This window comes from Alcaligenes sp. GCM10023179, from assembly GCF_042653705.1.
Taxonomy (GTDB): Bacteria; Pseudomonadota; Gammaproteobacteria; order Burkholderiales; family Burkholderiaceae_B; genus Alcaligenes; species Alcaligenes phenolicus.
Window position 1 is genome coordinate 461,374 of record NZ_JBHSIQ010000002.1, and the last position, 56,912, is coordinate 518,285.

Consider the following 56,912-nt stretch of genomic DNA (forward strand, 5'->3'; position numbering starts at 1 on the left):
ATTGCCATGGCCTGCTGTTTGAAGGCCCGCGCGATCCAGCCCAGGATATGGCCGCCTTGTTCAGCCGCCCTGAATTCGACTTTCAGGACTATGTGCTTGATCACGTCGAAATCCACCAGTGCAACTACAACTGGAAAACCTTTATCGAGGTCTATCTGGAGGACTATCACGTCGCCCCCTTCCACCCCGGTCTGGGTCAGTTCGTGACCTGTGATGACCTGGAGTGGGAGTTCAGCGACTGGTATAGCCTGCAACGAGTCGGCGTGCATCAGGCCCTGGCCAATCCAGGCTCAGCTACCTATCGCCAATGGCATGACAATCTGCTGGCCTACCGCCAGGGCGAAGCACCGGATTTCGGTGCCGTCTGGGTAACTTACTTCCCCACCCACATGATCGAGATCTATCCGCATGTGCTGGTGCTCTCTACGCTGTACCCCAAGGGGCCGCAGGAAACCATGAATGTGGTGGAGTTCTACTACCCGGAAGACATCGTGGCCTTCGAGCGTGACTTTGTGCAAGCACAACGCGCCGCCTATATGGAAACGGCCATAGAAGATGATGAGATTGCCGAACGTATGGATGCCGGCCGCCGCGCCTTGATGGAGCGTGGGGTCTGCGAGGTAGGCCCCTACCAGTCACCGCTGGAAGACGGCATGAAGCACTTTCACGAATGGTATCGCTCCATGATGGACGAGCGGCACCACCCGTAAGACATCACCGCAAGCCTGCTTACTGCCCTAAGCAAGAAAAAAGCCTCAAAGCCGGGAGGGATCTCCCAGGCTTTGAGGCTTTTAATCCGATGAGCGTTTCAGCTCAATCAGAGAATTTGAATTTAGCGGTTCTTGCCGATCTGATCGCCGATCACGCCACCAATCGCTGCGCCACCGACCGTACCCAGAACGCCACCATTAGTGATGACTGCACCAGCCACACCACCCAGACCAGCGCCGGTTACGGCACCCTTTTGACGTTTGCTCATACCATCCCAGGAAGAGCAGCCCGCCATCACGACGGCCAGAACCGTGGCCATACCCACTTTAGTGATAGTCGTCATTTTCATCCGTAAACCTCCGTGAAGTATCCGTGCTCAACACGGCATTAAAGTCTATCTTCACCCTACGGAGCCAATTAGTCCAGACCCTATTGTTAGGCAACGCAACAGATGTAATTCAGCTTTTGTTCAGTTTATTTGATCAGGGCCAGAACCTGCTTGAATACGGGGTTAGCCGGCGTTTCCAACCATTCAAACATGGCCATTTCGGCGCTAACGCGCTCCAATCCATGCATCGCCCAGCGATCCCAGGCAGCTTGTCGGGACTCGGGATGGCGCGAGCCTACGCAGTCCCCGACCAGCACAGGTTCATAACCACGCTCCATCAAACCCAGGCCAGTTTGTAACACACACACGTGAGACTCTGTACCCAGTAACAAGACTCGTGTGCGCCCTACCGGCAAGGCAGGCAAAAAATCGGCTTCGCGCGTGGCATCGAAGTGGGTTTTATGCAGCACTTTATCAATATGTGGTAACAAAGAAGCATCGGTTGGGCCGATTTTCTCGGCCCAATGCTCGGTTGCCAGCACCGGCACCCCTAAAAGACGCGCCGCCTGTGCCAGCTTCCCGGCCCGTTCGACCAAGGCTTGGTGGTCTGCAATGGCGGGCAGGAGCCCCGTTTGCATATCCACAATCAGGACGAAAGACTGGTGAGCATTGAGCACAGGCATGGCACTTTCCTTATTTCAGGGACTTGTAGCGGATACGACGAGGTTTGGCAGCATCTTCGCCCAGACGCTTCTTCTTGTCTGCTTCGTATTCCTGATAGTTGCCATCAAAGAATACGACCTGCGAATCACCCTCAAAAGCCAGAATGTGGGTGGCGATACGGTCCAGGAACCAGCGATCGTGACTGATCACCATGACCGAGCCGGCAAACTCCAGCAGGGCATCTTCCAGAGCACGCAGGGTTTCCACGTCCAGGTCGTTGGATGGTTCGTCCAGCAGCAAGACGTTGCCGCCTGCGATCAGGGTCTTGGCCAGGTGCAGACGACCACGCTCCCCGCCAGACAGATTGCCCACGATCTTGTTCTGATCCGCGCCCTTGAAGTTGAAGCGGCCCAGGTACGCACGCGATGGCATTTCAAAGCGGCCCACGGTCAGCAGGTCTGCGCCATCGGCAATCGCGTCAAAGACGGTCTTTTCATTAGCCAGGGCATCGCGCGACTGATCCACATAAGCCAGCTTGACGGTTTGGCCCAGTTTGACCGTACCGGAATCAGGCTGCTCTTTACCGGCCAGCATGCGGAACAAGGTGGACTTACCTGCACCGTTAGGACCAATAATCCCGACGATGGCACCAGCTGGCACCTTGAAGCTCAAGTTGTCGATCAGCAGACGATCGCCATAGCCCTTGCTGACGTTTTCAAACTCAATAACTTCATTACCCAAACGCTCGGCCACAGGAATGAAGATTTCCTGGGTCTCGTTGCGCTTCTGGTATTCGTGCGAGGACAGTTCCTCGAAACGGGCCAGACGGGCCTTGGCTTTGGCCTGACGTCCCTTGGGGTTCTGGCGCACCCACTCCAGCTCTTTCTTGATGGTGCGCTGACGAGCACTTTCCGACGCCTCTTCCTGCTTCAGACGGTCGTCTTTCTGCTCCAGCCAGGAGCTGTAGTTGCCCTTCCAGGGAATACCGTGGCCACGGTCCAGTTCCAGAATCCACTCGGCGGCGTTGTCCAGAAAGTAACGGTCGTGAGTAACTGCTACTACAGTGCCGGGGAACTGGCGCAGGAACACTTCCAGCCAATCCACACTTTCCGCGTCCAGGTGGTTGGTTGGCTCGTCCAGCAGCAACATATCAGGCTTGGACAGCAGCAACTGGCACAAGGCCACGCGGCGCTTTTCACCACCGGACAGGTTGGCAATGGAGGCATCCCAAGGTGGCAGACGCAGCGCATCGGCCGCGATTTCCATTTGGGTTTCGATGTCGTCCGCACCACTGGTCGCGGCGGCGGCAATAATGGATTCCAGTTCGGCCTGTTCGGCGGCCAGAGCGTCAAAATCTGCGTCGGGCTCGGCGTATTCGGCGTAGACCTGTTCCAGACGCTGACGCGCCTCGAACACTTGGCCCAAACCGGCCTGCACGGCTTCGCGCACGCTGTGCTCGGGATTCAGCTGAGGTTCTTGTGGCAGGTAACCGATCTTGATCCCCGCCATGGGGACGGCTTCGCCCTCGATCTCGGTATCTACCCCGGCCATGATCTTGAGCAAAGTGGATTTACCCGAGCCGTTCAGGCCCAGCACACCAATCTTGGCACCTGGAAAAAAAGACAAGGAGATATTGCGCAGAATCTGCCGCTTGGGCGGCACAATCTTGCCCACGCGGTTCATCGAATAAACGTATTGAGCCATATAAACCTAAAAAGGAAAAACAGGTCGTGTTCGGAAAACTGGGATTGTAGGCGTTTGGCGCCCGAAAGGTGCGCTTCTGTCAGGTTCAGAACGAAACACCCGGCCTGAGTGCAGGCCTGTCTCAGGTAATATACTCACTTTTGCTGACAATCCAAAAACGCCATGCCCACACCTGACGCCCCTGAACTTGTATTTACCACCGAAGAGATCGAAACCCTGGGCCGCACCGCCGATGCGCTGAGTGCCTACCTGGGTCGTGCCGTCCTGGCCGAGATCGTGGGAGCGGAAGAAACCGGCTTTGAATGGGTCATCTTTGCCATGCCCCTGGACAAGAATGAAGACGAAAGCGAATTCACGATTGTGCAGGTAGGCGGCGAACAGGCCCGCATCGTGGGCAACCGCGGCGGCTTGGACCCCAAGGACACGGCGGTCTACGCCTGCCGTTACCTGTGGGCCATCCAGTTAAGTGATGCCGAGCCTGTACGCTTTATCAAAGTGGACGAAGAAGGCGAGGAAGTCGCCTGGACCGAGACCCTGGAAGAATTGCTGCCCTTCGCCCTGAGCGAAGATGCCTTCGCCGTCGAGGATGAGACGGATGAAGACGACGAGGACGACGACGATGACAGCCCGGAACCGGGCGTGCACGGCCACACCCTGCACTAATCGCGTTCAGGCCCGTCGCTTGTCCCGCAGATATAAAGCGACACCCACCGGCCACATCAAACCCACCAGCAGATAAGAGGCCAGGCCTTTCAAGCCATAACCTGCTGGTGGCTTGCGCCCACTGGCACGCAGGTGCAGCCCAAAGCGGGTGTAACGCGCGGCAGCCATCAAGAACGCCTTGGGTTCGTAGCGGAACCAGGGCAGACACTTCACCACCGTATCCTGCGCCAGCAGCCACAAGCCCAGTGCATGTTGCTGGCTGGTTTTGCCTTGCACCGACAAGGAGTCCGGGCTGTCGTGGTAGACACGGAATACGGTGTTCACAAATCGGTTCTTGTAGCCCGCACGGGCAATCGCCCGCCACACCAGGCTTTCAGGCACAAAGCCGTCGATCTGATCGGGAAAGGGAAACTTGCGCAGTACGGCGGTACTCAAACAGCCGAACTTCTCGCCCCGCACGTGGTAGCGAAAACTCATGTCCAAAGAGCTGGCATCAAAAATATCCTGGGGAAACATATCCCCGACGACCTTGCCATCCGGTCGCACACACAGACCCGTAATGCCTGCATAAGCTGCCCGCTCTGATACAGGGATGTCGGCCCAGATCTGCGCCATATCGTAGAGCGCATTCACCAGCAGGGTGTCATCACTGTCCAAAGCAACGACCAGTTCACCTTGGGCCAGAGCCACGCCGTGATTGAACGCCGCCTTCTTGTGACGATTTTCCTGCCAGGCATAATGAATCGGAAAGGAGGCTTGCTGTTGCCAGCCTTGCACCAGTTCCCGTGTCCCGTCTGTGGAACCATCGTCAATGACCACCCATTCAAAGTCCTGACAGGTTTGCTCGCACAAGGAACGATAAACGCGCTCCAAGGTGTGAGCGCGGTTATAGCTAGGTGTCAGGACGGTGAACAAATGGCGCCATTCCATACGCGGGTGTCCCCATAAACCACTGTTTTGATTATTGTTACGGGCAGCTACTTACATCTGCATCAGAATGACATCATCATAAAGCAAGCACGGCGCTGTGCAGCGCACTATCTGCAGGGCTCCAGACAAACCCGAAGCAAAATCAAACGCGCACAAAAAAACCACAGGCAAGCCTGTGGTTTTTTTGCTGCTGGGTGTGATTTCAAGCTGAAAAATCAGGTTTCTGCTTGTACACCGCTCAAGCCAGGCACTTAGACGCGCTTGACCTTTTCCAGCATTTTGAAAACGCCCTTGGGTGCGCGCACAAACAGACGTTTGAATGCTTTACCCAGGCAACGACGCTCCAGCGTGTTGCGGCGAGTGCGTTTGATTTCCGCCATGGTGATCTCCGATCTTAATGTAAGCCCTGCCGGATGATCCCGACAAAAGCGCAATAGCTAACCAGAAATTCTACCGTAATCCGCGTTAAGATACAAAGGCTAGAGTGTGCATCCCTGGCAACACCTTGCTGGCGTGTACCGCTCTCACTGGCGCATGGGGCCTGTTTGACAGGCCTTTTCGCTGCCGCTTCCCTACTCTGCCCTCTCCAGAAAGCCGACCTTGCCATGAGCTCAGAAATTCGCATTTTTGGCGCCCGCCAGAACACTCTGAAAAACCTGAATGTACGTATCAAAACGGGCGAGTTATTGGTTATTACCGGCGTTTCCGGCTCAGGCAAAAGTTCGCTGGCCTTTGACACTCTGTATGCAGAAGGCCAACGACGCTATGTAGAAACCTTCTCCCCCTATGCGCGCCAGTTCCTGGACCGCATGGACAAGCCCCAGGTCGATCGCATTGAAGGCATCTTGCCCGCCATTGCCATTGATCAGGTGAACCCGGTACGCAACTCGCGCAGCACCGTGGGCACCATGACGGAGCTGAACGATTACATCAAGCTGCTGTACGCCCGCTTGGGCGAGTTGTATTGCCGCCAGTGCGCCCAGCCTGTGCGCCGCGACAATGCCGACAGCATCGCCAAGCAGATTCGCAAGCTGGCAGAGGACCACGATGACCCACGCCTGGTTCTGACCTTTGCCGTCAAGGTTCCGGCCAACTTCACGCAGCAAGAAATTGAAACCTTGCTGCATCAGCAGGGCTACACCCGCCTGCACCACGAGGAAACACAGACCGTCACGGCCAGCAGCAGCACGAAAAAGGGCAAAAGCAGCAAAGCCGCCCCCACGGAGCAAAAGCTTCTCTATGTGATTCAGGACCGCTTCCGTGCCAGCACGGTAGAGCCGGAACGTTTCATGGAAGCGATCGAAGCGGCCTTGCGCCACGGACAAGGCAAGTTGACGGTGTATGCTTCGGCCAGTGCCGATGGCCCGGAAACCGCCTGGCGTTTCAGCCAGGGTCTGCACTGTGCCCAGTGCGATATTGAATACAGCACGCCGGTTGCCAGCACCTTCTCCTTCAACTCGCCCCTGGGCGCGTGTGAATCCTGCCGTGGCTTTGGCCGCGTGATGGGTATTGATTACGGCCTGGTCGTTCCCGATCCCAGCAAAAGCCTGCTTGAAGGTGCGATCCGCCCTTGGCAGACAGCCAGCTACAAAGAATGTCAGGTCGAGATGGAGCGCTACGCTCCGGCAGCCGGTGTACGCCTGAGCGTGCCCTGGAAGGACTTGAGCCAGGAAGAGCGCGACTGGGTGATTAACGGCACCCCGGACTGGAAAGGCGGTAATCAGGCCTGGAAAACCCAGTGGTACGGTGCACAGCGCTTTTTCGACTGGCTGGAGTCGCGCGCCTACAAGATGCACGTGCGTGTGCTGCTGTCCAAATACCGCAGCTACAACACCTGCCCGGCCTGCGCCGGCTCGCGTCTGAAACCCGAAGCCAGCTTGTGGCGTGTGGGCGATCAGGCGGCCCCCGCCGATTCCCGTTACCCACGTTTCATGCCCGTGCATTCAAACTGGCTGCGCGAGCAACTGGATGCCATGCCCGGCCTGAGCGTCCCGGACCTGATGCGTTTGCCTATCGAGCACGTACGCAGCTTTTTCCAAGGCCTGCACTTTGGCGATGCACGTGATGCGGCCATTGATCTGCTCTTGAAGGAAACCCTGTCCCGCCTGGATTATCTGTGCGATGTGGGCCTGTCCTATTTGTCGCTGGACCGCCAAAGCCGCACCCTGTCTGGCGGTGAAGTGCAGCGTATCAACCTGACCACGGCACTGGGCACCTCGCTGGTGAACACCCTGTTCGTGCTGGACGAGCCCTCGATTGGCCTGCACCCACGCGACATGCACCGCATTATTGAAGTAATGCATCGTCTGCGCGGCAATGGCAACACCCTGGTGGTGGTCGAGCACGACCCGCAAGTGATGGTGGCCGCCGACCGTATTCTGGACATGGGCCCAGGCCCTGGCGAGCGTGGCGGTCAGATTCTGTTTGATGGTTCGCCCCAAGCCTTGCGCGGTGCAGAAACGCTGACAGGCCGCTACCTGAGTGGCGAGCTGAGCATCGAATCACCCCGCCCCATGCCTGTGGCCGATAACACCCCGCGCCTGCTGCTGGAAGACGTAAGCGCACACAATCTGCGTCATATCTCCGTGTCCATTCCGCTGGGCCGTCTGGTCTGCGTGACCGGTGTTTCCGGCTCGGGCAAATCCACGCTGATCCAGGACGTGCTCTACCCAGCCATCCTGAAACAACAAGGCAAACCAACAGAAGCCCCTGGCCCTTACGGTGCCTTGCTGGGCGCCGAGCAAATTGCCGAAGTAGTGATGGTGGACCAGACGCCTATCGGCAAAACAGCCCGCTCCAACCCGGCCAGTTATGTCGGTGCCTTTGACCCTATCCGCAAGCTGTTTGCCCAGGCCCCGCTATCCAAAGAACGCAGTTACACGCCCGGCACCTTCAGCTTCAATAGTGGCGATGGCCGCTGCCCGACTTGCGGCGGTACGGGCTTTGAGCATATCGAAATGCAGTTCCTGTCCGATGTGTACCTGCGCTGTCCGGATTGCGATGGCAAGCGCTTCCGCCCCGAAGTGCTGGAAGTGCGTATCGAACACTTTGGTCGCAGCGCCTCGATTGACGAGGTGCTGGACATGACCGTGCATCAGGCCATGGAGTTCTTTGAAGGCCTGCGCGATGTGCAAACCGGCCTGGCACCCCTGGCCGATGTGGGCCTGGATTACCTGAAACTGGGCCAACCTGTGCCTACGCTCTCGGGCGGTGAGGCACAACGCTTGAAACTGGCGGCTTATCTGGCCCAGGCTTCGCGCACCCGTCTAAGCCAGGTGAAGGTCGCCAAGAAAGGCAATCTGTTCCTGTTCGACGAGCCCACCACCGGCCTGCACTTTGACGATATTGCGCGCCTGATGCGCGCCTTCCGCAAGCTGCTGGCCGCTGGTCACAGCCTGCTGATTATTGAGCACAATCTGGACCTGATCCGCGCGGCAGACTGGATTATTGATCTAGGCCCCGAAGGTGGCGAGCATGGCGGCCAATTGCTGGGCGCGGGTACGCCTGGCGACATCATGGCGCTGGAGCAATCGCACACCGGCCATGCCCTGAAAGAATACGAACAAGCCATTCTGGGTAAAGGCTCGGCCCTGTTCCAGGAACCCGAGGTGGATTACAAGGCCAGCTCGAGCGGCAGCAACGATGGCCAGATCGCCATCCTGAATGCGCGCGAGCACAATCTGAAGAACATCTCGGTGCACATCCCGCACAACACCTTCACCGTCGTGACGGGTGTCTCCGGTTCGGGCAAATCCACCCTGGCCTTCGACATTCTGTTTAACGAAGGTCAACGCCGCTACCTGGAGTCCCTGAACGCCTACGCCCGCGCGATTGTGCAGCCTGCCGGTCAGCCCGATGTGGACGCGATTTACGGTATTCCACCTACCGTTGCCATTGAGCAGCGCACCAGCCGTGGGGGTCGCAAATCCACCGTGGCCACCATGACGGAAATCCACCATTTCCTGCGCTTGCTGTATGTGAAGCTGGCCACCCAATACTGCCCGGACTGCCATGTGCCTGTGGCCCCGCAAACGGCCGAGCAAATCGCCGCGCAATTGCTGCGTGATCATAAGGGTGAGCATATTGGTTTGCTGGCTCCCCTGGTCACCGCTCGCAAGGGCTACTACACCGACCTGGCCAAATGGGCGCAGGGCAAGGGCTATACCCATTTGCGCGTGGATGGCGAGTTCATCCCCGTCAACCCTTGGCCGCGCCTGGACCGTTACAGCGAACACACGCTGGAACTGCCGGTGGCCGACCTGATTATTGATCCACGCCATGAACTGCAACTGCGCCAAGCCATACGCGAGGCGCTGGAGCTGGGTCACGGCTCCTTCAGTGTGCTGGCTCCCCTGACGCCATCGGGTTCCATGTCGCTGGAGCAACGCCGACAAGGTCAACCGCTGTCCACGGCCAGCCAGCAACACTTCTCCGTCAAGCGGGCTTGCCCGTGCTGCGGCACCAGCTTCCCCGAGCCGGACCCACGCATGTTCTCCTACAACTCCAAGCACGGCTGGTGCAAGGACTGCTTTGGTACGGGCTTGAAGCTGACCGGCTTCGACCAGGAACAAACGGGCGAAGAAAACAGCTGGAATAACGGCTACGAAGGCGAAGCCGTGGAATGCCCAAGCTGTCACGGCCAACGCTTGAACCCGGTCTCTCTGGCTTTTGAATGGCGCGACCAATCCATTGCCAAGCTGGCCGGTTTGCCCGTGGATGAAGCGCAGACCTTTTTTGGCAGCCTGAACATGAGTGGCCGCGAGGCCGATATTGCGCGCGACATTCTGAACGAAATCCGCAGCCGTCTGGACTTCATGCACGAAGTGGGCCTGGGATATCTGGCGCTGGATCGTGCCGCCCCCACCTTGTCGGGTGGGGAAGCCCAGCGTATCCGTCTGGCGGCCCAGTTAGGCTCAAACCTGCAGGGCGTGTGCTATGTGCTGGATGAACCCACGATCGGTCTGCACCCGCGCGACAACCAGATTCTGCTGAACGCCATGGCGCGTCTGGAAGGCAACGGTAATACGCTGGTGGTTGTCGAGCACGATGAAGACACCATACGCCGTGCCCAGCACATTATTGATATGGGCCCCGGTGCGGGCAAACGCGGCGGTGAAGTCATCGCCCAGGGCACACTGGCAGAAATCGAGGCCAACCCCAATTCGCTGACTGGCCGCTATCTGCGCGAGCCGCTCAAGCACCCCATGCAGGCACGCCGTCCCGTCCAGGCCGATGCACCCATGCTGACGGTGCACGATGCCAGCCTGCATAACCTGAACAAGGTCCAGGCCGGTATTCCGCTGGGCAAGCTCAGTCTGGTGACGGGCGTGTCAGGTTCCGGCAAGTCCACCTTTGCCCGCGATGTACTGCTGGATAATTTGCAGCGCGTGGTCGGCAGCAAAGAAAAACCGGTGTGGCAGGGTTGTTCCAGCATCAGCGGCTGGGAAAGCCTGGACCGCGTGCTGGAAGTGGACCAGACCCCCATTGGCAAGACACCCCGCTCCTGCCCGGCCACCTATATCGGCTTCTGGGACGAGGTGCGCAAACTGTTTGCCAACACCAACGATGCCCGTCTGCGCGGCTGGAGCGCCTCACGCTTCTCCTTTAACACCGGCGATGGCCGCTGCCCCTTGTGCGAAGGCCAAGGCATGCGCACCCTGGAAATGAGCTTCCTGCCGGACGTGAAGGTGCCTTGTGACGCCTGCCACGGCCAGCGCTTCAATCCAGAAACCCTGGCGGTGACCTGGCGCGACGTCTCCGCCGGTCAGCTTTTGCAAATGGATGTGGATGAGGCGGTTGAATACTTTGCCGCACATCCTAAAATATTGCGCCCCCTGCAACTGATGCAAAGCGTGGGCCTGGGTTATCTGACCCTGGGCCAACCCTCCCCCACCCTGTCCGGTGGCGAGGCGCAGCGCGTCAAGCTGGTCAGCGAACTGGTCAAGGCCCGTCTGGACGAAGGTCTGACTCGCACAGGCCGCGCCTACAAGGCTCCGCACACCTTGTACGTGCTGGACGAACCCAGCGTAGGCCTGTCCATGGCGGATGTGGAAAAGCTGATTGTGGTGCTGCACCGACTGGTCGATGCCGGTCATACCGTGCTGGTGATTGAACATAATCTGGATTTGATTGCCGAAGCAGACTGGATTGTCGATCTGGGCCCCGAAGGCGGCTCAGGCGGCGGCAGGCTAGTGGTGCAAGGCACGCCGGATCAAGTACAAGCCAACCATGCCTCGCATACCGGCATGGCCCTGGCGGAATTTTTAAAGGAACACGGCGCATGTATGGCCGATTTGAAGACAGACTAAAAGGCTATGCGCTGGAAATGCAGGGCTACCTGGGCCATATCCAGGCTCGTAGCCCGGAAGACTTAAGTACTGCTTTTGAAAAAATCGAACAGGCTCGACAGGCTGGTCACTGGGTGGCACTGGCACTGGACTACGAACTGGCCGAGCTGTTCGAACCCCGTCTGCCTGCTCGCGAAGCGGCGACCCATGCTCCCCTGAACGCGCTGGTGTTTGAGCAGGCGCAGGAAGTGGCTTTATGGGATGGTCAGGCAAAGCCCGAGTTGAAAGTCAGCCTGCAAATCAGTCAGCAAGACTATCGGGATGCTCTGGCCCAGGTTCAGCAAGGCTTGCAAGCCGGGGATTTTTACCAGATCAACTACACCATGCCGCTGAGCATTCAAACCGGCATGGCACCGCGTGATCTCTATACCGCACTGGCCAGCCGCCACCCTGTAGCCTACGCTGCGTATCTGGATCTGGGTGACCGTCATATCCTGTCGCTGTCACCCGAGCTGTTTCTGGAAAAACGTGGCAACACTGTGCGGACCCGCCCCATGAAAGGCACGCGCCCGCGCGATACCGACCCTGTTCAAGATCAGAAAAACGCCCAGGAGCTGCAAAGCAGCCTGAAAGACCGGGCCGAAAACCTGATGATTGTGGATTTGCTACGCAACGATCTGGGCCAGGTGGCCCGCACCGGCACCGTGCAAACCACCAGTCTGTTCGATATAGAGCAATACGCTTCCGTCTGGACCATGACTTCCAGCATCCAGGCCGAGGTAGACCCGGACTGGAGCCTGCAGACCCTGCTACGCGCCCTGTTTCCCTGTGGTTCGATTACCGGCGCCCCCAAGCTGGCCGCCATGCAATGCATACGCCAACTGGAAACGCAGCGACGCGGTATTTACTGCGGCTCGGTGGGGTATCTCAGCCCCCAGGGCGACTTGTCCCTGAATGTCAGCATCCGCAGTCTGGAACTGGACAATCACGGCCAAGGAAGGTTTGGCGTGGGCGGTGGCATTGTGCTGGACTCGGACCCGGACCAGGAATGGTTGGAGTGTTTGTGGAAAGCACGTGTCTTGCAGACCCCTGTAACACTGACTTAAAGGCAGCATCATGAGCCAAAGCAAACCTGAATTGATAGAAACCTTGCGGGTAGATGCAGACGGCCAGATCCCCCTGCTGGAACTGCATCTGGAGCGCGTGGCACGCAGCTGCACGGAACTGGGCTACGACTGGGATGCACAAACCTGGTTGCAGGCCATGCATACCGCGTTGGGCCAGGCCCCGGTCAACACACCCTTGCGACTGCGTATCTTGTGGGGTGCCGACGCCAGCGCCCAGGCACAGGCGAACGCACTGCCAGCACTGGAAGGCCCCTTACAGCTATGCCTGTCCCGCATACCCCTGCCCGCTCAGGACCCGCTGCTCTCGCACAAGACGACGCATCGCCCCTGGTATCAAGAGGCCAGCGCCCTGCTGGAAAAGCATCCCCAAATCTTTGATGTGATCTATCTGGATACACAGAACCGGGTTTGTGAAGGCAGCCGCAGCAATATTTATATTCAGGACGAACAGGGCCAGTGGTGGACACCGCCCGCCCAAGGCTGGCTCTTGCCCGGCGTGCAACGGCAGGCGCTTCTCAATAGCAAGCTGGTTCGTGAAACCGAGATTTCCCTGGAGGATTTACTGAACGCCAAGGCAATCCGAGTCTCGAATGCCTTGCGTGGCTGGCAGGACGCCTTACTGGTTCAGTATCCGGTTTAAGGCGTAGTCGGCGGCCTGCATGCCCATGCTGGCCGTCACAGTGACCCCGGAGCCATAACCCGCGCAGGCCAGTCCTTGCAGCGCACCGTCTTCGGCCTGGGTCCAGTTTTGTGGCAGACGCGTTTCCTGCTCGAGCCACAGGCAATCCACTCCCATGCGGGGCACACGCTTCAAGGCGCGGCCCTGAGCATCGCTGCCACGCGCAAAGCCATGCTGCTTGCGCAGGATCTGGCGCAGCTTGCCCAGCAAGGCATCATGGCGTGCTACCGACAAGTCTCCCCGGCGCAACGTCAGCGGGTCGGTTTTGCCTCCTGCCCCGCCGCAGCTCAGCAGGGGCACCTTGCAGCGCCTGGCCTGCAAGATCAGAGCAATCTTGGCACTAGCCTGGTCAGTGCAATCCAGAAACACGTCGGGACGCTGCTCCATCAGGCTGGCCGCATTATCCTCGGTGACAAAATCTTCAATCAGCTGCAGCTGGCACTGAGGATTGATCTGCGCAATGCGCTGGGCCATGGCTTCAATCTTGGCCATGCCCAAGGTGCTGTCCAGAGCAGGCAGTTGGCGGTTGATATTCGATTCGGCAATATTATCCAGATCAATCAGGGTAATTCGGCCTACGGCCGAACGGGCCAGCGCTTCCACCGCCCAGGTTCCCACGCCCCCGATACCCGCCACCATCACATGGGCGGCCGCCAGACGCTCTCGCGCTCCGGCTCCATACAAACGATCCAAACCGCCGAAACGGCGTTCGGCATCCATGTTGTGCTGCTCTGTCATGCAATCTGTCCATCACCGGCCCATGCGGCCAAACCCGTTAATTCTACGTCTAATTGCCCCTGACCAGCCTGCGAAACGGGCCTTATGCCCTGGTAGCTTGACTGGGCCCTGCCAAATAGCAACACTCATATAAGCAAATTAGTATTTTTCCTTAGTTATCAGCATCAAAGCCCGCTACAGTGGACTGTGCTTGCTCTACAATTGTCATAGGTTTCAAGCATCTGTGATTTTGGCTTACCCCCCTTTTTGCCGTGAACATCGATTCTATTTCCGCCTCGCCTTCCGCCGTACCCACACCGTGCAGCTTTCGTGTCCTGACTGACGAAGAGCGCAACGCCTCTTTGCGTCAATCCCTGGAAGAGGTGCAGTGGTGTGAAAAACAAGACCTGTGGGTCTATGGTTACGGCTCTCTGATCTGGCGTCCCGATTTTGAATTTGCCGAGCAGCGCCAAGCCTTGCTGCGCGGTTACCATCGGGCGCTGTGCTTGTGGTCACGTATCAACCGCGGTACGCCCGAGCAACCCGGTCTGGTTTTCGGGCTGGATGTAGGCGGTTCTTGCCGGGGCATGGCCTTTCGCATTCCCGCCGAAAGCGTCCCCAAGGTATTCGATGCCCTATGGCTGCGCGAAATGCCCAGCGGTGCCTATATTCCTCGCTGGTTGCGCTGCCGCACCAGCCAGGGCGATATTCGTGCCCTGGTCTTTACCATGAACCGCAAGACCGACGCCTACGTCCCCCGTATGCCGGACGAACAGTTGCGACAAGTGGTGTACTCGGCCCAGGGAACCAACGGCCCTTGCATCGAATACGTCATGGAAACCGCCTCGGCGCTGCAACGCTCTAAAATTCTGGATAAACGCCTGCAATCAGTGGTTCAATTACTACAGAGCCAGACTGCACTGCTTAATCCTCAACAAGCCTAAGAGCGCCCCATGTCCCTTGCCGATTTGCGTAACGAATACGAACGCTTTTCCCTGAGCGAAAACGAACTCTGTGCCGATCCTCGCCAGCAATTTCAACGCTGGCTGGATCAGGCGATTGAGCTAAAGGAAGTCGAACCCACGGCGATGACGCTGGCCACCGTGAACGCGGAAGGCCGCCCATCGGCGCGCATTGTTCTGCTCAAGGGTTACGACGAACAAGGCCTGGTGTTCTTTACGAATTACCAATCTCGCAAGGGTACGGACCTGGACCATAACCCTTGGGCCAGCCTGTCCTTTTTCTGGGCCTCCATGCAGCGCCAGGTGCGCTTTGAAGGCCGCATCAGCCGCATCAGCGCGGCCGAATCCGACGAATACTTTCACAGCCGTCCTCTGGGCTCTCGCATTGGGGCCTGGGCCTCGCCGCAAAGCCAACCCATCAGCCGCACAGAGCTGGATGCCCGTGCCAAGCAGTACACTGAAAGCTTAGGTGAACATCCCGCCCGCCCTGAACACTGGGGTGGCTTCCGACTGACTCCAGACCATGTCGAATTCTGGCAAGGCCGTGCCTCGCGCCTGCACGACAGGCTGGTGTTCGACCGCAAGGACACATCTGACTGGCAGGTGAGCCGACTGGCTCCTTAAGCCGTTCCCTTGGGGACGCCTGCCCTCAGCATTGATGCAATGACTGTTTTTTCTTCTACCTTCGATAGCGACTTCTTCCGTTCGGCACTGGGCCGTTTCGCCACTGGCGTGACGGTCGTGACCGGTGCCAACAAAGACCACCCGGATCAGGCCATTGGCCTGACCGTCAGCTCCTTTAACTCTGTTTCCCTGGACCCACCTCTGGTGCTGTGGTCGCTGGCCAAGCGCTCCCAGTCCCTGCCACACTTTGTGGACGGCCAGGGCTACGTGATTCACGTTTTGGGAGCCAGTCAGCTATCGCTGGCCAAGCGCTTTGCCTGGGGCGATCAGGCCGAGCGTTTTCGCGATCACCCCATCAAGCGTTCCCCGCACGGCTTGCTCATGCTGGACGACGAGCGCTGCAGTGCCTGGTTCGAGTGCAAGCCTTATGCCGTGCATGAGGCAGGCGATCACCTGATCTTTATCGGTGAAGTCACCCACTGCGAACGCAGCGCCCATCAGCCCCTGATCTACCATGCGGGCGACTTTGACCTGACTCCTTCCCTGGCGTGACGGGGTGTTGCAACGCAACCCTGACGACGACAGCATGGCGGGAGTACACTACGCCTTTTGCTCCAACGCGCCAATAAGGTCCTGATTCATGGCAAACGATGTCGATTGCATAGTGCTGGGAGCGGGAGTCGTAGGTTTGGCCTGCGCCCGACAAATGGCCCAGCAAGGCATGGAGGTTCTGCTGATCGAGCAAACCGCCAGCATTGGCAATGGCGTCAGTTCCCGCAATTCAGAGGTCATACACGCGGGCATTTACTACACGCCGGGCAGCCTGAAGGCCCGGCTGTGTGTAGAAGGCAAAGCCCGGCTGTATGACTACTGCCAGGAACACCATATAGCCCACGCCCGTTGCGGCAAGCTGATTGTGGCGACCACGCCCGAACAGGAAGCCGATCTGCTCAAGCTGCAGGCCCAAGCGCGCGCTTGTGGTGTGGACGATTTGCAGTGGCTAAATGCCGCCCAGGCCCAGGCTCTGGAGCCGGCCTTGAATTGCAGCGCCGCCCTGCTCTCTCCTTCCACCGGCATTGTAGATACCCATGCCTTGATGCTGGCCCTGCAAGGCGATGCAGAAAACCACGGTGCCCAACTGGTCTTCAATACGCCTTTTGTCAGTGCGCGAGTCCTACCCGGACAAGGTTTCGAAGTGCATGTGGGTGGCGCAGAAGCGTTCAGCCTGACAAGCACCCATCTGATCAATGCGGCTGGTTTGGGCGCGGTCGCCGCCGCACGCCAGATCGAGGGGCTGGATGCCAGCCATATCCCGCATGCCTATCTGTGCAAAGGCAGCTATTTCTCTTTGGCGGGTCGCTCGCCCTTCAAGCACCTGATCTACCCCATGCCCAATAAAGCCGGGCTGGGTGTGCATCTGACGCTGGATCTGGCCGGTCAAGCCCGCTTTGGCCCGGACACCGAATGGGTACAGGACGAGAACTACGATATGGATCCGCAGCGGGGCCAATCTTTTTACGCGGCCGTGCGCGAGTACTGGCCCGCTTTGCCTGATAACAGCCTGAACCCCGCCTATAGCGGTATCCGGCCTAAAATTGTGCCCGCAGGCCATGCGGCAGCCGACTTTGTCTTTTCGGGTCCCGCCGAGCACGGCATACCCGGACTGCTGAATCTGTTCGGCATCGAATCCCCCGGCCTGACCGCGTGTTTAGCGATTGCACAACACAGCCAAGAAACCCTGGCCCAGGCAGCTTAAAAACTTTTCTGAAATCTTTACAATACTGTCGATGAACGATTACATCTTGACCCTATCCTGCCCGGATCGTACCGGCATTGTCCACAGCGTATCGGGCTGGCTACTTGAGCAGAACGGCAACATTCTTGAGGCACAGCAGTTCGGCGACGCCGCCACCAACCGCTTTTTCCTGCGCATCCAGTTTTCCCTGCCCGAAAAGCAGGACGTCAATGCGCTGCAAACCAGCTTCGCACCCATTGCTGAAAAATTCAGCATGGACGCCAATATTTACGACGCACAACGCAAAGCCCGCTTGCTGATCCTGGTCAGCCGTCAGGGCCACTGCCTGAACGATCTGCTGTTCCGCGCCCATAGCGGCCAACTGCCGGTGGAAATTGCTGCTGTGGCCTCCAACCATACCGACCACGCCGGTCTGGCTTCTTCTTACGGCATTCCTTTCCATCACCTGCCCGTGACACCGGAAACTCGCCCCGAGCAAGAGCAGCAAATCATCGACCTGGCTCGTGATCTGAAGATTGATCTGGTTGTGCTGGCCCGCTACATGCAGATTCTGTCCACCAATCTGTGCCAATCCCTGTCTGGCCGCGCCATCAATATTCACCACAGCTTCCTGCCCAGCTTCAAGGGCGCACGCCCCTACCATCAGGCACATGCTCGCGGTGTGAAGATTATTGGTGCTACCGCCCACTACGTGACGGCTGACCTGGACGAAGGCCCGATCATCGAACAGGACGTGGAACACGTGACCCACTCGGTCAGCCCAGCCGAACTGACCCAGATCGGTAGCGATGTGGAGTCTCTGGTTCTGGCCCGTGCCGTGCGCGCCCATGTGGAGCATCGCATCTTGCTGAACGATCAGCGCACGGTGGTATTCCGCTAAGCAGCGAGGTCAGACCGGCCTTAAGACTGAAAAAAAGCCCTCAATGCTATGGATATGGATCCACGCATTGAGGGCTTTTTACTGGTCACCCATTTTTTCAGAAGCCAGATGACATGAGCCTGCTAGCTACTTGGCAATTAGCTCTACCAGCCTCAGGCAACGATCGACTGCTGTCTCTGCCAATCTCTGACGAGTATCTGCTTCAAATTGCCAACAGCCTCTCCCGCATACTGACTGCTTCCCCAAGTCCACCATACGCTTGCAGCATGTCTCGTCGGCAAGACCCATATTTACCTCGGGTACACGGCTACAAGCTCTGCTTATTGCCCTAACGCTAAACCTTCACGCCGAGGGTCTACCCCCGATTCCAGTCCCTCCTGAGTCCAGCGAATCACATGCGTACCGCTAGGAAAAGGCTGCTCACGCACCTCGTGCCCCATTGCCCTCAAGGCCTGCGCCTGTTCCGTCACCGTAGTCCCAGCTTCCAGCTCAGTCGCCCAATTGCGGCTGCCGTAGTGGGGCAGGCTGACTGCCTGTTGTGCATCTAGGTTCCACATCAACATGCCGGTCAGGGCTTGAGCCACGTAAGGAATAATGGCACTGCCACCGGGTGAACCCAGGGCAATGACAGGGCGGCCATCCTGCATCACCATCATCGGTGCCATGGAACTGCGTGGACGCTTGCCGGGCTCCACCCGATTCACGGACAGGCGTCCCATTTCGTCTTTGGGGCTCAAGGCAAAGTCAGTCAGCTGATTGTTCATCAAGAAACCATGCACCATGATCTTGCTACCAAAAGCTGACTCGACCGAAGTGGTCATGGACACCACTTGCCCCTTGGCATCCGCCACGGACAAATGCGTCGTGGAAGGCAGCTCGGGCGTGTTATCGCTGGCAGCTTGTGAGTCGGCCAAGGGCTTACCCGGTTGAGCGTGTCCCATGGATCGGTCTGGCTGAATCAAGGCAGCGCGGGATTTCAGATACTCCGGAGCCAGCAAAGCCTGCTGAGGGACAGACACAAATGCCGGATCGGCCACCCAGGCATCCCGATCCGCGAAGGCCAAACGCCCCGCTTCAGAGAAATAGTGAATCGCTTCCACAGATTGCGGCTTCGCCGCAGCAATGGGCGTGTGCTGCAAGATTCCCAGCATCTGCATCACACTGATAGCCCCGGAACTGGGCGGTGCCATGCCACAGAGGGCCACTTGCTGCCAGTCCATACAGAGGGGTTCACGACGCAAGGCGCGGTACTGCGTCAAGTCAGACACTGCCAGGTCACCCGCAATGGGGTCGGCGGCAACGGCAGCCACCATATCCTGGGCAAGTTCACCTTGATAAAAAGCCTGTGCACCCTGCCTGGCCAACAAGCGCAGCACCTGCGCGTATTCCTTGTTCTGCAAACGATGACCAACTGGCCAGGGCTTGCCTTGCTCGTCCAGAAAATAGGCACGTGTAGCCGCCTTGTCAGCCAGTTCAGGATTATCGGCAATCAAGGTATTCAAGCGTGGGCTGACTTCAAAACCGACCTCGGCAAGCTCAATCGCCGGGTCAAACAAATTCGCCCACGGCAGCACGCCGCCGTCTTTATGCATCAACTCCAGGGCACGCAGCAAACCCGGTACGCCTACCGAGCGACCACTATTGACCGCCTGCTTGAAGGACATGGTTTTACCGTCCAGCTCGAAGCGATCCAGACTGCTGGCTGCGGGCACCGTTTCCCGTCCGTCATAGCTCATCAGGCCGGTCTTGGGCTGGAACATCAGCAAGAAGCCGCCACCGCCTATGCCGGAAGACTGTGGTTCCACCAGCCCCAGAACCAACTGAGCCGCAATGGCTGCATCCACCGCACTGCCTCCCTGATCCAGGATGCGCAAACCCGCTTGTGTCGCCAAAGGATGTGCCGTCACCACCATGCTTTTCTGGGTGACAAGCTTGTCACGCTGCATGACACTGCTGGCGGTTTCCGGGTTCAAATGCTGGCTGGCTGCTTCCCGAGCGTGCGCAGGTAGCGCCAGCGCCAAGGTCAAGGCAGCCGACATCAGAGCCGGTTTCCAGTGCAATCTCATGTGTTCTCCTTTTGGTCCTCAAGCAGCCATTGTTCCAGCAAAAGCACCGCTTCGCTGGGCTCATTGGCCGTAGGATAACTAAAAAAATAGGCCTCACTGACAGGCATGGCATGATCCAGCGGCATGATCAGCTCGCCCTGCTCCAGCGCCTGTTGCACCAGAAAACGCGGCATCAAGGCCACGCCCATGTCAGCATGCAATGCCGCCATCACCAGGCTGAACAGCTCGTAACGCGGGCCGGAACTGACACGCAAATCAGGCTCCAGACCGGCAGATCGATACCAGTCCGACCAGCTATCGGGGCGCGTGGACATATGCAGGTGAACCAGCTTTTGCCAGTCGTCACTGGCGGCCAGCTCGGGCGAGCAGACCGGCACCAGTTCGCCTTCGTCAAACAGCTTGATCCCTTCAGTTTGCGGCCACAACTGCCGTCCATGATAAATGGCAGCATCAAAGGGGTGGTCGCCAAACTGAAACGGAGTGGTACGCACGGACAGGCTGACGGTGATATCCGGATAGCGCTGGGAGAAACGGGCCAGACGCGGCATCAACCACACGGTCGACAAGGTAGGAAGCACGGCCAGATGGATGCTGCGGCCCACACCGGCGCGTGCAATCAGGCTGAAAGTATCCTTGCCGATTTGCTCCAGATGGTGACGGATGCGAGCAGCATAATCGCGCCCTGCCGGAGTCAACACCAGACGCCGCCGCACCCGTGTCAGCAAGGTCACACCCAGCCGCTGCTCCAGGCCGCTAACCTGCCGGTACACCGCGCTATGCGTCAAGGACAATTCCTCGGCCGCACGGGAAAAAGTCCCCAAACGGGCCGTGGCCTCAAAGGCCTGTAATGCGCCCAAACTGGGTACGCCTTGTCTCATAGGTCTTCCTCTTAATCATGCCGCCTCCGCCCTGCCCATTCAGTGCAGGGCCGGATCGTTACGCCAGAACACGACATTGTGCAATTTTATCAATTGCCTTGTGCGCTTTATGCACACTATGCTGAGACTTTATATTGATCTCGCTGATCGACAGCCACCTGAAGATGCGCTTGCTGCTCATAGTGGCGACTGTCAGCGATACTGAAGCAACTCTTTTCTATTTTCCAGATTGATGGCGCCCATCCAGGCTCCACCTGACTGACCCTCTTTGATCTTCCCGGAGTACCTCTATGTCTGCCAATCCCTCTTTCCATTGGGACGACCCCCTGCTGTTGAATCAGCAGTTGAGCGATGAAGAGCGCATGGTGCGCGATGCCGCCCACGCCTATGCACAGGAAAAGCTGCTGCCACGCGTACTGGAGGCCTTTCGCCACGAACAGACTGACCCCGCCATCTTTGCCGAGATGGGCTCGCTGGGCCTGTTGGGGGCCACCATTCCCGAAGCCTACGGTGGCGCTGGTCTGAACTATGTCAGCTATGGTTTGATCGCCCGCGAAGTGGAGCGTGTGGATTCAGGCTACCGCTCCATGATGAGCGTGCAATCCTCTCTGGTCATGGTGCCGATTTTTGAATTTGGCAGCGAAGAACAAAAACAGAAATATCTGCCCAAGCTGGCCAGCGGCCAATGGATTGGCTGCTTTGGCCTGACTGAACCCAATCATGGCTCAGACCCCGGCGCCATGGAAAGCCGCGCTGTAAAAGTGGACGGTGGCTATCGTCTGAGCGGCAACAAGACCTGGATTACCAACTCCCCCATCGCCGATGTGCTGGTGGTCTGGGCCAAAGTCGTGGGTGGTGACGACGACGGCAAGATCCGCGGCTTCATTCTGGAAAAAGGCATGAAAGGTCTGTCCACCCCGGCCATACACGGCAAAGTAGGCTTGCGTGCTTCCCTGACCGGCGAAATCGTCATGGCCGATGTGGAGATTGCAGACAGCCAGATGCTGCCCCATGTCTCGGGTTTGCGTGGCCCTTTCACCTGCCTGAACTCGGCCCGCTTCGGGATTGCCTGGGGTGCCTTGGGCGCTGCCGAATCCTGCTGGCATACCGCCCGCCAGTACACCCTGGACCGCAAGCAGTTTGGCCGCCCCTTGGCGGCCAATCAGTTGATCCAGAAAAAGCTCGCCGATATGCAAACCGAGATTACGCTAGCGCTGCAAGGCTGCCTGCGTCTGGGACGCATGAAAGACGAAGGCACAGCGGCGGTCGAAATCACCTCCATCATGAAGCGCAACTCCTGCGGCAAGGCACTGGATATTGCCCGTCTGGCACGCGACATGCTGGGAGGTAATGGTATCTCTGACGAGTTCGGTATTGCTCGCCACCTGGTCAATCTGGAAGTGGTGAACACCTACGAAGGCACCCACGACGTACATGCCCTGATTCTGGGACGCGCACAAACCGGGATTCAGGCTTTCTTCTAAAGCAAACCAAACAGGGCAAAGCCAGAGGCTTTGCCCTTGTCCGTTTCAACCGGAACAAACTGGTGAATTACATGCCGTAAGGGGACTTCTCTCCCGTCTGCATTTACGGTTTTTACTGCCGAGAGACTCGAGGTAAACAGTATCCCTTCATAAGCAGCGGGCAAAAAGCCTGGAATGAAGGTTCTTTCCAGTCGCAGGGCCGTCTCAAGATCAAAGTGGCCGCTGGAAAGTTGGTAAACCAAAACTATGCGGTGGCGGTCTTTTTATTCTTGTTCGGACTTCAACTCAAACATGCTGGTCGATTCCATTTCCAGCACCAGCTCATCACGCTGATTGAACACATTCCAATTCCAGCGAATGATGCCCAGATCTGAACGGCTGCTGGACACACGCTTGGACGCCACCGTGGCCTCCAGACGGATTGAATCACCGGCCCGCACAGGCAAAACCCAGCGCAGACGCTCCAGACCGGGCGAACCAAAGGACTCGGAATCGTGCAAGGCAGAATCCACGGCCATGCGCATGGTTTTGCCGCAAGTGAGCCAGCCGCTGGCGATCAAACCGCCCCAATGGCCCTCTTCGGCCTGCTTGTCGTCAATATGAAAGGACTGCGGATCGTATTTCTGGGCAAATTCCAGCATTTCTTCGCGAGTCACAGGGACAAGTGGGTGCTTGATGACCATACCCACTTCAAATTCAGCAAATTTCATGTTGTTGTACAACGAAAAAAGCCCCCACGCTGCACCTTCGGCTTGCTGCCCCCCGAGGGGGAGTTTTTGCCTTGGGGCGGCCCGGCGACAAAAAAAGCCCCCACGCTACACCTTCGGCTTGCTGCCCCTCCAAGGGGGAGCTTTCACCTTGGGACGGCCCGGCGGCAAAAAAGATCGAGATCGCCACTCTACCATCTCTGCCAGAATTTGCAGCCCCTGCCCCTACTGCGCCACAAACCGCAGCAAACTGTCCACATCCGGTATCAGGAGAAGCCAGCCTGTGCGTCTTATACCAATCTATGGCATAAAGAGAGTTTCCTGATTACTAATTACCTGAGCGCCCGGTTTGTTCGGGGCTATGCACAACCAAGGCTATGACAACACTCGATTCATCTTTGCAATTTGCGAGCCTGATTCAAGGCTCACAAGCCATCCAGCTGGAATATCAACGCATTGCCCCCGAACGGGAAACCGCCCCTTTGCTGGTGTTCCTGCACGAAGGTCTGGGCTCGATTGCCATGTGGAAAGACTGGCCGGCACAACTGTGCGAACAAACCGGCTGCAGCGGCCTGATGTACTCCCGCTATGGCTATGGCCGCAGCACCCCTCGCCCGGACAATCGCCCCAAAGAGCCCGACTACCTGCATGAGCAGTCGCTGGACGTGCTGCCTCAACTACTGGAGCAACTGGGCGAAGACGGCAAGAAGCGCCCGATTGTGCTGGTCGGCCACAGCGATGGTGGCTCGATTGCCCTGCTGGCGGCCAGTGGCTTTAGCGACAAGCTGCAAGGCATTGTAGTGATGGCCCCGCACCTGTTCGTGGAAGACATTTCCCTGCGCGGCATTCTGGTTGCCCGCGAAGCCTACGAGCAAGGCTTTTTACGCGAACGTCTGGGCCGCTATCACGATGATGTGGAATCCGCTTTCTGGGGCTGGAACGCCACCTGGACCGATCCCCGATTCCGCGACTGGAATATTGAAGAGGACGTCAGCCGTATCACCTGCCCGATTCTGGCGATTCAGGGCGTGGATGATGAGTACGGCACGCTGGAACAGATCCGCCGCATCAAGGAGCTGGTGCCCCACACCGAGCTGCTGGAACTGGAGCAATGCGGTCACCTGCCCTACCGGGATAAGGAAGCGCAGGTGAACCAGGCGATTGTGGACTTTCTGAAACGAACAGCCCGCTAAGTAGCGAACTCACTCAGTCCCTAAGCTCAGCCCTTAAAGCACACACGCACTACTAAACAGCAGACTTATTCAAAGGCTGCTGCTGCTCGGCCCAGGCGGTCATTGACCGCCTGCCAGTCTGGCGTATCCGGGCAACGCTGCACCCAAATATGTTGGTACTGGCCTTGGTCCAGACGACGCAACATGGCGTACAAGTCCTGGGCATAAAGCTGCGCATCCGGGCTGCACACATACCAGTCGTGCACCTCCGCCGAAAATGGCGGCAAGGAGGCAAAAGCGACAATGGCCTGCTTGCCCCCCTGGCTCAAAACAGCCTGCACCGCAGCCGCGCTGTCTTCATCAAACAAAGATAAAGGGGTACGAGGCGCATAGTGCGCTTTCAAGCTGCCCGAAACCTGTGGGGCTTGTTGATCCGGGCTGGCGGGTTCGTAGCCGATAACCTCGGCAATCATGGCGGCGCTAATGTGGCCAGGCCGCAAAAGCACGGCACCCACACCTTGATGAGTACGCGACACGTCCACAATGGTGGACTCGATGCCCACTTCCGACGGGCCCGCTTCCACAATCAGCAGTTCCTCTGCACTCATGTCCGCGAATTCATCGCGTACATGGCTGGCCGCCGTGGGCGATACCTGACCGAACTTGTTGGCCGAAGGCGCCGCCACACCGGCCTGACCGCTGGGCTTGAGTTCTGCCATGCGCTTGAGCAAAGCCTGTGCCACCGGATGGGAAGGGCAACGAATACCAATGCTGCTTTGCCCGCCACTGACCGTATCCGGAATAGCCGGATTGCGCGGCAAGATCAGCGTCAAAGGACCCGGCCAGAAGGCATCAATCAATTGCTGCGCCACGGGCGGAATATCCGTCACCCAATAACGCAAGTCGGCACCAGGGGCCACGTGCACAATCAAGGGATGATTCGCAGGGCGGCCCTTGGCCTTGTAAATCAGTTGCACCGCCGCCGGGTTTTCTGCATCCGCGCCCAGACCGTAGACTGTCTCGGTTGGAAAGGCCACCAGCCCCCCTTGTGCCAGCACACGGGCGGCTTGCTCTATCTGCTGCTCGGAAGGGCTACGGGTGGAATCACTCATGATCAAACGCGATACGCAAGGCAGCGGCGGCTCGGGCAGTGCGTTCACGCACTTGCTGATCCGACTCGCCCACAATATTGACGTGACCCATCTTGCGGCCAACACGGGCCTCGGCCTTGCCGTACAGGTGCAAGGACACGCCAGGCACAGCCAGCAAGGCAGCCCAATCAGGTTCACGCATCTGGCCCTGTTCATCAAACCAGATATCGCCCAGGATGTTGAGCATCATGGAAGGACACAAAGCGCTGGTATCACCCAAAGGCAAGGCCGCCATCACGCGGGCTTGCTGTTCAAACTGGCTGGTGACGCAGGCGTTCATGGTGTAGTGACCGCTATTGTGCGGACGGGGAGCCACCTCATTGGCTAACAAACGGCCATCTTCCAGAATGAAGAACTCCACACACAAGACACCCACGTAGTCCAGCGTACGGGCGATAGCGGCAGCCGCCTGACGGGCCTGCTCGGACAAGGCATCATCCTGAAACTGGGCGCTGATGGTGGACACGGCCAAAATGCCATCACGGTGCTCGTTACGGGCACATGGGAAGGTTTTGACCTGATCGTCCAGGCCACGGGCCAGGACAACCGAAATTTCGGACTTCAAGGGTTGCAGGGCTTCCAGCACACAGGCCTGGGAACCGAACTCCTTGAAGGCAGCCAGCGCCTGTTCACGGTCTGCCACACGTGCCTGACCCTTGCCGTCGTAACCAAAGCGCGCTGTCTTCAGAATGCCGGGAAACAAGGCGCTGTCAGCGGCCTGCAAATCGTCCAGGCTTTCGATGGCCGCATAAGGAGCCACCGGCACACCGGCCTGCGAGATAAAGGCTTTTTCACGAATACGATCCTGCACAATGCCGACGGCATCGCCGGACGGCGTGACTCGTGTGTGCTTGGCCAAGGTCAGCAAGGACTGCGCTGGTACGTTCTCGAACTCGGTACTGACGGCTTGGCACAAGTCCCCCAGACGGGCAAGCGCTTGGGCGTCATCGTAGGCCGCACAGATATGCAGATCCGCCACCGCGCCTGCAGGGCTATGGGTGTCCGGGTCCAGCACGGCCACCTTGTAGCCCAGGCTTTGGGCGCTATGGCAGAACATGCGGCCCAGTTGGCCGCCTCCAATCATGCCCAGCCAAGAGCCAGGGACCAGAAGGGCAACATCAGTCATGGGGGTCATCATCACAAAATAAAATCAGGCAGTAGCAGGAGGAACACGCATAGCTCGGGCGGCCTCGGTCTGGCGGGCACGGTACGCAATCAGTTTTTCAGTCAGCACAGCATCGTTGACCGCCAGATTGGCAATCACGTGCAGCGCGGCATTGGCGGCACCGGCCTCACCAATGGCGAAGGTGGCAACCGGCACGCCCTTGGGCATTTGCACAATCGACAGTAGGGAATCTTCACCGCGCAGGTAGCGCGAAGGTACAGGTACGCCGAACACGGGCAAGTGCGTCAGGGCAGCCAGCATGCCGGGCAAGTGAGCCGCGCCGCCTGCCCCGGCAATAATGGCTTTCAGGCCACGGGCCGGAGCCTGGGCACCATAGTCCACCATATCAATCGGCATGCGGTGGGCAGAGACCACACGGCACTCATAGGACACGCCAAATTCGTCCAGAATGGCCACAGCCTGGCTCATGACATCCCAGTCGCTGGAGGAACCCATCACAATGCCCACTGTGGGGGCCGCAGGAGTTTGTACGCTCATTAGAGATACGCCCTAAAAGGAAGAAGGCGCCATGCTGCCAGGCGCCTTGGTAAATAGAAAAACAGCAGGGTCCATCCAATGATGGGTTTTCCGGCGAGGCAGACTTTGCTCTGCCCATCGCCCTCCCCCAAAGCCCGGCTCGCTGTAGCTAAGTCGTCCAAGGACATGCAGCCGCTTGGCACCCTGCGAAGGACGAGCAGGCAGCTCGTTTACGGCGAGCACCTGTCCGGGCTGTAAACCGTTCACGCTGTCAGGCGTTCCAGGGCTTCACGGTATTTGTCAGCCGTACGCTCGGCCACCTCAGCAGGCAAGCGAGGAGCGGGTGGCGTCTTGTCCCAAACCTGGGTTTCCAGCCAATCGCGCACAAATTGCTTGTCGTAAGACGGTGGGCTGATGCCTTCAGCATAGCTGTCGGCTGGCCAGAAACGCGAGGAATCCGGGGTCAGCACTTCGTCCATCAAATGCAGCTGGCCTTGATCGTCCAGGCCAAATTCAAATTTGGTATCGGCAATCAGAATGCCACGGCTGGCCGCGTAGTCGGCAGCTTCGGTGTACAGACGCAAGGTGACGTCACGGATCTGCTCGGCCAGTTCCTGACCCACTTCCTTGACCACGTGGGCGAAATCCACGTTCTCGTCGTGCGAGCCCATTTCTGCTTTGGCAGCCGGGGTAAACAACACGTGGGGCAGCTTGGCCGCTTGCTTCAAACCAGCCGGCAAGGTGATGCCACATACCGCGCCGGTAGCCTGGTAGTCTTTCCAGCCCGAACCGATCAGATAACCACGAGCCACGGCTTCCACCATGATGGGCTTCAAGCGCTTGACCACCATGGAGCGGCCTTCCACTTGGGCGCGCTCTTCAGGCGCCACCACATCAACCGGGTTCACGCCCGTCGTGTGATTAGGGATGATGTGCGCCAGCTTGTTCAGCCAGAACTCGGTCATCTGCGTCAAGACAGCGCCCTTGCCGGGAATGGGGTCGTCCAGAATCACATCGAATGCCGAAATGCGATCACTGGCCACAATCAACAACTTGTCCTCACCCACCGCATACATGTCCCGAACTTTGCCGCGCGCGAGTAGCGGCAGGGAGCTCAGGCTGGATTGATGTAAGGGCTCTTGCACGATTTCATCCTTAAAACGAAAACATCCCGCTGACTATGGATGCAGGCGGGACGACAATCCCGGCGCCTGCGGCACCGGGCAAAGACGCGGAGACCGGGGCGGGCAGTCGTGCTGCCCACTCCTGCTCCGCCTGACAAAATTACTGAACGATCTGGGACAACTCGCCGGCGCTGTACTGGCGGGCGATTTCCTGCAAAGGAATGGCCTTGATCTTGGAGGCCTGACCGGCGGCACCAAACTGCTGGTAGCGGGCCACGCACACTTTCTTGGCGGCTTCGCGAGCAGGTTTCAGATATTCGCGTGGGTCGAATTTCTCCGGGTTTTCGAACAGGAAACGACGGATGGCAGCGGTCATGGCCAAACGGATATCGGTGTCGATATTGACCTTGCGCACACCGTACTTGATGGCTTCCTGAATTTCTTCCACAGGCACGCCGTAGGTTTCTTTCATGTTGCCACCGAACTGGCGGATTTCAGCCAGCAGTTCCTGAGGCACGCTGGAGCTGCCGTGCATGACCAGGTGAGTATTGGGCAAACGACGGTGAATTTCTTTCACGCGCTCGATGGACAGAATGTCGCCGGTAGGCTTGCGGGTGAACTTGTAAGCACCGTGGCTGGTACCGATGGCGATGGCCAGTGCGTCCAGTTGAGTGCGTGTCACAAACTCAGCAGCCTGCTCGGGGTCGGTCAACAACTGGTCCAGAGTCAGAACGCCGTCAGCACCGTGACCGTCTTCCTTGTCGCCCTGCATGGTTTCCAGGGAACCCAGGCAGCCCAGTTCGCCTTCAACGGTCACGCCCAGCTTGTGAGCCATTTCGACCACTTTGCGGGTTACTTCCACGTTGTATTCAAAATCGGCAATGGTCTTGCCGTCGGGCAGCAAAGAGCCGTCCATCATCACACTGGAGAAACCCAGTTCGATGGCGCCTTTGCAAATCTCGGGGGACTGGCCGTGGTCCTGGTGCATCACCACAGGGATGTTGGGGTAGGACTCGACAGCAGCTTCGATCAGGTGACGCAGAAACGCTTCGCCTGCGTATTTACGGGCGCCGGCCGATGCCTGCATGATGACGGGGCTATCCGTCTCCGAGGCGGCTTCCATAATGGCCTGGACCTGCTCCAGGTTATTGACGTTGAACGCTGGAATACCATAACCGTGCTCGGCCGCGTGATCGAGCAGCTGGCGCATGGAAACTAGGGCCATGAGAAGACCTCCTGAAGACTAAAATAATTGAAAAACTTGGCCGGGCACGGTTCCGTGCACAGCCGATTGTTTGTAAGCGTATTAACTGGCGGTCCGACGCGCCGACTTGGGGCGGAACGCATTGACCACATGCTCGTGAGTTTGTGCGTAAGGTCCACCAATCAGGTCGATGCAATACGGGACTGCTGCAAAAATACCCGGCACCAATACTTGTCCGGTTTCTGAATCCCGTAATCCTTCCAGAGTTTCCTGAATGGCTTTGGGCTGCCCAGGCAGATTGATAATCAGAGCAGCGTGGTCCTGAATTTCTCGGATGACCGCAACTTGCCGCGACAAAATCGCTGTTGGTACGAATTTTAAACTGATTTGACGCATCTGTTCACCGAAACCGGGCATTTCACGCGTTCCAGCATCCAGAGTGGCCTCCGGCGTCACGTCGCGACGCGCCGGACCAGTGCCGCCCGTGGTCAAAATCAGGTCGCAACCCACTTCCACCAAGTCGATCAAAGTGTCGGTAATCTGGGCACGCTCGTCGGGAATCAGCCGTTCCAGATAGGCAGGCGCTACCGTCAAGGCGGAGTCCAGCCAGCTGCGCAGCGCCGGTATGCCTTGATCCTGGTACTGTCCGCTGGAGGCGCGATCTGAAACCGACACCAAGCCGATACGCAATTGATCCGGATGCTCGCGGGGAGACTGTCGATTGAATGTCATGCTTTTCCTTGGAAGCGAAATAAACTACAGGCCCTGAACGGGCCTGCCAATAGCACGATTGTAACGAATCGCAGTGGGGCTTAAATACAACGGCCGCCGTCTACTTCGATGCAAGTGCCTGTAATGAACTCGGCCTCGTCCGAGGCCAGATACAGCGCTGCCGCTGCCACGTCCTTGGGTGTGCAAAAACGTCCCAGCGGAATTCCCGCCAAGAAACGGCTGCGGTTTTCCGGCGTATCGGGCATGCCCATGAACTGTTCCAGCAACGCCGTGTCACCAATCACCGGATTAATGCAGTTCACCCGGATATTATCCGGCCCCAACTCGGCCGCCATGCCCTTGCTGATGGTTACCACCGCACCTTTGGTGCCGTTGTACCAGACCAGTCCGGGGCGCGGACGCAAGGCGGCGGTAGACGCAATATTGATGAAAGAGCCCGAGCCCTGGGCGCGCAGATACGGCACAAAGTGTTTGGCGGTCCAGTAAATGCTTTTCACGTTGACGGCATAGACCAGATCGAACTCGCTTTCGCTGACCTCCAGCAACGGTTTATTGCGATGCGTGGTGCCCGCATTGTTCACCACAATATGCAGCCCACCGCATTCGCGCAGGGCAATATCCAACAGGGCATGAACTTCGTCCCCTTGCGAGACATCGCAAGCGGCAAAAATGGCCTGACCACCCTGTGCCTGAATCTGGGCCGCTGCGGCCTGCCCTTGCTCTGCATTCAGGTCGGCAATCAGTACACGCGCTCCTTCGCGTGCAAAGCGCTGTGCAATGCCCAGGCCAAAACCCGATGCACCGCCCGTCACGATAGCCACTTTGTCTTGCAATCGCATGTTTGTCTCCTTCTGCTTTTTATATAGAAATGGCGGCTTTGCGCCGCCATTGGTGAAACCTGTTTAGCGTTCAGCTGCCATGCTGCCAGAAAACCGGAGCCGCCACAGCCGCGCTAACCCCTAAATACCCCTACGATCAGTTGGCCGCATGACGTAGCGCAACCGTTTTCAGGGAAGTCAGGGCGTACAAGGCTTCAAAGCCCTTCTCGCGGCCTATGCCGGACTGACCGGTTCCACCAAAAGGCAGTTCCACCCCACCTGCCGCACCGTAATTATTCACAAAGACCTGCCCGGCTCGCAGTTGCCGGGCCATACGCACTTGACGAGCCCCATCGCGGGTCCAGACCCCGGCCACCAGACTGTAAGGCGTGCCATTGGCCATGGCGATGGCTTCTTCCTCTGTACCGAAGGGCTGGGCCACCAGAACAGGACCGAAAATTTCCTCCTGGGCCAGACGATGTTCAACAGGCACATGGCCCAATAAAACAGGCACTTGGTAAAAGCCGCCTGCCGGGGCCTTGGAGTCCAGCTTGCCTTGCGCCAGCACCACAATGCCATCCTGGTCCAGATTTTCCAGATAGGAACGCACCCGCGCTTGCTGCTGCGCGCTGATCAGGGGACCGCAATCCAGATTGTCGCTGGCCGCCCCGGTCAGCAGCGCCTTGAAGGCTTCGGCCAGACGCTCGGTAAAGTCGCCATAAATAGCGCGCTGAATCAGCACTCGACTCCCTGCCGAGCAGGTCTGCCCTGCATTCTGCACAATCGCATTGACCACGACCGGCAAAGCGGCATCCAGATCTGCATCCGAGAACACGACTTGTGGAGACTTGCCGCCCAGCTCCAAGGTGACCGGCACAAAATTCTGCGCTGCTTGCAAGGCCACCTGACGGCCTGTGCCGGGAGAGCCAGTAAAGGAAATGTGATTGATATCCGGATGAGCAGACAGAGCCTGCCCGGCTTCACTACCCAGCCCCGTGCAGATATTCAGCACTCCCGCTGGCAAACCCGCTTCGTGCAACAACTCGGCCACGCGCAGCAAGGACAGGCTGGCATCCTCTGCCGGTTTCACCACGCAGGTATTACCCGCAGCCAGGGACGCGGCTACGCTGCGCCCGAAGATCTGCAAGGGGTAATTCCAGGGGATGATGTGCGCGGTAACTCCCAAGGGTTCACGCAAGGTGAACGCCGTCATCTCCCAGCCCAGCGGGATGGTTTGACCATGCAGCTTGTCCACCGCGCCCGCATAGAACTCAAAATAGCGGACAATGGCAGCAGCATCGGACTGGGCCTGACGCAAAGGCTTGCCGGTATCGCGAGATTCCAGCCGCGCCAGCTCCTCTCGGGCATCAGACAGAGTTCGAGCGCAACGCAGCAATAACTGGCTGCGTTGGGCGGCCGTCAGACGGCTCCACGGCCCCTGGCTGGCACGTCGGGCGGCCTGTACGGCCCAATCAATATCCACCTCGGACGATTGCGCCAAGCGGGCGAAGGTCTCGCCTGTGGAGGGGTCGATAACCGGTAGCAAACCACCGCCCTCCGCGCCAAGTTGCTGTCCGTCAATCCAATTGCGACACTCCATGACCGCCTCCAATGCTATTGTTATCTCAGCCAATCGAGCTTTGCTCGAGATCATTCTACTCAAGGATCTGCTGCTTTGGACTCTCGACAACGTACTTTGCTCTTAGCGGGCGCTGGCGATCTGGGCACCCGCACCGGGATGCTGGCCCGCCATCACGAATGGCCGGTGATCGGCCTGCGCCGTCATGTTCCCCTGGACGATCACAGCGGGATCGAATGGGTGGAAGCTGATCTGAGCGAGCCCACCTCCCTGCGCCTGAAGCACCGCAAAATCACCCACGTACTTTACGCCGTCTCTCCCGACCAGCGTAGCCAGGCAGCTTACGAACGAGTATTTCTGCACGGCCTGGAAAACCTGCTCAACGAGCTGGACCTGAAAGCCCTGAAACGCTTTGTCTTTGTATCGTCCAGCGCCGTCTACGGGCCGAGCACTGAATGGGTGGACGAGAACTCCCCCACCGAACCCACGCAATTTAATGGCAAGGTACTGCTGGAGGCCGAGCAACTGCTGCACCACCGCATCCCGGCCCAAGCCGTCGTCATCCGCCCCAGCGGCCTGTACGGGCCAGGGCGTACCCAATTGCTGGACCGCCTGCGTGAAGGCCGTGCCACCGTGCCGGACGACCCGGAGCACTGGGCCAACCGCCTGCATATTGAAGACGCTGCGCGTGCCTGCTGGCACCTGCTACGCACTCCCGCGCCCTTCCCTTGCTATATAGGTACGGACAGCCGCCCTTACCGGATTACTGAGCTTTACGACGGACTGGCGGATCTGCTGGAAGTAGCCCACCCCGAACGGCGTCAGTCCAACGAAGGGGGTAAACGCCTGAGCAACCAGCGACTGCTGGACAGCGGCTTTCAGCTGGACTGGCCCGACGCCCTACAGGGGTATGCACAGTTGATTAAAGATGGGGCGTAAAGCGCAGCCCATGCTCTATCCACTCCACGTGCACAAGGATGAACATAGCGCCTATGGCGCGCGCTTCCCCGACTTCCCAGGCTGTTTTGCAGCAGCTGATGAATTACAGAATCTTGCTCGGGTTGCCCAAGAAGCGGTTAAGGCACACTGCTTCGGTGATAGCTCCCCCCTCCCCTCACCGACCACACCTGAAGACTGGTTAGAGCACGAGGACTATAAAGAGGGATTTTGGATGATGGTCGAGATTGAGCTATCCAAGTAGGCAAAAAACAAAAAAGCCAGCCAACTTTCGTTGACTGGCTTTTTCTGACGAAGCAAAGACTGGCTTAAGCCTTGTCTTCCAACGCAGCCACGGCTGGCAAGCGCTTGCCTTCCAGGAATTCCAGGAAGGCACCGCCGCCGGTGGAGATGTAGTCCACATCTTCGCCGATATTGAACTGGGCAATCGCTGCCAGAGTGTCGCCACCGCCCGCAATCGAGAAGGCCTTGGAGCCTGCAATCGCGCGCGACAGGGTTTCGGTGCCTTGTGCGAAAGCCGGGAACTCGAACACGCCCAGAGGGCCGTTCCAGACCACGGTGCCAGCCTTGGCAATGATGTCAGCGATCTGCTGAGCCGTTTGCGGGCCCACGTCCAGAATCATGTCATCGTCCTGAGCCTGATCAGCAGCCTTGATTTCAGCCGCTGCATCAGCGGCAAAGGACTTGGCGCACACCACATCCACAGGGATAGGCACCTCGGCACCGCGCTCTTTCATGATGCGGATCACTTCACGGGCTTCTTCCAACTGGCTTTCTTCCACCAGGGATTGGCCCACGGACAGGCCACTAGCCATCATGAAGGTATTGGCAATGCCGCCACCGACCACCAGTTGGTCAACCTTTTCAGCCAAAGCGCGCAGGATGGACAGTTTGGTGGACACCTTGGCACCACCCACAATCGCGACCAGAGGACGGGCAGGCTGGTTCAGGGCACGGCCCAAGGCCTTCAACTCGGCTTCCAGCAAAGGACCGGCACAAGCCACGGGAGCAAAGCGGGCGATACCTTCGGTAGTCGCTTCAGCACGGTGAGCCGTACCGAAGGCGTCGTTTACGTAAACGTCACACAAGGCTGCCATTTTGCGAGCCAACTCGGGATCGTTCTTCTTTTCCCCCACGTTGCAGCGGCAGTTCTCCAGCAAGACCACCTGACCGGGCGACACTTGCACGCCATCCAGCCAATTGCGACGCAGCTCAACGGGCATGCCCAGCAACTCGGACAAACGTTGCACCACGGGCTCCAGCGAATCCACAGGCTGGCACTCGCCTTCTTTAGGGCGACCCAGGTGAGACGTGACCATCACCGCAGCGCCGGCATCCAGCGCCATGCGAATGGCAGGCACCGAGGCACGTACGCGCGTATCTTCGGTAATACGTCCGTCTTGCAGGGGGACATTCAGATCAGAGCGGATAAATACCCGCTTGCCTCGCAGCGCGTCCGTTTCGGCCAGCGCAGACAAGGTCTTGATGCTTGTAGACATGATTTTTTGTTCTGGGAATTAACGTGACAGGGGCGGGAAATCCCGCCCCTGCTATTCAGATCTTACTTGGCCGACATCAGTGCGATGGTGCTGTCGAGCATACGAATGGAGAAAGCCCATTCGTTGTCGTACCAGGCAGCCACTTTGACCATATTGCCGCCAGTCACTTTGGTCAGCAGGGAATCAACCGTGCTGGAAGCGGTGGTGTGGTTGAAGTCGATGGAAACCAGAGGTTCGGTGCAGTAGTCCAGAATGCCCTTCATGGCGCCTTCCGAAGCGGCTTTCAGAATACCATTCACTTCTTCAACGCTGGTGTTGCGGCTGGCCACGAAAGTCAGGTCAACCATGGACACGTTGATGGTGGGAACGCGCACGGCGTAACCGTCCAGCTTGCCATTCAGTTCTGGCAGCACCAGACCCACGGCAGCCGCTGCGCCGGTCTTGGTGGGGATCATGCTGCTGGTAGCCGAACGGGCACGGCGCATGTCCTTGTGACGCACGTCGGTCAGGACCTGGTCGTTGGTGTAAGCGTGGATGGTGGTCATCAGACCGCTGACCACACCCAGTTCCTTGTGCAAAGGAGCAACCAGGGGAGCCAAACAGTTGGTGGTGCACGATGCGTTGGAGATAACGGTATCGGTGCTCTTCAGAATGTCGTGGTTCACGCCGTACACGATCGTGGCGTCCACATCCTTGCCACCGGGGGCCGAGATGATGACTTTCTTGGCACCGGCTTGAATGTGCTCACCGGCCTTTTCCTTGGTGGTGAAAGCGCCGGTACATTCCAGCACCACGTCCACACCCAGCTCAGCCCAAGGCAGGGTCAGCGCATCACGCTGGCTCAGCAGGCGGATACGGTCGCCGTTGACCACCAGATGATCGCCATCCAGCGACACATCAGCGTTGAAACGGCCATGCACGGAGTCATAGCGAGTCAGGTGTTCGTTGATCTCGGCACCGCCCGAGGCGTTGATGGCCACGATCTCGATATCGTGTTTTTTGCCGTACTCGTAGTGGGCACGCAAGATCATGCGGCCGATACGACCATAACCATTGATTGCGACGCGAATCGTCATGTCAGACTCCAATTACAAAATTTCTTGAACGGCCGCAGCGACCTTCTCTGCCGTCAGACCAAAATGCTTGAACAGGACGCCAGCCGGGGCGGATTCGCCGTAGGTATCAATACCCACCACGGCGCCTTCCAGGCCCACGTACTTGAACCACAGACCTGTGGTACCGGCTTCAACCGCAACACGCGGGATGCCTGGTGTCAGGACCTGGTCACGCCACTGCTTGTCCTGCGCGTCGAACAGGTTGGTACAAGGCATGGACACCACACGGGTCGCAATACCTTGCTGAGCCAGTTGCTCCTGTGCTTGCAGCGCCAAACCCACTTCCGAGCCGGTTGCCATAATGATGGCGCGCGCATCTTGCGCGTCACGCAGCACGTAGCCACCACGACGAATGTTCTGGATGGTTTGCGCATCGCGCTCGACGAAAGGCAGATTCTGGCGCGACAAGAGCAAGGCACTAGGACCACCGTCCTGTACGTCCATACCGATGCTGGTAGGACGCTCGACCGAGCAAGCCCAGGCCACCGCCGTTTCCGTGGTGTCGCAAGGACGCCAGACGTGCAGGTTGGGGATCAAACGCAGGCTGTTGGCGTGCTCGATGGACTGGTGTGTCGGACCGTCTTCGCCCAGACCGATGGAGTCGTGGGTAAACACGTGCACAACACGCTGCTTCATCAAGGCAGCCATACGGATGGCGTTGCGCGAGTAGTCGGAGAAAGTCAGGAAGGTACCGCCAAAAGGCAGGTAACCACCGTGCAGAGCCAGACCATTCATGATGGCGGCCATACCGAATTCACGCACACCGTAGTTGATGTGGCGGCCAAAATGCACACCGTCGGCGTGGGCGCGAACCGCTTCGGCACCCTTCCAGTCGGTGAAGTTCGAGCCGGTCAGGTCAGCCGAGCCACCCAGCATTTCTGGCAGCACATTGACCAAGGCGCTGATGGCCAATTGCGACGCTTTACGCGATGCAATGGTTTCGGCTTTCTGGGCGGTTTCTTCAATAAAGGCCTGTACTTTGGCGCTGTAGTCGGCAGGCAGCTCGCCTTTCAGACGACGAGCCAGTTCGGCGGCCAGTTCAGGATAAGCCTGACTGTAGGCGTCAAAGCGCTTTTGCCATTCTGCTTGCTGGGCGCCGCCTTTTTCGCGGCAATCCCAACCTTGGTAGACTTCCTGAGGAATTTCAAACGGTCCGTGGTTCCAGTCCAGTGCTGCACGGGTGGCGGCAATTTCATCAGCGCCCAGTGGGGCACCGTGAACCTTCTCGGAACCGGCGGCGTTAGGAGCACCCTTGCCGATCACGGTACGGCAGCAAATCAGGGTAGGACCCGTGCCCTCTTTCGCATTGCGGCGAGCCTGTTCAATCGCGCTATTGATCGAAGCGGCATCGTGGCCATCAACCGCGCGGATCACGTTCCAGCCGTAGCTTTCAAAACGGGCGGGCGTATCGTCACCAAACCAGTTCTCGACCTTACCGTCGATGGAGATGCCGTTATCGTCGTACATCACGACCAGCTTGGACAGTTTCCAGGTACCGGCCAAGGAGCAAGCCTCGTGCGAGATACCTTCCATCAAACAGCCGTCGCCAGCGAAAACCCAGGTCAGGTGGTCGACCACATCGTGGCCTTCGCGGTTGAACTCGCGCGCCAACAAGGCTTCAGCCAATGCGAAGCCAACAGCATTGCCCAAACCCTGGCCCAAAGGACCTGTGGTGGTTTCCACGCCCGCGGTAATACCCACTTCAGGGTGGCCGGGAGTGCGTGAATGCATCTGACGGAAATTGCGCAGCTCGTCCATGGGCAGGTCGTAGCCACTAAGGTGCAACAAAGCGTAGATCAGCATGGAACCGTGGCCGTTTGACAACACAAAACGGTCGCGATCAAACCAGGCAGGGTCGGCAGGGTTGTGTTTCAGGTGCCGGGACCAGAGAACCTGGGCGATATCGGCCATGCCCATGGGCGCACCGGGGTGGCCCGAATTAGCTTGTTGCACGGCATCCATAGACAAGGCACGGATGGCATTGGCTAGGGTTTTATCAGAGGCTGACGCAATATCCATTAGAAGCTCATTGGGGCGGCGGCGCGACAATTCCGACAGGCGGACGGCTCACGGCCCTGATTAGTTTATAAAACGCGCTATTTTAGCATTGCTGGCGCTAAATCGCCCCCACTTGAGCTGGGGCCTTGCGCTTTCTCCCCGAAGCCTGGGTACGGTATGCTTGTGCGGTTTTTTATGCTTGATGGTGTCTTGATATGGCAGCTCCCCGTTTCTACCACCCCCTGGACTTGACGGCCCAGACCGAGATCGCCCTGCCCGAGGCTCTGGCGCATCACGCTATCCGGGTGCTGCGTTTGAAGGACGGTCAGGACATTGTCCTGTTTGACGGGCGCGGAACCCAGTATCCCGCCACCTTGCGCATTGATGGCAAAAAGGGCTTTGCCAGCCTGGGCGATGCCCAAACACCTGTCCGCGAGCTGGCCGGTCGCATAACGGTGCTGCAAGGCATTGCCTCCAGCGACAAGATGGACTGGATTATTGAAAAAGCCGTGGAAATGGGCGTCAGCCGCTTTGTGCCGATTCGCGCGCAACGTAGCGTGCTGCAACTGAACGCGGAGCGGCAGGCCAAGCGCATGGGCCATTGGCAAAGAGTGGTTGAGTCGGCCAGCGAGCAGTGTGGTCGCAACCGCTTGATGGAACTGTCAGCGCCGCTGACATTGGCCGAATATTTCCGCGAGGCGGAAACTGGCCTGCATCTGTTCTGTGATCCCGATGCGCCCCAGCAATTGGCGCAGGCCATTGGACCGCAAGATCAGGCCATGACTATCTTGATTGGCCCCGAAGGCGGGTGGTCGCCCGAAGAGCAGAAGGTGGCACTGGGTGCCCAGGCTCAGGCGATTCGTTTCGGGCACCGCGTGCTGCGAACCGAAACCGCCGCCTTGGCGCTGACAGCAGCGATCAGCGCCTTGCAAGGCTGGGAATAAGGCTTATTCTTCGTCCTGGCTGGAGTAGGAAGCAGGGGTCTCACCCGGTTCAGGGTCAGGATGCTTGCCAGCGTGCAGAACGACACATACAAAACGGCGCTCGTTATTCGAGGCCCAGGCATGCACATCTTCACACACGCCCAAAATAGCCTGGGCGTCTTTTTCCAGTGCAGGATCACCACTGTGCAGATTGTCCAGCCACAGGGCCAGGCCTGCTTTCTGATCCAGCACGGTGTCACACAGGCAATCGTAGAGCGCATCCAGATTGCCACCAAAAAATTCAGGGTAATCGACAGCCTTGGCGACTGCTCGCAGCACAGCGGAACGATTGCGCGCACGATCGCAACTTACTTCCAGGGCGGTAAGCCCCTGGTCCTGTGCCTGCTCCAGAAAATCAGCAGCCGTCAGGCCCGTTGCGTCGAGCACACCGCCTTGTTGCAAAGCTTCTTGCAAAGTCAGGGATTGGCTCATCAGGACGCTTCCTTAAAAAACGCTAACACTTCTTCACGACGACTCATGGTATCGGTCTTTCCTAACTCGATCAGCTCTTGGGTGTAGCCGGACTCGAATAACAAATATGAAATTAATGCACCGCCTGTGGTCGGACCGGACTTTGAAGATACACCAAGTACTCGAAATAGGGTACGTGCAGCAGTTGGCATCTGATGAATATGCCGAGTGGCAATTTCATCCAGCGAGCGGCTGGGGGTGATGGCAAACGTGCTGACAGGACGCAGCGATTGGCTTTGTAATACATTTGCAGGCATATAGGCAAGCAATGTATTGATGCGTTCCATACGCTCAATATCCGTTGACACACTATCGAGGAATATGTTGGATAAAGCATAGCCACTGATCTGCGCCAAAGAGGGGTATGGCGGATCCTTGGATTCCTGTTCGTGATAGGTGTTGTCGGCGTATCCGGTACCCACAATCAGCACCTTGTGCGCTCCCAGATGAATGGCCGGACTGATGGGTGCCAACTGACGCATCGTCCCGTCCCCGCACCACTGGGTTTGCTTGCCCACTTGCAGAGACTGAGCCGGAAACATGAAGGGAATGGCGCTGGAAGCCATCAGGTGGTCCACCCCGATGACACCGGGGATGGCACGGCGCAGATTGCGCGTCCAGGGGCGAATACGCTCGTCAGACTGATAGAAAGTCAGGTGCTCACCAGTGGTGTAGGCCGCTGCCGTAATCGCCAGCGCGCCCACATGCTGCTGGGCCAGATTGCGCTGCAAACGGTCGAAGTCCAGGCTCTCTTCCAGCAGGTCGCGCAGGGGCGAATTATCCAGCATGGAGTGCGGCACATGGTCACGCAGACGCGGCGCCAGCCAGCCCAAGGCCAGCGTGGCCACCCAGTGCACACTGGTCGCCAGCAACTGCAAAGGGTCAGCATGAAAAATATCGTTGGTGCGCAACGAGCCCCACAGCTGTTGTATATGGTCTACAGCCTCATGAGGCCTGTCGGCGCGGCACGCCAATCCGGCCGCGTTGATGGAGCCTGCCGAAGAGCCACAAATAATATCGAAGGGATTGCGAAACTGAGGGTTGCGATCAGGGTCCAGCAGCTCCAGCAAACCGGCCAGCACCCCGGCCTGATACGCACCGCGCGCCCCGCCCCCATTCAGGACCAATGCCACAGGAGCGGGAGAGCGCTGGATCATGATCGGTATCAGCCTTCAGTAGCGACGTTGGCATCCACTACCGTGACCGCCGTCATATTGACGATACGGCGCACCGAAGAAGTGGACGTCATGATGTGAACCGGTGCTCGTGCCCCCAACAGGAAGGGGCCGATTGCCACGTTACCACCGGCAGCCGTCTTGAGCAGGTTGTAGGCAATATTGCCCGCCTCCACATTCGGGCACACCAGCAAGTTCGCCTCGCCAGTCAGGGCCGAGGTGGGCAGGATTTGATGGCGGGCCTTTTCATCCAGCGCACAATCGCCGTGCATTTCCCCGTCCACCTCCAGACTGGGGTCCAGCTTGCGCACACGCTCCAGCGCACCCCGCATGGTGACGGCGGCAGGCGAATCATTGGTGCCGAAGTTGGAGCTGGACAGCAAGGCCACCTTGGGTTCGATATTGAACTGACGCATCTTGCGAGCTGCCGCCAAGGTGATCTCGGCCACCTGATCCGAATCGGGATCGTGGTTCACGTGCGTGTCCGTCAAGGCCACGGTACGCTCGCTAAGCAACAGAATATTCATGGCCGCATACGTTTCCACGCCGGGTGCCTTGCCAATCACCTGATCGACCAGCTCCAGATGGTTCTCGTAACGGCCCACCGTACCGCAAATCATGCCATCAGCATCACCCAGGTGCAGCATCATGGCACCGATCAAGGTTGGGCGACGACGCATTTCCACACGCGCCATCTCTTTACTGATACCGCGACGGGACATGATTTCCCAATAGCTGGTCCAGTAACGGTGGAAACGATCATCCTGTTCGGGGTTGGTCACTTCCACATCAATGCCCAAACGCAGGCGCAGGCCATAGCGTTCAATACGTTGCTGCAGGACAGCCGGACGCCCCACCAGAATCGGGCTGGCCAAACCTTCATCCACAATAATCTGCACGGCGCGCAATACACGCTCGTCCTCACCCTCGGTAAAGACCACACGGGACTTGGCGCCGTCCTGCACCAGGCCACGGGCCAGCGAATAGATGGGCTTCATGAAGGAGCCGGACTTGTAGACGAACTGACGCAGCTGATAGATATAGCTTTTCAAATCCGCTATCGGACGCGTCGCCACGCCCTCGTCCATCGCCGCCTTGGCAACGGCAGGCGCAATGCGCACGATCAGGCGTGAATCGAACGGACGGGGAATAAAGAAGGATGGGCCAAAAGAAACCTCTTCCAGACCATAAGCAGCGGCTACGCCTTCATCCTGCTCTTCACGCGCCAGCTGACAAATAGCCAGCACAGCGGCTTTTTCCATGCCGCGCGTGATCGTGGTGGCTCCCACATCCAGCGCACCACGGAAAATATAAGGGAAGCACAGCACATTATTGACCTGGTTCGGGTAATCCGAACGGCCGGTTGCCATGACTACATCGTCACGCACAGCGTGGGCATCTTCAGGCAGGATCTCGGGATTGGGATTGGCCAAGGCCAGAATCAGCGGCCGGGGAGCCATTTTCTTCAACATCTCGGGCTTGAGCACGCCACCGGCGGACAAGCCCAGAAACACATCGGCCCCCTCAATCACATCACTCAGGCTGCGGGCGTCGGTCTGCTTGGCAAAGCGGGCCAGCTCGGGCACGGGATTGCCGGGACGACCTTCATACAGCACGCCATCAATATCCGTAACCCAGACGTTTTCCAGCGGCAGTCCCATATCAATCATCAGGTCCAGGCAAGCCAGCGCGGCCGCACCAGCCCCCGATGTCACCACCTTGACCTGCTTGATGTCTTTTCCCACCACGCTCAGGCCATTCAGAAAGGCGGCCGTCACACAAATGGCGGTGCCATGCTGGTCGTCGTGGAAAACAGGAATGCTCATGCGCTGGCGCAGCTTGCGCTCCACCTCGAAACACTCGGGTGCTTTAATGTCTTCCAGATTGATGCCGCCAAAGGTCGGCTCCAGACCTGCAATAATGTCCACCAGCTTGTCTGGGTCGGTTTCATTGATCTCGATATCAAAGACATCCAGACCCGCAAAACTCTTGAACAGCACGGCCTTGCCTTCCATGACCGGCTTGGAAGCCAGCGCGCCAATATTGCCCAGGCCCAACACAGCGGTGCCGTTGGAAATCACCCCAACCAGATTGCCCCGACCGGTGTAGCGAAAGGCATTTTGCGGGTCGTTGACGATCTCCTCGCAAGCGGCCGCAACCCCAGGCGAATAGGCCAGTGCCAGATCGCGCTGGTTGGAGAGTTGCTTGGTCGGCGTGACCGATAACTTTCCGGGTCTGCCCTGCTCGTGATATTCCAGGGCTGCTTTCCGAAAATTGGCGTCCATGCTTATACCTACCCAAAAATCCATTCAAAACGGACCGGGATCGCCAGAGCGCTGCCATTGCCTGTCAGCGTGAATTCAAACAAGCGCGTGGCTTGATACGCTGAATGCTGTTCTTGTCTCCGAAACCCCAGTCACCTTGCCTGGCCCTCAAGGCCAAAGCAAGGACCATTCTAGCCCTTGAGTTACAACATGGGTCAAGCGCAGGCCTGGACAAACTTACAGCGTCTGGCCCGGATAGGAAAATCGGTCCGCTGGATCAAACAGGGCTTTGATGCGGCTATCCACATCCTGAGCTTGCCAGGACTGCTCCTGATTCGGCCAGGACCAATCTTGCGGGTCCGAGCCGCTTAAAACGGCATCATCCAGCACCAGCCATTCCACCCAGGCCAAATCACCGCCGTGGCCCAGCATCAGATGAGCCAGATTGATGCCCTCGCCTTCCATCGGCTCCAGCGCATCCAGGCGGTAGCGGCAAGGCCATTGTTCTTGTCTCAAGGCCTGGGTTTCCGAGTCTCCCATCAATTGAAACAGGGCGGGAATCAACTGCTGCATGCGCAGGCTATCTAGGGGATTACGGTTTTCCTGCCCAAAGGGGCCCAAGGCGGCTTGCGTGTTGTCAGCCAGAATAACCGAGCAGTGCAACACGCCCGACAAGGCGGTGCGACCGCTAGGCCAATCATGCTGACGCCGGTCGGCTAACCAGGCAGCGACGGTCATGCCAGCCGGAGCATTGGCCAAACCCTGAAAGCCTTTGGCTTCCATCTCGCCCAGCAGACAACCGGGCTGAACAAACCACCGATTGGAATTCGGTTCCAGACGATCACAGCGTGCCATCTGTCGGCCCGGTGCCAGAACAATCAAGGGACCATCGGTTTCACTGGCCTGCGGCACACCTTCCAGACACACCGTCACACCGTACTCGGCGGCCAGCGTCAACACCATATGGACATCCGCGCTGGAGGCAGGCTCCAGACGAGCCTGCTCGTGATCCGGTTCCGCACTGAGTTCTGACCACTCACCTTGAACCCGAGCTTTCAAACGTGAACAAAATGTCTGCCACGCTGTTTGGGGAGGACGACGCCCCATCAAAAATGCACGCCGCGACGAAGAAACCATAGACTTTTCCTGCAACAAACCTAAACTTGAGTCTCACTGGCCCGACGGTTTGTACCCCTACAGGGCACACGCACATGCCACAGCCACCTGACGCCCTTTTGAGCAAGGTCCTACAATACACTTTTTACCCGAGATTTGCCGTATGTCCCGCCTCGCCAGTCGTACCGAACATGTTCTTCCTTTTCATGCTGTTGAACTCTTCAAACAGGCTAATGCCCTGAAGGCCACGGGCCGCGACATTATCAGCCTGGGCATAGGCGAACCGGACTTCACCGCCCCGCACGCCGTGGTCGATGCGCTGCATCAGGCCAGTAATCAAGGCTTGAGTCAGTACACCGCCCCTGCCGGTCTGACGGCTTTACGTGAACGCATCGCCCTGTATTACGAGCAGCAGTTCCAGGCCCGTGTCGACCCCTCGCGTATTGTGGTCACGGCCGGTGCATCCGGTGCCCTGTCTCTGGCTACGCTGGCTCTGATCAATCCTGGTGACGAAGTGCTGATGCCCGATCCGTCCTACCCGGCCAACCAGAACTTCATCATGGCAGCCGGTGGTACGGCCCGCCTGATCCCGGCCTCGGCGGAGGAACGCTTTCAGCTAAGTGCCCAGCATATTCGCGAGCACTGGGGCCCCAAGACCCGCGGCGTTCTGATTGCGTCGCCCAACAATCCCACCGGCGCAACGATTTCCCGCCCTGCCCTGCAAGAACTGATCAAGGAAGTGCGCGCCCGTGATGGCTTCATCATCATGGACGAGATTTATCTAGGTCTGTTTTATGAAGAAGCACCGCTCAGCGCCCTGACCCTGGATCAGGACATTATTGTTATCAATAGCTTTTCCAAGTACTTCCACATGACGGGCTGGCGTCTGGGCTGGTTGATCCTGCCCACCTGGATGACAGAGGCTTGCGAGCGCATGGCCGCCAGTCTGGCAATTTGCGCTCCCTCCCTGGCCCAACATGCCGCCCTGGCCTGCTTCGAGCCTGAAACCATGGCGATTTATGAAGAGCGTCGGCTGGCTTTCAAACAGCGTCGTGATTATCTGCTGCCCGAGCTGGAGCGTCTGGGCCTGCGCGTACCCGTGCGCCCGGATGGCGCCTTCTATATTTATACGGATATTCGTGAATACAGTCAGGACAGCGATGCCTTCTCGCAGCAACTGCTGCACGAGGCCGGAGTGGCCGCTGTGCCGGGCCGGGACTTCGGTACGGCCCACGCGCCTTATACCTTGCGCCTGTCCTACGCCACTGGCATGGACCGCTTGCAGGAAGCGATCAGTCGTCTGGGACAATTTCTGGGCCGCTAAACCCGGCATCGTTTCAGTCTGCCGGGCAATGCAGCCCGACTCCAGTAAAGTATTTCGGGCCGCAAGGCCCGATTTCTTTTTACATTCAGACTGTTTAGCGTGCCCGGACCGGAATGCCCGAGGCCAAGGCAATACGGCGACGTTCAGCCAGCACCTTCGCGCCATAGCCGCCATCGCTAGGCCCGGTTGCGCCCACATAACAGGCCAGGCCACCTTCAATAGACCCTCGGCGGCGAATACAGTCCGACAGAATCTGCGCACCCACCCGAATATTTGCCTCGGGGCTCAGCACGGCCAACGTCCCTTCCATATAGATATCGAACTTCTCTTTATGGACTTTGGTCATCACCTGCATCAGGCCCTGCGCACCTACATGACTTTCCGCATAGGGGTTGTAGCGTGACTCAATGGCGATCACCGCCAGAATCAGTTGCGGGTCCAGGTTCTTTTCCTTGCCCACAATAAAAGCGGTGTGGATCAAGGCCCCCGCCACCGAATAGGCAATCTTGTACTTGCGCGCCAAATAGCTGCGCAAGGCCTGCTGCTGAGCCGCCGTGACGCCCGCAATGGGCTGCCCGGTGACCGAAGCACGCAGGTTCTTCATAAAGCCCTGATAAGTAGAGACAGCTTGCTGCTGTTCTGTCTGGCTCAAGTCCTCGCCCTCTTCGGACAGGTTGGGCTGTGTCTTGTCCGCTGGCCAGACCGCCTGGCTGTACGCATCGTATTTCACCGCCTCGGGGCGCAGGGTTTGCACGAGACCGGTATAAAGCTGGTTAAACTGAGCGCGCATCGACGGCACAACCACACAGGCTGCAATCGTCACCAGTACGGCAATGCCCAGGTACATGGCACACACGTGCACAAACTCACCGATGCGATACGTCAGGGTGCGGGCCGAGCGACTAAGTACATAGTCCATATCTTGGAAGCCCATGGGATCATCCTTAGTATTGCTAACTGCCCGATGTTAACCTTAGAACCTGTTCAAGGTCTTAACCAAAAATATCTGCAAGCGGAGCCCCGTTCTTCTGTGAAATACCGTGACTTGAGAGACTTTATTGCCCAGCTGGAAGCCAAGGGCGATCTGAAGCGGATTACGCAGCCAGTTTCCACCTCGCTGGAAATGACTGAAATCAGTGACCGGGTACTGCGTGCCGGTGGGCCGGCGCTTTTGTTTGAAAATGCCCAGCATCAAGGCTCCAAAGCCGCCATGCCTGTCCTGGCCAATTTGTTCGGCACGCCGCAACGCGTCGCCTGGGGCATGGGTGCACAGGATGTGTCGGCATTACGCGACACTGGCGAGCTGCTGGCCAATCTGAAAGAGCCGCAAGCCCCCACCGGGATGCGTGATGCGCTGTCCAAAGTATCCATGCTCAAGTCCGCCCTGTGGGATATGAGCCCCAAGAATGTCCGCTCTCCCGCGTGTCAGGAAGTGGTGCTGGAAGGCAAGGATGTGGACCTGAACCAGATCCCCTTGCAACTGTGCTGGCCCGGCGACGTGGCCCCCTTGCTGACCTGGGGCTTGGTGATTACCAAAGGCCCCCACGCCAAGCGTCAGAACCTCGGTATCTACCGTCAACAGCTGATTGGCCGTAACAAGCTCATCATGCGCTGGTTGTCCCACCGTGGCGGTGCCTTGGACTTCCGCGATCATGCACTGACCAACCCCGGCAAGCCCTTCCCGATTGCCGTTGCCCTGGGCACCGACCCCGCCACCATTCTGGGTGCGGTCACCCCCGTGCCCGATAGTCTGTCCGAATACCAGTTTGCCGGTTTGCTGCGCGGCTCGCGCACCGAAGTGGCCAAAGCCCTGGGTAGCGACTTGTCCGTACCCGCCTGGGCCGAGATTGTCCTGGAAGGACATATCCTGCCCAGCAATCACCCGGATGCTCTGGCTCCCGAAGTCCCCGAAGGCATGAAGCCGCCCGCCGACAGCAGCTACGAAATGGCACTGGAAGGCCCTTACGGCGACCACACCGGCTACTACAACGAGCAGGACTGGTTCCCGGTCTTTACTGTCGAACGCATCACCATGCGCCGCAACCCGATTTACCACAGCACCTACACCGGCAAGCCGCCCGATGAGCCTGCCGTTCTGGGCGTTGCGCTGAACGAAGTCTTTGTGCCCCTGCTGCGCAAGCAATTGCCTGAAATTGTGGACTTCTACCTGCCTCCCGAAGGCTGCAGCTACCGCCTGGCCGTGGTGTCGATTCGCAAGCAATACGCAGGCCATGCCAAGCGCGTGATGTTTGGTGTCTGGAGCATCTTGCGCCAGTTCATGTACACCAAGTTCATCGTGGTGGTGGACGAGGATGTGAACACGCGCGACTGGAAAGAAGTGATCTGGGCCATGACCACCCGTATGGACCCGGTACGCGATACCGTGCTGGTGGAAAACACGCCTATCGACTATCTGGACTTTGCCTCGCCCGTTTCGGGACTGGGCGGCAAGATGGGCATGGATGCCACCAATAAATGGCCCGGAGAAACCCAGCGCGAATGGGGTACGCCTATCCAGATGGATGAGTCCACCAAGAAGAAAGTGGACGATATGTGGAGTTCGCTGGGGCTGTGAGCCAGAACGCGCCCTCATATGGCATGTTCCAAAAACAAACAAAGACCATCACCGCAACGGTGCATGGTCTTTGTTTTATTCTGCTCTTGAATGCGGGCCAGTCAACGCTACGCCCAAGGCCAGTATCAGGTCGGCAAGGCCAAAGGCTCCACCAGTTCAATCAGGTACTCATCCGGGTCAAACACAAAGGCGATCGTGCGTTTACCGTGATTCATCTGCTTGGGAGGTGTCTTGATCCTGACGCCCTGCTCTTCCAGATAACGCACCGCCTGATGCACGTCCTGGACCATCAAGGCCAGATGACCAAAGGCCCCGCCCTTTTCATACGGCTCTTTTTGATCCCAGTTCCAGGTCAGCTCCAGACTGGACTGTGTGCTCTGGTCAAAGCTGAGAAACACATTGGTAAAGCGGCCGGACTCATAGTCCGTGTGGCGCACCACATGCATGCCCAGAATATCGCGGTAGAACGCCAGGGACCGCTCCAGATCCAGGACACGCAACATGACATGATCAAGGCCAAACTGTATTTGGGAAGTGCTCATAGCAAGGGGCAGAGGGTTGAAAATTGCAATGTAGCAAAACCGCCCTCCTTGCATCATGACCGCTCATCAAGGGTCCATGAGAAATACTCAAGCCTTACGCACTGGCTGCCATCAGCTCCGACGAGATGGTCTGGATGAATAAAGGCACACAGGGGTTGGCATTGCTTTCCTGCCACATGATGTTGATGAAGGACTGCGGATGCTGGCCCGACAAGTCCAGATCAATCGCCACCAGATCACGGTGCACGTACTTGCGCAAGGACTGCGACAAAACGGCAATGCCGATATTGGCCGCCACCATGCTCATGATGCCGGTAATGGTGCTGGCTTCCTGTACGGAATTGGGATGAAAACCGGCATGTCGACACAGGGAATAGAAATAGCGCCGCCAGACCTGCCAATGCGTCTTGCTGCCCACCACAAAACGCTCATTGGCCAGTTCCACCAAGGGGATGGATTTTTCTTTTGCCAAAGGATGATCGCTCTGCAAAAGAACGATGGGATCATCACGGCATACCGGCTTCCACAGCACACCCAGTTCCTCGGGGTCATCAGAGAAAGCAAAGCCAAAGCCCAGGTCCAGACTGCCCTGCTGCAAGCCCTGTATTTGCTGTTGCGTGGGCATATATAACAAATCGGTTGTGATGTTCGAATACTGCTGCTTGAAGTGCTCCAGCGTTCTGGGCAGCACGTCCTGCACCGCATAGTCGTTATAGGCAATGATCAGGTGTCCGATATCGCCAAACTTGGCTTTCTGAGCCAGCTCGATACCGCGCTCCAGATGCACAAAAACCTGTTCGATTTCCTGCAGCAATAAAAAACCTGCCGCTGTGAGCTTGACCTGGCGGGTGCTGCGTTCAAACAGGTCCACCTGCAAATCATCTTCCAGCTTTTTGATGATGCGCGTCAGGCCCGGTTGCGTGATGTGCAGCAGCTCCGCCGCCTTCTTGAAATGCAACTGTTCGGCCACCGTTTTAAAGGCGCGCAGGTGATGCAAATCCAGGCGTGCGGGAATCATGGTTTTGCTCATATTTTAGATTGATAACATTGCGATCAATAATAGTGCGCGAATAGTGAATGGACAAGCAATTTGCAGAGGATTAGCTTATCTAGCACGCACTGGATGGCGCTTTGCAAGCATGCCAGGACCGGATGCCCAGCCCCACGGAAAGGAGGAACTCATCCTGTTGCAGCCGATGCTCTAGCCGAGCTTTCAACCAATACCAAGAAAAGATAGACACGTAGAAATAATAAAAAAACCAGCTACCCCCACAGGGTTTGATTTCAAAAAACAGATAGTCCCAATACTTGAGGAGACATAAGTATGCAAAGGGAAAGCACCGTGGCCGAATCGGAACATACCGATACGGGTCACATCAAGAAAGTAATGATGGGTTCAGCGGCCGGTACGATCGTTGAATGGTTTGACTTTGCCTTGTTCGGCTATATGGCCGTCTACATCGCACAAAACTTCTTCCCCTCGGAAGACAAGATGGCGGGCCTGCTGGCCACCTTTGCCGTATTTCTGGTGTCCTTTATTGTTCGCCCCCTGGGCGGCATCTACTTTGGCAGGCTGGGCGACCGCATTGGCCGCAAGAAGATTCTGGCCCTGACTGTCTTGCTGATGTCCGGGTCCACCGCCGCCATCGGTCTGATTCCAACCTATGAAAGCATTGGCATCTGGGCTCCGGTTCTGCTGATCATCATCCGCTGTATTCAGGGGCTGTCGGCCGGTGGCGAATATACGGGCGCCACCATCTACACCGTTGAACACAGCCCCATGAACAAACGCAACTCCTACGCCTGGGCCATGTCCGGTGCTACATACTTTGCGTTTGCACTGGCAGCCGGGATCAGCGCCGGTCTGGCCGCGATTGTCGGTACCGAGGCCATGGGCGATTGGGGCTGGCGCACCATCTTCCTGCTGGCCGTTCCCATGGGCATCGTGGCCTTCTTCATTCGGGATCATCTGGCCGAGTCGCCCGAGTTCCAGCAAATGCGTGCGGAGAAAAAAGGCCAGCTCAGCTACAGCGCGTCCCAGGTGTTCAAGGCAGAGGGTTCCAATATTGTGAAGCTGGGCGGCTTTATCGTGCTGTACGCCCTGTCCTTCTACATTTTCTCCACCTACATGAACACCTTCCTGCGCACGGTCATTGGCTTGTCCTCCGTCCAGTCCCTGACTGCGAACATGGTTGCCCTGCTGTTTGTCACCGCCCTGACCCCGCTTGCCGGTGTGATCTCGGACCGAGTGGGCCGCCGTCGCATGATGCAATTTGCCGCTGTCTGGCATGCGCTGTTCACCATTCCGGCCTATATGATCGTCAGCAAGGGAGCTTCGTTGGAGGCCGCCATTTTCGGCATGTTGATTATCGGCATTGGTCAGGTGGCAGCCAGTGTGGTGGCCGTCACCCTGCTCTCGGAAATGTTCCCGACCGACATGCGCTATACCGCTTCGAGCATGTGCTACAACATCACCTTCGCAATTTTTGGTGGCACCGCACCTTACCTGGCTATCTGGCTGACGGCGCAAACAGGCAGCTATCTGGCTCCCGCGTTTTACGTCACGGTGGTCGCGGTTCTGTGCTTTTTCTGGGTAACTGTGCTGATGCCCGAAACTGCCAACAAGCCTTTGCGCCGCTATCACACCGAACCGGCTCATGATGCCAAACCGGCTGTCAGCATGGGCAAGGCAGGCGCCAGTTAAGCCTTCTTTATTCCCGCTGGTTTTCCGCAATCAACAGCCCTGTAAAACAGGGCTGTTTTTTTATGGAAAAAGAGCATTGATTTACATTAAAAGCAATTCACATAAAGCTGATTCTGCCCATACAGAAACAGTATTCCCATACCGGCTTCTATAGAATAGCCTTCTATAGCCCGCGTCAAATATAGACTCACCTCCTGCCTTAAGCAGACTGAAGAATGCGCTTGCACTGCCCAAGGGATTTGCACCATGACCACCATCAGCCTTACCGACGTAACCGTAAGCAGCGACGCCGCCTCGCATGCCCAAGGGTGGCTGACGGTTCAATTCAGCAATGGCTACCGCATCCAGGCCTCCTGCCCCGAGAGTAATGACAACTGGGCTCAGGGAACCCGGCAGTTGTGCAAGCCAGGACATCACGACGGTCTGGCTCCCACGCAGGTGGACGAGCTGCTGATGCAAGCGGCTGACGATGGCAGCTATGTCGTCTTGCAGGCCACTTTACCCAAGACCTCCATTCCCATGACTTACGCCCGTCCCGCTGACGAGCACGTTTATATGGAGCTGTCCCATAAACAGCAAAGCGTTTTCAGCGCAGATTTTCTGGCCATTGCCGCGATTATTTTCGGGGCCTTGTATGGTTTGAAATGGCTCTTTGAAAAGTACCTGCTGCCCAAACTATAAAAACGCAGCCCAAAAAAACGTCCTGTAAAAACAGGACGCTTAAAAGAAAAAAGAAAACTACACCGCCAGAACTGAGCTGCTGTTTAAAAAGCGCTGCTGCAACTGACGCGCCTGTAAAAGCAAAACATCATCCTGGTGCGGCTTTCCAATCAACTGCAAACCCATAGGCAACTTCTGGAAATACCCCAAAGGCAGGGACACCACCGGCAAACCCAGCAACTGCCAGGCACGACTCATGAAAGGTGCCCCTGTTCCTTCGGTTTTATAAGGCGCAACACCGGCTGCCGCAGGTGCCAGAATGAAATCCGCCCCACTATCTGCAAACCACTGCAGCATTGCCTGTTTGAGCGTGTCCGCTCTTTGCAAGGCAGCGATGTACTCCTTGTAGGGAAAAGCCAGACCCGTGCTCATCAAGGACTGCATATGGGCGCTCAAGGTTTCATGCTGCTGTTGCTCGTACACCAGATTCCGGGCCACTTCATAAGCCATGATCTGAGCATGCAAGGCCGTCAATTCAACAACGGCGTCCTGCAAGGGAAAATCCACCAGCGTATGCCCCTGTTCCGACAAATCCTGCTGGCACGCCTGCAAGGTCTCCAGCATCTTGTCCTGAACGTCGCCCAATGCCTGCCCGGAAAAAACACCAAACACACAAGCCGCCTGCGCTCCCGGCGTGCTCAGACTCAAGGGCTTGTGCAGCAGGATATTGCGCAGCAAGAGCGTGTCGAGCACATCGTTGCTGAGTATGCCCAGGGAGTCCAGAGACTGAGCCAGCGGCTGAATATTGCGCAAGGAAAACTCGTTCTTGCTGCCTACATAGCCAATGCAGCCACAGTAGGACGCTGGCCGTATGACCGATGCCGCCGTCTGGGTCCCGAAGGCGACTGGCACCATGAAATCAGCCACGGCGGCAGCAGAGCCGCTGGAGGAGCCGCCGGGGGTGCGTTCGGCATCATGCGGGTTATTTGTCTTGCCAGCCTGAAAATAAGCGAACTCGGTCGTGACCGTCTTGCCCATCAAAATGCCGCCTGCCGCTTTCATCGCGGTAACGCAGGAGGCATCCATATCCGGAATCCGATCCTGATGAATAGCCGAGCCCATTGTGGTGGGAATACCAGCCGTATCAATCACGTCCTTGACCGCAAAGGGCAGGCCCATCAAGGGCGAGGCCTTGTAAAAATCACTGCGGCTTTCGTACTCGGCCAGATAGTCGTCCTGCTCAATCAGATACTGCCAGGCACCAATCTTGTCATCGCGTATAGCAATGCGCTCATAAAAGGAGGCCACGATCTCCGACAGACTGGCTTCGCCCGTATGCAGAGCATGCAGCAATTGATGCAAAGGCAGCTTAAACCACTGTCGTTTCATGCTGCCACTCCTTGAGAGCTTGCAATAAAGAGGCATCCACCGTCGCCACCCCACCACCAACACGGCCACGTTCTCCGGCACCGTCAATCATGCCCAGCAGCACCATCGGGCCGGTATTGTTGGCAATCACTTGCGCAAAATCGCTAATACCATTGCGCCCGGCCAGAAAGGGCAAGCGGGTTTTCAGGAACTTGTTTTGACGCGTCAGGTAGTCCGAGGGTAGAAAGGCGTGCAGATTCCTGGCACTCATTCCCGCCAGATCCAGACACTGGCCACCCAGCCCTACAAAATCCACGACAGCACTATCGCCCAGGGCACCCAGTGCTTTTGCCTGCTCATTACCGGGCTCTTTATTGCCAGCAATAACAGGAGCGTCCGTAACCAGCCAAGTTGTGGAGCTGGCCAATTGCAAACCAAAGCGCAAGCCATTACCGCCAACTTTAACGATGGCATCCGCGCCATCAGCAGGAGCCTGATTTGCCAGAATCAAGGCACTGGCGGCCATCCAGTAATTCAAGGCCCAGGCCATCGCACCATATAGAAAGCTTTGGCTGGCGTCGTCATTAATGCCCCAGGAAACAATAATGTCGGCCAACTGCCGGGAGCCATGCATGGTACGAGCATGACCATCATCACCATTGAGCAGGGAAGCCTGAACAATAGGCCCCAGAGCGACCGGCCCCTGAAACTGTGCAGCCAGCCGCACACCCAAATCCTGATGCAGCCAACGCAGATGCGGCACCATTTCATCGGCAAAAATACCCAGGCGGGTACACCATTGCATGCCTTCATTCAGCACCGAGTATTTCTTGTAGTCGGGCCGATTGCTGTCGCTGACCTCAATCAGATACATGGACGGCGTCACCACTCCGGCCAATGGCACCACCACGCCGTAATCCTGCGCGGGAGCCAGTTGCACGCCCCCTGCGTCCAGCAAGGCTTGCGCCTCTTGTTTGCTAGCTGCCCAGCCCTCATACAAAATGCCGATCAAAACCGAATTTCGGATTGCGGCAGGCAGCTCCTGTGCATCCCGAAACGGTGGCCCGGCATGCAAGACCAGACGGCCTTGCGAGGGCAAAATGGATTGCAGAGGCCGGACCCCTGTCCAGGCTGGCATCACGGCCTGCGTCTCTACATGCTGAGCCATATCGTCTCCTTACGCCACGCGCACCCAGGTTTCGCTGTTCGCCAGGCTGGCGGACTGCGCACGCGAGCCGTTAAAGTCCCGCTCTATGGTGTTGCCCGGCAAGGCCGCGCCATTGATCAGCACCTTGGCTTGCTGGGCCGGGTGGAACACGCACATCATTTCGTGCTGCTGGGTTTGGGTCTGGCTTTGCGGCAGGTCCACACAAATCGCTGGCTGCGTCATGTGATGCCATTGCAATTCCACCGTCAGACCTGCACTGGCGGAGGTGACAGATTCGCTGACCAGCTCAGGGAAACGGTTCACTGTCTGGAAAACGCCGTCACTCAAGACCTGCAACTTGTCCAGCGCCACCGCCTTGCGAAACAGGCCAAAATGGCGCACGAAGTCCCGTACCAGATACTCGGCCAAGGGCTTGTTATCCGTGATCAGCAAACGCGCGTCGCTGTCCTGCCCGTCTTCGTAAGGCTTGTCCAACACCAGGATGGCCTGGCCGCTGCCATACGCCGAGCTGGCAATGCGAAAGTACAGGGACAAGGACGACCAGTCCTGTTCAGGGTCGGTCTTCAAGTAAATAAAAGGGTTGTCACCCGTCCAATCCAAGGTGCCGGTTTTAATTCCCGTCATGCTCAAGTCTCCGTGTTCAATTTGTTCGTCAAGGGCGCCTGGGCGCTTCACGCCAGGTCTTTTTCCACCGCGTATTCCTGGCGCAGTTGCTGGAAGTCCGTGCTTGGTTGCCAGCCCAGAATTTCCTTGGCCGCATGGCTGCTGAAAATGGAGGCACGAGGATTGTTCTGATACCAGCGTGGGTTCTTGATTTCAGGCACAGGGCCAATAATCTGCTGATACCAGTCTGTGGTTGCCAAGGGGTGGGAGCTATCGTCTGCGCTAATGAAAAACACGCCGTAGCGCAAACCTTGCAGATTCACGGCGGCCTCAAAAGCACGCGCCAGATCTGCAGCCCAGATGTAATAGAACAGCCAGTTACGCTGCGGGCTGTCGACAAACTGGATGTACTCGGCAATGGTTTCCGGCAGCACCACGGCCAGTGGACGCAAGCAGATCACTTCCATATCGCTGGCATCACTAAAGCTTTTTGCCATCTGCTCCATGACGATCTTGCTGACGCTGTAGGCCTGATAAGGCTTGTTTTCATGGGCCTCGTCCACAGGCAGATACTGGGGTTTCCAATCAGCTCGCATCTCGGACAGACCGCAAGCCGAAATACTGGAACACAGCACCACTTTCTTGACACCGTTTTCGCGACAGGCTTGCAGCACATGCCAGGTGCCACGCACATTAACGTTGATGTACTGCTCTTCAGCGGCCTTCCAGTCAAAATCAATTGCCGCCAGGTGAATCACGGCATCGGCATCTTTGGTGGCCGCACGCACGGCCTCCAGATCCATCACATCCGTTTGAATAAAAGAAACCTGATGCTGGCTGGGTTTCAGATCCGCCACGACCACATCCATGGTCTGCATCAATTGCTGTACAACGTACGAGCCCACACGGCCCGAGCCGCCTGTAACCACCACTTTTTTCATGGTGTTTCTCCTGTTTATTGTTATAGATCCAAAACCAGTTCGGCCGACAAGGCGCGCGAAACGCAGATCATCATGGTTTCATTCAGCTGCCGTTCTTCTGGCGACAGCACAAAATCCCGATGCTCCGGCAAGCCGGAAATGACCACGGTTTCGCAGGTGCCGCAGGTGCCGTTCTGGCATGAGCACTTGACCCGTACGCCTTCCCGTTTCAAGGCGGCCAGAATCGTTTCATCCCCCGCTACCGCGATGCTTTTGCCCGATTTTTGCAAAGTCACGGTAAAGCCCTTGCCTTGCAGCAGGGCCGGATCGGTCTCTACCGAGAAGCGTTCCAGCACCAGTTGCCAGCCAATATCGGCCTGTTCCTGTTGATAGTTTTCCAAGGCGGTCAGCAATGGTTGCGGACCGCAGGAATAGACGACGGTTTGTGCATCCAGCGTTTTCAATGCGCCTTGCAGATCAAACAGCCCGTCCTGATTGGAGGCATGCGTGGTGATACGCGCAGCATCCACTTGTTGCAGCTCTTGCAGAAAAATAAAATCCGCTGCGTTTCTTGCCAGATACAGCAAGTGCCAGTCCAGGCCGGCTGCCGCAGCGGCCTGGACCATGGGCACGATAGGCGTGATGCCTATGCCCCCGGCCACAAAAAAGCACTTCTTGTTTGCAGCAAAGGGAAAGTGATTTTTCGGCACGCTGACAGCCAGCGCATCACCTTCCTGCAACACCTCATGGATATACGCAGAGCCGCCCCGCCCGGCTTCTTCTTTCAGAACGGCAATTTGCCATTCACGGGTATTGGCCTGCTGGCCACACAAGGAATATTGACGGTAAAGCGGCTCGGTCTTTGACACCGCCAGCTCCAGC

General features: G+C 57.8%; 51 protein-coding genes (2 of these 51 only partly in view). 19 read left to right on the top strand and 32 right to left on the bottom strand.

Annotated features, from left to right (window positions below; all coding sequences use genetic code 11):
- Window positions 1-710: the 3' portion of an aromatic ring-hydroxylating oxygenase subunit alpha gene (locus ACFPDR_RS11455; RefSeq protein ID WP_254499705.1), read on the top strand. The gene continues 439 nt to the left of window position 1, outside the view; 710 of the gene's 1,149 nt are visible here — the last part of the coding sequence; its start codon lies off the left edge, out of view; it ends in the stop codon at window positions 708-710.
- Window positions 711-832: 122 nt separating this feature from the next.
- Here the strand turns inward: ACFPDR_RS11455 and ACFPDR_RS11460 are convergent, their stop codons facing one another.
- From ACFPDR_RS11460 to ettA, 3 genes are all read right to left on the bottom strand, one after another.
- Window positions 833-1,060 carry a glycine zipper 2TM domain-containing protein gene (locus ACFPDR_RS11460; protein ID WP_009455083.1) on the bottom strand — a complete coding sequence of 76 codons (228 nt, stop codon included), beginning with the start codon at window positions 1,058-1,060 and terminating at the stop codon, window positions 833-835.
- A 125-nt stretch (window positions 1,061-1,185) separates the two neighbouring features.
- A complete protein-coding gene (locus tag ACFPDR_RS11465) occupies window positions 1,186-1,722 on the bottom strand; it encodes an isochorismatase family protein (protein WP_009455085.1) in 537 nt (178 codons plus the stop codon).
- 10 nt (window positions 1,723-1,732) lie between these two features.
- Entirely contained in the window at window positions 1,733-3,406 is a 1,674-nt protein-coding gene (gene ettA, locus ACFPDR_RS11470) for an energy-dependent translational throttle protein EttA (RefSeq protein WP_009455087.1), read from the bottom strand.
- Between the two features lie 162 nt (window positions 3,407-3,568).
- Between ettA and ACFPDR_RS11475 the strand changes: the two genes are divergently transcribed.
- Window positions 3,569-4,069 carry a hypothetical protein gene (locus ACFPDR_RS11475; RefSeq protein ID WP_083054116.1) on the top strand — a complete coding sequence of 167 codons (501 nt, stop codon included), beginning with the start codon at window positions 3,569-3,571 and terminating at the stop codon, window positions 4,067-4,069.
- A 6-nt stretch (window positions 4,070-4,075) separates the two neighbouring features.
- On the opposite strand, the gene ACFPDR_RS11480 is transcribed toward ACFPDR_RS11475, so the two are convergent.
- Together ACFPDR_RS11480 and ACFPDR_RS11485 are read right to left on the bottom strand one after the other, a co-directional pair.
- Window positions 4,076-4,999 (bottom strand): glycosyltransferase family 2 protein, encoded by a 924-nt coding sequence (locus ACFPDR_RS11480; protein WP_035271108.1) that lies wholly within the window; start codon window positions 4,997-4,999, stop codon window positions 4,076-4,078.
- 251 nt (window positions 5,000-5,250) lie between these two features.
- The gene (locus ACFPDR_RS11485) at window positions 5,251-5,379 is read right to left on the bottom strand and encodes a hypothetical protein (protein WP_003803595.1); all 129 of its coding nucleotides are present in this window, start codon (window positions 5,377-5,379) and stop codon (window positions 5,251-5,253) included.
- Window positions 5,380-5,604: 225 nt separating this feature from the next.
- Between ACFPDR_RS11485 and uvrA the strand changes: the two genes are divergently transcribed.
- The 3 genes from uvrA to ACFPDR_RS11500 are packed head-to-tail and all read left to right on the top strand — an operon-like array spanning window position 5,605 to window position 13,053.
- Window positions 5,605-11,307, top strand: a complete 5,703-nt coding sequence (uvrA, locus tag ACFPDR_RS11490; RefSeq protein WP_376911144.1) for an excinuclease ABC subunit UvrA — start codon at window positions 5,605-5,607, stop codon at window positions 11,305-11,307.
- Entirely contained in the window at window positions 11,280-12,392 is a 1,113-nt protein-coding gene (gene pabB, locus ACFPDR_RS11495; protein ID WP_115634217.1) for an aminodeoxychorismate synthase component I, read from the top strand. The genes uvrA and pabB overlap by 28 nt, the downstream gene beginning before the upstream one ends.
- 10 nt (window positions 12,393-12,402) lie before the next feature.
- Window positions 12,403-13,053 (top strand): aminotransferase class IV, encoded by a 651-nt coding sequence (locus ACFPDR_RS11500; protein ID WP_035271115.1) that lies wholly within the window; start codon window positions 12,403-12,405, stop codon window positions 13,051-13,053.
- Here ACFPDR_RS11500 and ACFPDR_RS11505 read toward each other — a convergent pair.
- Window positions 13,030-13,830, bottom strand: a complete 801-nt coding sequence (locus ACFPDR_RS11505; protein ID WP_203145067.1) for a tRNA threonylcarbamoyladenosine dehydratase — start codon at window positions 13,828-13,830, stop codon at window positions 13,030-13,032. The genes ACFPDR_RS11500 and ACFPDR_RS11505 overlap by 24 nt on opposite strands.
- Window positions 13,831-14,081: 251 nt before the next feature.
- Between ACFPDR_RS11505 and ACFPDR_RS11510 the strand changes: the two genes are divergently transcribed.
- From ACFPDR_RS11510 to purU, 5 genes are all read left to right on the top strand, one after another.
- The gene (locus tag ACFPDR_RS11510) at window positions 14,082-14,753 is read left to right on the top strand and encodes a gamma-glutamylcyclotransferase (RefSeq protein WP_009455103.1); all 672 of its coding nucleotides are present in this window, start codon (window positions 14,082-14,084) and stop codon (window positions 14,751-14,753) included.
- A 9-nt stretch (window positions 14,754-14,762) separates the two neighbouring features.
- The gene (pdxH, locus tag ACFPDR_RS11515) at window positions 14,763-15,395 is read left to right on the top strand and encodes a pyridoxamine 5'-phosphate oxidase (RefSeq protein ID WP_239055163.1); all 633 of its coding nucleotides are present in this window, start codon (window positions 14,763-14,765) and stop codon (window positions 15,393-15,395) included.
- 39 nt (window positions 15,396-15,434) lie between these two features.
- Window positions 15,435-15,947, top strand: coding sequence for a flavin reductase family protein (locus ACFPDR_RS11520; RefSeq protein WP_009455106.1), 513 nt, complete (start codon window positions 15,435-15,437; stop codon window positions 15,945-15,947).
- An 88-nt stretch (window positions 15,948-16,035) separates the two neighbouring features.
- On the top strand, window positions 16,036-17,151 hold the full coding sequence (locus ACFPDR_RS11525) for an NAD(P)/FAD-dependent oxidoreductase (protein WP_239055162.1): 1,116 nt from the start codon (window positions 16,036-16,038) through the stop codon (window positions 17,149-17,151).
- A 25-nt stretch (window positions 17,152-17,176) separates the two neighbouring features.
- The gene (gene purU / locus ACFPDR_RS11530) at window positions 17,177-18,031 is read left to right on the top strand and encodes a formyltetrahydrofolate deformylase (protein WP_164837966.1); all 855 of its coding nucleotides are present in this window, start codon (window positions 17,177-17,179) and stop codon (window positions 18,029-18,031) included.
- 320 nt (window positions 18,032-18,351) lie between these two features.
- Here the strand turns inward: purU and ggt are convergent, their stop codons facing one another.
- Together ggt and ACFPDR_RS11540 are read right to left on the bottom strand one after the other, a co-directional pair.
- The gene (gene ggt / locus ACFPDR_RS11535; protein WP_203145070.1) at window positions 18,352-20,097 is read right to left on the bottom strand and encodes a gamma-glutamyltransferase; all 1,746 of its coding nucleotides are present in this window, start codon (window positions 20,095-20,097) and stop codon (window positions 18,352-18,354) included.
- Window positions 20,094-20,975 (bottom strand): LysR substrate-binding domain-containing protein, encoded by an 882-nt coding sequence (locus tag ACFPDR_RS11540; RefSeq protein ID WP_088451068.1) that lies wholly within the window; start codon window positions 20,973-20,975, stop codon window positions 20,094-20,096. Before ACFPDR_RS11540 ends, ggt begins: the two co-directional genes overlap by 4 nt.
- 290 nt (window positions 20,976-21,265) lie before the next feature.
- Between ACFPDR_RS11540 and ACFPDR_RS11545 the strand changes: the two genes are divergently transcribed.
- On the top strand, window positions 21,266-22,459 hold the full coding sequence (locus ACFPDR_RS11545) for an acyl-CoA dehydrogenase (protein WP_022983442.1): 1,194 nt from the start codon (window positions 21,266-21,268) through the stop codon (window positions 22,457-22,459).
- Between the two features lie 263 nt (window positions 22,460-22,722).
- Here the strand turns inward: ACFPDR_RS11545 and ACFPDR_RS11550 are convergent, their stop codons facing one another.
- Entirely contained in the window at window positions 22,723-23,169 is a 447-nt protein-coding gene (locus ACFPDR_RS11550; RefSeq protein WP_035271462.1) for a MaoC family dehydratase, read from the bottom strand.
- Between the two features lie 374 nt (window positions 23,170-23,543).
- On the opposite strand from ACFPDR_RS11550, the gene ACFPDR_RS11555 reads away from it, so the two are divergent.
- Entirely contained in the window at window positions 23,544-24,359 is an 816-nt protein-coding gene (locus ACFPDR_RS11555; protein ID WP_376911145.1) for an alpha/beta fold hydrolase, read from the top strand.
- A gap of 65 nt (window positions 24,360-24,424) precedes the next feature.
- Here ACFPDR_RS11555 and ACFPDR_RS11560 read toward each other — a convergent pair whose 3' ends face one another.
- The 8 genes from ACFPDR_RS11560 to ACFPDR_RS11595 all read right to left on the bottom strand — a co-directional run bounded on the left by ACFPDR_RS11560 (window position 24,425) and on the right by ACFPDR_RS11595 (window position 32,609).
- A complete protein-coding gene (locus tag ACFPDR_RS11560) occupies window positions 24,425-25,450 on the bottom strand; it encodes an L-threonylcarbamoyladenylate synthase (RefSeq protein WP_268380819.1) in 1,026 nt (341 codons plus the stop codon).
- On the bottom strand, window positions 25,443-26,624 hold the full coding sequence (locus tag ACFPDR_RS11565) for a 5-(carboxyamino)imidazole ribonucleotide synthase (RefSeq protein ID WP_376911268.1): 1,182 nt from the start codon (window positions 26,622-26,624) through the stop codon (window positions 25,443-25,445). Before ACFPDR_RS11565 ends, ACFPDR_RS11560 begins: the two co-directional genes overlap by 8 nt.
- A gap of 15 nt (window positions 26,625-26,639) precedes the next feature.
- On the bottom strand, window positions 26,640-27,152 hold the full coding sequence (gene purE / locus ACFPDR_RS11570; RefSeq protein WP_009455126.1) for a 5-(carboxyamino)imidazole ribonucleotide mutase: 513 nt from the start codon (window positions 27,150-27,152) through the stop codon (window positions 26,640-26,642).
- 242 nt (window positions 27,153-27,394) lie between these two features.
- On the bottom strand, window positions 27,395-28,276 hold the full coding sequence (locus ACFPDR_RS11575) for a phosphoribosylaminoimidazolesuccinocarboxamide synthase (RefSeq protein ID WP_009455127.1): 882 nt from the start codon (window positions 28,274-28,276) through the stop codon (window positions 27,395-27,397).
- A 139-nt stretch (window positions 28,277-28,415) separates the two neighbouring features.
- Complete coding sequence (gene fba / locus ACFPDR_RS11580; RefSeq protein ID WP_376911146.1) at window positions 28,416-29,480, bottom strand: class II fructose-bisphosphate aldolase; 1,065 nt, start codon at window positions 29,478-29,480, stop codon at window positions 28,416-28,418.
- 81 nt (window positions 29,481-29,561) lie between these two features.
- Window positions 29,562-30,191, bottom strand: coding sequence for a molybdopterin adenylyltransferase (gene mog, locus ACFPDR_RS11585; protein WP_376911147.1), 630 nt, complete (start codon window positions 30,189-30,191; stop codon window positions 29,562-29,564).
- A gap of 80 nt (window positions 30,192-30,271) precedes the next feature.
- Complete coding sequence (locus tag ACFPDR_RS11590; RefSeq protein ID WP_009455130.1) at window positions 30,272-31,030, bottom strand: SDR family oxidoreductase; 759 nt, start codon at window positions 31,028-31,030, stop codon at window positions 30,272-30,274.
- Window positions 31,031-31,166: 136 nt separating this feature from the next.
- Complete coding sequence (locus ACFPDR_RS11595; protein WP_376911148.1) at window positions 31,167-32,609, bottom strand: aldehyde dehydrogenase family protein; 1,443 nt, start codon at window positions 32,607-32,609, stop codon at window positions 31,167-31,169.
- Window positions 32,610-32,684: 75 nt separating this feature from the next.
- Here ACFPDR_RS11595 and ACFPDR_RS11600 point away from each other — a divergent pair, with 75 nt between their 5' ends.
- Together ACFPDR_RS11600 and ACFPDR_RS11605 are read left to right on the top strand one after the other, a co-directional pair.
- Window positions 32,685-33,527, top strand: a complete 843-nt coding sequence (locus tag ACFPDR_RS11600) for an NAD-dependent epimerase/dehydratase family protein (protein ID WP_052159345.1) — start codon at window positions 32,685-32,687, stop codon at window positions 33,525-33,527.
- A gap of 10 nt (window positions 33,528-33,537) precedes the next feature.
- Window positions 33,538-33,789, top strand: coding sequence for a type II toxin-antitoxin system HicB family antitoxin (locus ACFPDR_RS11605; RefSeq protein ID WP_376911149.1), 252 nt, complete (start codon window positions 33,538-33,540; stop codon window positions 33,787-33,789).
- A 64-nt stretch (window positions 33,790-33,853) separates the two neighbouring features.
- Here ACFPDR_RS11605 and ACFPDR_RS11610 read toward each other — a convergent pair whose 3' ends face one another.
- The 3 genes from ACFPDR_RS11610 to tkt all read right to left on the bottom strand — a co-directional run bounded on the left by ACFPDR_RS11610 (window position 33,854) and on the right by tkt (window position 38,178).
- Window positions 33,854-35,044 (bottom strand): phosphoglycerate kinase, encoded by a 1,191-nt coding sequence (locus ACFPDR_RS11610; protein WP_376911150.1) that lies wholly within the window; start codon window positions 35,042-35,044, stop codon window positions 33,854-33,856.
- Between the two features lie 62 nt (window positions 35,045-35,106).
- Window positions 35,107-36,120 (bottom strand): type I glyceraldehyde-3-phosphate dehydrogenase, encoded by a 1,014-nt coding sequence (gene gap, locus ACFPDR_RS11615; protein ID WP_009455139.1) that lies wholly within the window; start codon window positions 36,118-36,120, stop codon window positions 35,107-35,109.
- A gap of 12 nt (window positions 36,121-36,132) precedes the next feature.
- Window positions 36,133-38,178, bottom strand: coding sequence for a transketolase (gene tkt, locus ACFPDR_RS11620; RefSeq protein ID WP_035271142.1), 2,046 nt, complete (start codon window positions 38,176-38,178; stop codon window positions 36,133-36,135).
- A 194-nt stretch (window positions 38,179-38,372) separates the two neighbouring features.
- Here tkt and ACFPDR_RS11625 point away from each other — a divergent pair, with 194 nt between their 5' ends.
- The gene (locus ACFPDR_RS11625; protein WP_376911151.1) at window positions 38,373-39,101 is read left to right on the top strand and encodes a 16S rRNA (uracil(1498)-N(3))-methyltransferase; all 729 of its coding nucleotides are present in this window, start codon (window positions 38,373-38,375) and stop codon (window positions 39,099-39,101) included.
- A gap of 3 nt (window positions 39,102-39,104) precedes the next feature.
- Here ACFPDR_RS11625 and ACFPDR_RS11630 read toward each other — a convergent pair whose 3' ends face one another.
- The 4 genes from ACFPDR_RS11630 to ACFPDR_RS11645 all read right to left on the bottom strand — a co-directional run bounded on the left by ACFPDR_RS11630 (window position 39,105) and on the right by ACFPDR_RS11645 (window position 44,187).
- Complete coding sequence (locus ACFPDR_RS11630) at window positions 39,105-39,572, bottom strand: barstar family protein (RefSeq protein ID WP_009455142.1); 468 nt, start codon at window positions 39,570-39,572, stop codon at window positions 39,105-39,107.
- Entirely contained in the window at window positions 39,572-40,768 is a 1,197-nt protein-coding gene (locus tag ACFPDR_RS11635; protein ID WP_035271147.1) for a patatin-like phospholipase family protein, read from the bottom strand. Before ACFPDR_RS11635 ends, ACFPDR_RS11630 begins: the two co-directional genes overlap by 1 nt.
- Before the next feature lie 8 nt (window positions 40,769-40,776).
- Window positions 40,777-43,071, bottom strand: a complete 2,295-nt coding sequence (locus ACFPDR_RS11640) for an NADP-dependent malic enzyme (protein ID WP_268380827.1) — start codon at window positions 43,069-43,071, stop codon at window positions 40,777-40,779.
- 216 nt (window positions 43,072-43,287) lie between these two features.
- Complete coding sequence (locus ACFPDR_RS11645; protein ID WP_226348946.1) at window positions 43,288-44,187, bottom strand: hypothetical protein; 900 nt, start codon at window positions 44,185-44,187, stop codon at window positions 43,288-43,290.
- 142 nt (window positions 44,188-44,329) lie between these two features.
- Here ACFPDR_RS11645 and ACFPDR_RS11650 point away from each other — a divergent pair, with 142 nt between their 5' ends.
- On the top strand, window positions 44,330-45,490 hold the full coding sequence (locus ACFPDR_RS11650) for a pyridoxal phosphate-dependent aminotransferase (RefSeq protein WP_203145079.1): 1,161 nt from the start codon (window positions 44,330-44,332) through the stop codon (window positions 45,488-45,490).
- A 94-nt stretch (window positions 45,491-45,584) separates the two neighbouring features.
- On the opposite strand, the gene ACFPDR_RS11655 is transcribed toward ACFPDR_RS11650, so the two are convergent.
- The gene (locus tag ACFPDR_RS11655; protein ID WP_035271154.1) at window positions 45,585-46,424 is read right to left on the bottom strand and encodes a lytic transglycosylase domain-containing protein; all 840 of its coding nucleotides are present in this window, start codon (window positions 46,422-46,424) and stop codon (window positions 45,585-45,587) included.
- Between the two features lie 96 nt (window positions 46,425-46,520).
- On the opposite strand from ACFPDR_RS11655, the gene ACFPDR_RS11660 reads away from it, so the two are divergent.
- Window positions 46,521-48,065, top strand: a complete 1,545-nt coding sequence (locus ACFPDR_RS11660) for a UbiD family decarboxylase (RefSeq protein ID WP_035271470.1) — start codon at window positions 46,521-46,523, stop codon at window positions 48,063-48,065.
- A 125-nt stretch (window positions 48,066-48,190) separates the two neighbouring features.
- On the opposite strand, the gene gloA is transcribed toward ACFPDR_RS11660, so the two are convergent.
- Together gloA and ACFPDR_RS11670 are read right to left on the bottom strand one after the other, a co-directional pair.
- The gene (gene gloA / locus ACFPDR_RS11665; RefSeq protein ID WP_035271471.1) at window positions 48,191-48,607 is read right to left on the bottom strand and encodes a lactoylglutathione lyase; all 417 of its coding nucleotides are present in this window, start codon (window positions 48,605-48,607) and stop codon (window positions 48,191-48,193) included.
- A 94-nt stretch (window positions 48,608-48,701) separates the two neighbouring features.
- Window positions 48,702-49,625: a LysR family transcriptional regulator gene (locus tag ACFPDR_RS11670; protein ID WP_230940579.1), complete on the bottom strand. Its 924-nt coding sequence runs from the start codon at window positions 49,623-49,625 to the stop codon at window positions 48,702-48,704.
- A gap of 306 nt (window positions 49,626-49,931) precedes the next feature.
- Between ACFPDR_RS11670 and ACFPDR_RS11675 the strand changes: the two genes are divergently transcribed.
- A complete protein-coding gene (locus ACFPDR_RS11675; protein ID WP_022983431.1) occupies window positions 49,932-51,311 on the top strand; it encodes an MFS transporter in 1,380 nt (459 codons plus the stop codon).
- 246 nt (window positions 51,312-51,557) lie between these two features.
- On the top strand, window positions 51,558-51,992 hold the full coding sequence (locus ACFPDR_RS11680) for a hypothetical protein (RefSeq protein ID WP_035271159.1): 435 nt from the start codon (window positions 51,558-51,560) through the stop codon (window positions 51,990-51,992).
- 57 nt (window positions 51,993-52,049) lie between these two features.
- On the opposite strand, the gene ACFPDR_RS11685 is transcribed toward ACFPDR_RS11680, so the two are convergent.
- The 5 genes in view from ACFPDR_RS11685 to ACFPDR_RS11705 are tightly spaced (at most 47 nt apart) and all read right to left on the bottom strand, a layout consistent with a single transcriptional unit that may run on beyond the window.
- Window positions 52,050-53,360, bottom strand: coding sequence for an amidase (locus ACFPDR_RS11685; protein ID WP_321290034.1), 1,311 nt, complete (start codon window positions 53,358-53,360; stop codon window positions 52,050-52,052).
- Window positions 53,341-54,507: a DUF1116 domain-containing protein gene (locus ACFPDR_RS11690; RefSeq protein ID WP_376911152.1), complete on the bottom strand. Its 1,167-nt coding sequence runs from the start codon at window positions 54,505-54,507 to the stop codon at window positions 53,341-53,343. The genes ACFPDR_RS11685 and ACFPDR_RS11690 overlap by 20 nt, the downstream gene beginning before the upstream one ends.
- Window positions 54,508-54,516: 9 nt before the next feature.
- Window positions 54,517-55,131: an NAD-dependent dehydratase gene (locus ACFPDR_RS11695; protein WP_203145080.1), complete on the bottom strand. Its 615-nt coding sequence runs from the start codon at window positions 55,129-55,131 to the stop codon at window positions 54,517-54,519.
- A gap of 47 nt (window positions 55,132-55,178) precedes the next feature.
- A complete protein-coding gene (locus tag ACFPDR_RS11700) occupies window positions 55,179-56,051 on the bottom strand; it encodes an NAD-dependent epimerase/dehydratase family protein (RefSeq protein WP_035271165.1) in 873 nt (290 codons plus the stop codon).
- Window positions 56,052-56,071: 20 nt separating this feature from the next.
- Window positions 56,072-56,912 carry the 3' portion of a PDR/VanB family oxidoreductase gene (locus tag ACFPDR_RS11705; protein WP_203145081.1) on the bottom strand. The gene runs 125 nt beyond the window's last position, so 841 of the gene's 966 nt are visible here — the last part of the coding sequence; the start codon falls outside the window, past its right edge — the gene reads right to left on this strand; its stop codon occupies window positions 56,072-56,074.

What these genes read in the sequence shown, in the direction of transcription:
- ACFPDR_RS11460 (WP_009455083.1), bottom strand. Translation starts at nt 1,060, where the DNA reads ATGAAAATGACGACTATCACTAAAGTGGGTATGGCCACGGTTCTGGCC.
- ACFPDR_RS11465 (WP_009455085.1), bottom strand. Translation starts at nt 1,722, where the DNA reads ATGCCTGTGCTCAATGCTCACCAGTCTTTCGTCCTGATTGTGGATATG.
- ettA (WP_009455087.1), bottom strand. Translation starts at nt 3,406, where the DNA reads ATGGCTCAATACGTTTATTCGATGAACCGCGTGGGCAAGATTGTGCCG.
- ACFPDR_RS11475 (WP_083054116.1), top strand. Translation starts at nt 3,569, where the DNA reads ATGCCCACACCTGACGCCCCTGAACTTGTATTTACCACCGAAGAGATC.
- ACFPDR_RS11480 (WP_035271108.1), bottom strand. Translation starts at nt 4,999, where the DNA reads ATGGAATGGCGCCATTTGTTCACCGTCCTGACACCTAGCTATAACCGC.
- ACFPDR_RS11485 (WP_003803595.1), bottom strand. Translation starts at nt 5,379, where the DNA reads ATGGCGGAAATCAAACGCACTCGCCGCAACACGCTGGAGCGTCGTTGC.
- uvrA (WP_376911144.1), top strand. Translation starts at nt 5,605, where the DNA reads ATGAGCTCAGAAATTCGCATTTTTGGCGCCCGCCAGAACACTCTGAAA.
- pabB (WP_115634217.1), top strand. Translation starts at nt 11,280, where the DNA reads ATGTATGGCCGATTTGAAGACAGACTAAAAGGCTATGCGCTGGAAATG.
- ACFPDR_RS11500 (WP_035271115.1), top strand. Translation starts at nt 12,403, where the DNA reads ATGAGCCAAAGCAAACCTGAATTGATAGAAACCTTGCGGGTAGATGCA.
- ACFPDR_RS11505 (WP_203145067.1), bottom strand. Translation starts at nt 13,830, where the DNA reads ATGACAGAGCAGCACAACATGGATGCCGAACGCCGTTTCGGCGGTTTG.
- pdxH (WP_239055163.1), top strand. Translation starts at nt 14,763, where the DNA reads ATGTCCCTTGCCGATTTGCGTAACGAATACGAACGCTTTTCCCTGAGC.
- ACFPDR_RS11520 (WP_009455106.1), top strand. Translation starts at nt 15,435, where the DNA reads ATGACTGTTTTTTCTTCTACCTTCGATAGCGACTTCTTCCGTTCGGCA.
- ACFPDR_RS11525 (WP_239055162.1), top strand. Translation starts at nt 16,036, where the DNA reads ATGGCAAACGATGTCGATTGCATAGTGCTGGGAGCGGGAGTCGTAGGT.
- ggt (WP_203145070.1), bottom strand. Translation starts at nt 20,097, where the DNA reads ATGAGATTGCACTGGAAACCGGCTCTGATGTCGGCTGCCTTGACCTTG.
- ACFPDR_RS11540 (WP_088451068.1), bottom strand. Translation starts at nt 20,975, where the DNA reads ATGAGACAAGGCGTACCCAGTTTGGGCGCATTACAGGCCTTTGAGGCC.
- ACFPDR_RS11545 (WP_022983442.1), top strand. Translation starts at nt 21,266, where the DNA reads ATGTCTGCCAATCCCTCTTTCCATTGGGACGACCCCCTGCTGTTGAAT.
- ACFPDR_RS11550 (WP_035271462.1), bottom strand. Translation starts at nt 23,169, where the DNA reads ATGAAATTTGCTGAATTTGAAGTGGGTATGGTCATCAAGCACCCACTT.
- ACFPDR_RS11555 (WP_376911145.1), top strand. Translation starts at nt 23,544, where the DNA reads ATGACAACACTCGATTCATCTTTGCAATTTGCGAGCCTGATTCAAGGC.
- ACFPDR_RS11560 (WP_268380819.1), bottom strand. Translation starts at nt 25,450, where the DNA reads ATGAGTGATTCCACCCGTAGCCCTTCCGAGCAGCAGATAGAGCAAGCC.
- ACFPDR_RS11565 (WP_376911268.1), bottom strand. Translation starts at nt 26,624, where the DNA reads ATGACCCCCATGACTGATGTTGCCCTTCTGGTCCCTGGCTCTTGGCTG.
- purE (WP_009455126.1), bottom strand. Translation starts at nt 27,152, where the DNA reads ATGAGCGTACAAACTCCTGCGGCCCCCACAGTGGGCATTGTGATGGGT.
- fba (WP_376911146.1), bottom strand. Translation starts at nt 29,480, where the DNA reads ATGGCCCTAGTTTCCATGCGCCAGCTGCTCGATCACGCGGCCGAGCAC.
- mog (WP_376911147.1), bottom strand. Translation starts at nt 30,191, where the DNA reads ATGACATTCAATCGACAGTCTCCCCGCGAGCATCCGGATCAATTGCGT.
- ACFPDR_RS11590 (WP_009455130.1), bottom strand. Translation starts at nt 31,030, where the DNA reads ATGCGATTGCAAGACAAAGTGGCTATCGTGACGGGCGGTGCATCGGGT.
- ACFPDR_RS11595 (WP_376911148.1), bottom strand. Translation starts at nt 32,609, where the DNA reads ATGGAGTGTCGCAATTGGATTGACGGACAGCAACTTGGCGCGGAGGGC.
- ACFPDR_RS11605 (WP_376911149.1), top strand. Translation starts at nt 33,538, where the DNA reads ATGCTCTATCCACTCCACGTGCACAAGGATGAACATAGCGCCTATGGC.
- ACFPDR_RS11610 (WP_376911150.1), bottom strand. Translation starts at nt 35,044, where the DNA reads ATGTCTACAAGCATCAAGACCTTGTCTGCGCTGGCCGAAACGGACGCG.
- gap (WP_009455139.1), bottom strand. Translation starts at nt 36,120, where the DNA reads ATGACGATTCGCGTCGCAATCAATGGTTATGGTCGTATCGGCCGCATG.
- tkt (WP_035271142.1), bottom strand. Translation starts at nt 38,178, where the DNA reads ATGGATATTGCGTCAGCCTCTGATAAAACCCTAGCCAATGCCATCCGT.
- ACFPDR_RS11625 (WP_376911151.1), top strand. Translation starts at nt 38,373, where the DNA reads ATGGCAGCTCCCCGTTTCTACCACCCCCTGGACTTGACGGCCCAGACC.
- ACFPDR_RS11630 (WP_009455142.1), bottom strand. Translation starts at nt 39,572, where the DNA reads ATGAGCCAATCCCTGACTTTGCAAGAAGCTTTGCAACAAGGCGGTGTG.
- ACFPDR_RS11635 (WP_035271147.1), bottom strand. Translation starts at nt 40,768, where the DNA reads ATGATCCAGCGCTCTCCCGCTCCTGTGGCATTGGTCCTGAATGGGGGC.
- ACFPDR_RS11640 (WP_268380827.1), bottom strand. Translation starts at nt 43,071, where the DNA reads ATGGACGCCAATTTTCGGAAAGCAGCCCTGGAATATCACGAGCAGGGC.
- ACFPDR_RS11645 (WP_226348946.1), bottom strand. Translation starts at nt 44,187, where the DNA reads ATGGTTTCTTCGTCGCGGCGTGCATTTTTGATGGGGCGTCGTCCTCCC.
- ACFPDR_RS11650 (WP_203145079.1), top strand. Translation starts at nt 44,330, where the DNA reads ATGTCCCGCCTCGCCAGTCGTACCGAACATGTTCTTCCTTTTCATGCT.
- ACFPDR_RS11655 (WP_035271154.1), bottom strand. Translation starts at nt 46,424, where the DNA reads ATGGGCTTCCAAGATATGGACTATGTACTTAGTCGCTCGGCCCGCACC.
- gloA (WP_035271471.1), bottom strand. Translation starts at nt 48,607, where the DNA reads ATGAGCACTTCCCAAATACAGTTTGGCCTTGATCATGTCATGTTGCGT.
- ACFPDR_RS11670 (WP_230940579.1), bottom strand. Translation starts at nt 49,625, where the DNA reads ATGATTCCCGCACGCCTGGATTTGCATCACCTGCGCGCCTTTAAAACG.
- ACFPDR_RS11675 (WP_022983431.1), top strand. Translation starts at nt 49,932, where the DNA reads ATGCAAAGGGAAAGCACCGTGGCCGAATCGGAACATACCGATACGGGT.
- ACFPDR_RS11680 (WP_035271159.1), top strand. Translation starts at nt 51,558, where the DNA reads ATGACCACCATCAGCCTTACCGACGTAACCGTAAGCAGCGACGCCGCC.
- ACFPDR_RS11685 (WP_321290034.1), bottom strand. Translation starts at nt 53,360, where the DNA reads ATGAAACGACAGTGGTTTAAGCTGCCTTTGCATCAATTGCTGCATGCT.
- ACFPDR_RS11690 (WP_376911152.1), bottom strand. Translation starts at nt 54,507, where the DNA reads ATGGCTCAGCATGTAGAGACGCAGGCCGTGATGCCAGCCTGGACAGGG.
- ACFPDR_RS11695 (WP_203145080.1), bottom strand. Translation starts at nt 55,131, where the DNA reads ATGACGGGAATTAAAACCGGCACCTTGGATTGGACGGGTGACAACCCT.
- ACFPDR_RS11700 (WP_035271165.1), bottom strand. Translation starts at nt 56,051, where the DNA reads ATGAAAAAAGTGGTGGTTACAGGCGGCTCGGGCCGTGTGGGCTCGTAC.